Genomic DNA, 57,671 nt, shown 5'->3' with positions numbered 1-57,671 from the left:
CGACTCGTATCGGCCACGTTTGCACAGTCCCCGTGCCATCGGTTGGCCGTATTAACAGCCACCCCGCGGCCATAATAAACAATCCGCTCCAAACCCAATTCATTAATCGCCAGAGTCGCATGTGATCATATCCCCTTTAGATTCACGTGATTTAATACCATTATCTCGTATACTCACTTATTTGGCGAATTATTTTCAACTCAAGCCGGTTTTTGTGCCACAATCATAAATCGATCTTCAAAAGTTGTGACCGCGCCTTGCGAGCTAATTAATCGATCAAGCTGCTGCAGCCTTGGAATGGCCATATCTAAATCAAAATCAGGAAATTCCCATGGAATAACGGTCGCGTAATAAACAATTGCCCCCACATCCAAAAAGCTTAACTTAGCAAACGCTCCCGCTTGATAATCAAGCCGCATGCCGGCATCTTGTAGTTGCGAACAAACATGAATTAAGGTGTTATCTGGATAAGCCGGCGTATAATCAGCATCTAAAAAGCGCGATAAACTAAAATTATTAGTCGCCCCCACTTGTTGGGTGATAAACCAGCCACCAGGACGTAATTTTTTGACGATTGCCGCAATCGGCGTTGCTCCATGACTATTCGTAATCACATCAAAAGTCTCATCAGGAACTGCTGCCAGATTTTCATCAGGATCAGCAATTAACTTGATCTTTGATGTGGCTAATTTAGACTGTAACAACTTTATATTAGGTCCCCAGCCCTCTGTAACCACCGTTTTATCAGCAGGATGATGAAAATGACTCATTAACTCACCACCACCAGTATCCATATCTAGCCACATGGCCGATGACGTCAAATGTGCTTCAACAAACTTCCGATAATCCCAAGGTAATGGGGCACTTTCCCACCGACCATCAAGATGACTAAACGTCCATCCCTGCATTCCCAACTGATTCTCCGCTCGCCATGCTGCTAATTTATCCATTTAATAACCTCATCCTCATAAGTAACTCATTTATTTTTAATAATGTCATATTCCGATTTGGGTGTCAACACGAAAAAAAGCTAGGATTTGCTCCTAGCTTTCAGACAACTGATTGTTTTTAAAGTTTAGTCACCCACTGGATGCCAACCATTTTTATCAGTCAATTTATTCAAGTAGGCCATATCTTCAGCGTTAATTTCAAAGTCTAACTTCGTGTTAGCCTCGACATGGGCCATCGCCCGCGCCTTTGGTAATGGGGCAACGCCATTTTGAATGATAAAGCGTAAGGCCAATTGTGGCAAGGTGACTTGATACTTGTCCGCTAATCGTTCGAGCGTTGGATCAGCCAACAAGCCACCAGTTGCAAGTGGTGAGTATGCTTGAACGACAATACCAGCCGCTTCGGCGGTTGTAACGATGGATGCTTGTGTATGACCAACATAATATTGAATTTGATCAACAGCTGGTTTAACCGTTAAGCCATCCCAATTAAGTAGGTTTTCAAGATCGTGGGAGTTAAAATTAGACACGCCTACTGACTTGGCCCGACCACTCTGATAAATGTCTTGCATTGCGCGCCAAACTTCCCGATTTTCAGCGTCATAGTTGGCGCCCATTTCACGCCATGGCCATGGAGCATGAATAATGTAAGAATCAACATAATCCAGTTGTAAGGCTTTCAAGCTGCTTTCGAAATCCGCCAGAGTACCTTCATAAGATTTCGTTTCAGCTGGTAACTTGGTTTGTACGAAAATAGCTTCACGAGCAAGATTAGCATCATGCAGGGCTTCACCAACACTCGCTTCATTTTGGTAAGCTTTAGCCGTATCAATAAACCGATACCCAGCTGTCAAGGCGTTGCTAACCGCGTCATAGGTTTCTTTACCAGGGCGAGTTTGCCATGTGCCAAAACCAACTTTTGGCATTAATAAGTCGTTATTTAATTTAAAAGTATCCGTAATCGTTGTCATTAAATAGTGCCTCCTAGATAATTGATAAGTTTAGGTTACCCCCTTAGACCTACTGTAAGGCAATCATTTTGTTCGGCATATTATTTATATTGACTATATTAATATCAGTCATTACCAAAAAATATTGATCCAAAAAGACTGTTACTAATGTAAAAACATTAATAACAGTCTTCCTTGATAACAAGTCAAGGTAAGCATTTAGTTATACAACTTTATTACTGGCATTCCTATTTTCTATTTCTTTTCTCTTTAAACTTTACGTTAAACTTATCTAGATCAATCTGATCACGCACAGTTAGCTGACCAATTTTCTTAAAAGTTAACCCCACTTTTGGAAAGCTATAAACATTTCCAACATCAATCCAGGATGGTCGGTTTAACCCAACAATTTTCCAATCTTGAATCTTGTAATACTGCTGTTGAATAAACTTAGACTTATGAGCATACTTGGTTGTTATTTTAAAAGCCATAACTCGATCTTTGCTAACTTTTCTAACCAGCACCGGCCTTTTCTTACCGCCTGGTCCTTCAATGTAACTAACATATAAGCTAACAAGATCATTAATCTTCATCGGGGTTATCCAGCCATTTTTGCACATCATTAACCGTATTTAATTGCGTTACGGGTGTATCTTCAGTTTCTTTTAAAAAGTGTAAACTAGCTTTCTCTCCTTGAGTTAACATAGGTTGAAATGGTAACCCCCCGTTAGCAACAATTCGCTTATAAAACATTGTAATCGCAGTCGTTGGACTTAGCCCGAGCTCATTCAAAACTTGCTCTGTATCTTCGGCCAATTCCTTATTGACTTGAACTTGGATACGTTTCTTTTCTTGGACTGCCATCATCAACACCACCTTTTATACTCATATAGTACTATATATCGAGTAGTTTTTCATTTATTTTGCTTATAATAACAAAATAAAGCCTAAAAATTGTGTGGTTTCTTTTTATAACAAAAATTAGGTAGCCCATTAATAGACCACCTAATTTTGTATTTAAACTGTTAAGCTTTTTGTTTAGGCGTGAAGAACGCCTTCACCAAACACCCAATTCCTAACACTAATCCGATTAGGTCAAACATTTCAAAATGGTTAATTGTTGGTAACAACAAAAGTAGTCCAAGGTAAAAAATCGGATCACGATAAAAATGGAACGGTCGTTTCAAGTGCATCACACCCACCAGCTCTCAATTAACTTTCAGTTTTTAATAAACCACGTTCGATAAACCAAGTATCTGGTTGCCAAACCCATTCATTGCCATCAGCAGCGACCAAATCAAAGGCTTCTTTTGGTCCCATCGTGCCAGCTGCATAAGTTGGGACCGGCGTTTGATCTTGATCCCAAGCTTGGCGAATAACATCCACAATCTTCCATGATTGAGCGACTTCATCCCAATGGGTAAAGTTCGTTGCATCGCCATCAATAGCATCATGCATCAAACGTTCGTAAGCTTCTGGCGTGTTCGCCATCATTTTGCTGTCATGACGATAAGATAAGCGAATTGGTGAGGTTTCATATTGCGCATCCAATGATTTCCCATTCAAGCTGAGTGAAAATCCTTCAGTTGGTTGAATATAAATCGTTAAGACGTTCTTCGTGGCAAGATCCGTGTTATCCGTTAAGTTCTTGAAGACAATATTGATTCGAGTTCCTTTTTCAGTCAATCGTTTCCCAGTCCGCACGTAGAATGGGACCCCACGCCAACGATCGTTATCAATTTCAAACTTCCCAGCAACAAAGGTTTCGGTCCGTGAGTCTTCAGCGACCGCTGGTTCTTCACGATAACCGGCAAAATCTTCATGATTTAAACGACCTGCTGTGTATTGGCCACGAACAAAGTTTTTAGCCACCTCATCAGGCGTATAGATTTTAACCGCACGTAAAGCGGCCACTTTACCTTCACGAATCGCCGTTTCAGACGTTCCAGTTGGTAATTCCATCGCCAATAATGAGAGCACTTGTAAGATGTGATTTTGGACCATATCTTTCAATGCCCCGGTTTGGTCGTAATAGCCGCCCCGTTGCTCAACACCTAACGCTTCGGCAAAAGTAATCTGCACATTTTCAATGTGTTTATTGCTCCACTGTGATTCCAACAAACTATTGGTTGCCCGTAACGTCAAAATATTTTGAATCATTTCTTTACCTAAGTAATGATCGATTCGGAAAATATCTTGTTCAGGGAAAACACTAGTTAATTGTTGGCTTAATTCATTAGCTGATTCAAAATCAGTTCCAAATGGCTTTTCCAACACAACGCGGTTAAAGCCTTCGGTATCAATAATGCCAGCTGATTTCAATTGCGTCACAATCTGGCCAAAGAATCGTGGGGCCATCGCCAAGTAGTACAACCGATTGCCAGCCAATTGATACTTATTGTCAAGTTTGTCAGCCAATTGTGAAAGCACCTGATAGTGACTCGCATCGCCAACATCATGTGATTGATAATAGAAATGACTCACAAAAGCTGCTTGTTCCGGTTCAGTCGGATTTTCATCCGCAATGGCATCTGCAATGACTTCATGAAAATGCTCATCGCTCCAAGGCCGTCGGGCTGTCCCGATGACCGCAAAATGATCACTCAACGCCTGTTGCCGGAAAAGCCGGAAAAAGGCGGGGTAAAGTTTTCGTTTGGCTAAATCGCCGGTTGCACCAAATAAAATCATTAAAACTGGTTTCGAATTATTCATGAATGTCACCCTTCTATGCAATCTTTTTCATTATTTCATTTAAGATTTAAAAACATTAATTTGCTTATATCAAAGATACCATATTACCCTTAAGTTGCGGTAATAATTAGATTGATTAATCTTAGTATACTCAACTTACACACCGCTGTATCGAAAAAAGTTCCGACTGGGCCTAAAAACCAATTTTTGAGTGATTGAACACGGTTTCTTAAACTTGATGTTCAAATACTCGTTGCGCATGGATATGCAAAAAAGCCGATCGGTATACACCCGATCGACCAAATTTGTTAACGTGTTGAAAAGACACTTTTAGCAACGGTAATGGCATTCAAAACTTTCGGAAAACCAACATACGGAATGCAATGAATCATCGTTTCAATAATTTCTGTCTGTGTCAGACCAACATTCAAACAACCATTCAAATGAACCTTGAGTTGGTCGGCCGTATCCCCTTGCGTGAGTAACGCTGTAATCGTAATCAACTCCCGCTGCTTTAAATCTAGGCCCGGCCGCGCGTAAATATCCCCAAATGCAAATTCTAAAATATAGGTACCGACATCTGGAGCAATATCGGCTAAGCTCGCCATCACCTGATCGGCAGCCGAAGCATCTACCTGTTGTAATAACGCCTTACCTTGTGCTAATCGATCATCTGTCATATTAAAAACCACCTTTTCCATTAGAATACGTTGAGTCTATTCCTTGGAGTGCACTCCAGCGCAAGCGGAATTTTAAGTTTGTTTACTTAAACTACTGAATCTCGCACCCTTGACGATCGGTTCAACTGAGACTAAGCTTTGAACCATTAAATACAGGAGGTTAGTGAACATGTTATCGATCAGTCAGTTCGCCAAACAAGTGGCGTTATCCCCCGACACGCTCCGTTATTATGAAAAGTTAGGGCTGTTGCAACCGCAACGTAATGCACAACATCAACGCCAATACTCACAACAAGACCAAGACTGGCTAGCGTTCATTCAACGACTCAAGCAAATCGGTATGTCGATGCACGATATCCAAACATATGCGCAGTTACGGGCACAAGGAGATCGCACGATTACGGCTAGAATGGCATTATTACAAGCGCAATCACAACAATTATTGGCTAAACGAATTGAACTTGATCAACAGCTGGCCTTTTTGAATCAAAAAATGGCGTTTTATCAAGATCAGTTAGCAACATTAGCGTCAATTGATCCACAACGATGATTTTTTTATTTTACAATTCTAAAGGTTGAAAGTTAAATGTATTGGTCGAAACCTTAGCAACATTGACTTAAGTTGGATTAAATTTGTCACCTACGCCAGCCAGCGATTCTGCCGGCTGTAGGGACCGGCTCCAGCCAAAGTGCGGGCTGCCACCTCTAAATTATTTGACCGTGGGATGCGTCTTGGTACCTGGCTCACCGAACGATCAATCAATCGACGCGAATCGCAACATCAACGTCAATCGCAACAAAATTAGCGCTAACAAAGCCGGTCAATGAAAATCCGCAGATTTTCATTGACCGGCTTTTAGTTAACCCCTGTTTTCACACTTTAAGCCGCACGCAATTCAATGCAGCAATATAGCAACGACCATTTTTCCGTTAATAACTGTTGCAGCTGTTGTCGTAATTGATCCGCTTGACTTATCGTGAGCGTTGGCGCTACTTCAACAGCGACATCTAACACCAAATTGTCCCCCACATAGCGACCATTCACGTAAATAACCCGATCAACTCCGACAACTAGGTCCAAACACACCACTATTTGTTGCCGTATCTTTGGGTCAAAGCCATTTGATAATTTTGCCGCACTTTGGCTTAAAATCTGGCACCCATTCCAAATAATATAGCCCCCTAAACCAAAAGCCGTTAACGTATCTAGCAAATACCAATGCGTCAAGATCGTCAATGTGGTAGCAACCATGGTGACCAACGACGTCACCGCATCGCTAAAATGATCTTGAGCCGCCGCTAATAAAACCGAATCATGGGCATGCTGACCCTGTCGCCAATTGATGAAAGCAACCAGTAATAACAAGCCGCCTGAGAGTCCAGCCGTTAAGCTGGCCGCCAGACTCAAAGCTTCTGATTGGGCATGCAAGACGTGCCAGGTTTGTAGTCCCGCGGTCCACAAACAATGTCCCCCAATCAGTACCATCAACAAACCTGATAAAAAGACGGCTAAGGCTTCATATTGCCAATGCCCTTCTAAATGAAAATTATCTCGTGGCTTTTGCGCGTACCACAAACCGACTAACAGTAAAACGGTGGCAAAAATTCCAGTCAAATTATTTTGACCATCTGCTAACAATGCCGCCGCTTGCGTCCAGTACCCAATCGTTAATTCGGCGGTGCTTAAAATCAAATAGAATCCGAGATTTAACCAAAGCAATCGTCGTGCCAGTCGATTTTTACGTTGGCTAGCTGCTTCAGCAGCCAAGTCAATCTGCAGGGCATTTTGGCGCCGATTTGCTTTTAATTTAATCATGGGCCATCGAAGCCGCAGTCGTCAACAATTGCGTTAGCGCCAATGGTGATAATTGGCGACTTTGTAGGAAGATTTGATGGGCAATTTTGGGTGCAGCCACAGTCGGCTGAGCTAGCCAGTAGCTCAAAATAGTCATGATATTGCCGACAACCAACTCCTTAACCAAAGTTGTGGGAATTTCGGTTGTCCCCATCTGAGCAATGGTCTGCGGCGTGCTCGGGATCGCAATCGTTGCTTCAATTAAATCATGCATCTTCGGAATAAGCGCCGAATCGGGACAAGTCATCAACGTAGCCACCGACAATTGTTGCTGATATAAATAAACGAGTAACGCGTAAAAGGCATCATGCTCATGAGTCGCAGACGATGTCAGTGCCATCAGATCAGGTTTATCGTAGTGGTCAAAAATATCGCGAGCCCCAATAATGAATCTGGCTTCCGTCTGCGCTAATAAATCGAATTTATCTAAATAGTAGCGATAGAAAGTCCCGCGAGAAACATGCGCTTTTTGTAAAATTGTGCCCACGGTAATTGCCTTAAAACCGGTTTGGCGAATCAAACTAATTAAGGCCTGTTGAATGCGTTTTTGGGTAACATAGCGGCGTGAATTTACGATCATTTTGCTGCCTCCGTTTTTTCTAAATCAGCACCATCTAAAAAATCAAATTTATTCGTTTTAATACTCAGCCAAAATTTACCTAAAACAAGCAGTTGCATGCCAATGGTAATCCCGATTAAGGTCCACACATCGCCATTGATCGAACCACCGAGCGAGATCGCATGACGTAAACCATCAATCAAATAAGTCATCGGTAAATATGGATTTAACCAACTCGCAAACCGACTTGTCAATTGAACCGGATAAAGCCCCGACGATGCCGATAATTGTAAGACTAAAATAATCGTGACCAACCACGTTCCGAACCCACCTAGAATAATCCGTAGAGCAAAAATAATCGAAAGAAATGTCAAGGCGCCCAGCATATTCAATAAGACCAGTTGCGACATCGATTGAACTTTGAGACCGACACTCATTTTTAACGTCCAGCTCAATAACCCGGCCTGTCCAATCCCAACTAGACCGACAATTGAAAACTTGGCCGCCCACCAAGACAATGTATGCCGTGGCCGTTCAGCTGGTGTAAACGCATCAAACATCGTGCCTAAAGCAATGCCACCAACGAATAGCCCAATTGCAATCGCAAATGGTGACATTCCAGTCCCATTATTAGGTACCTTGGCTTCATCAGTAACCGTCGCCTTAACCGGTTGTGCCAAATAGGTCGCATTAATCGTCTTATTTGGTAGCTTCGATAAGCGTTGTGCACTTTGATCTAACTTACTTGCCAAAGTTTGCGTCCCAGTCTGCAGCTGCGTTGCCCCTGTTTGCACGGTTTGACTGCCAGCAGTTAATTGTGTCGTGGCGTTCTGCAATTGTCCTAAGCCAACTTTAACGGGTGCTAAAGCTGGTAATGTCGGTAACTTAGTTTGTATCGTCGTTAACCCAGTGCCAACGCGAGTTTGACCAGCAGTGATTTTAGTTAAACCGGTCTGCAATTGCGAAGTTCCGGCTGCCAATTTGGAGGCACCGTTACCCGCGGTCTGCATCCCTTGATCAACTTGATGAATGGTCGTTAACAACGTACCCGCATATAATTTTGTCACTTGCTGTGAAACTTTATCCTTGATCGCGGATGCCGCTCCAGTAGTCATCTTTGCGACGATAAAGTTACGACCGGAACTAATCCGATAGTGTAATTGTAGTTGCTCAGGATGCTTCGTTAATAAGGTTGTTGCGGCCTTTGAAAAGTTGTGTGGAATCGTGACAATCATATAATAACGGCCCGAATGAAGTCCTTGCCGAGCCTTTGTCGCACTAACTTCATGATAATCCAATGAATCCGATGCTTTTAAAGACTGTACTAAATGATGGCCAATCGCGATCGTTTTACCATGTGTCCGCTGTGACACATCATGATTGACAATCGCCACCGGAATCTCATCCATTCGACCATACGTGTTCCACATTGAAGACAAGTATAACCAGCAATAAATTGCTGGAATCAACCCAATTGCGATTAAAACGACGATCAATCCAGGCTTATGTCCTAATTGCTGCCATTCACGTTTAATCATCTGAATCCCCCCAAAAAGATTAGTTGAACATCATGTTCAAAAGCTATTTTAGGAGACGATTTCGTAAAAAAACAGGGACAGTTTGGCTTCAAATGTTCAATAACGTTGACATCAGTCCGGTGGTAACCCAGGCTACTGTAAGCATAACGATTATCGTTACCCACTACCAATAGCTAGCACTTAGTTTGTTTTCAGACTTTAAATATTTTTTCAGTAAAGATTATATTGTTTTGGTAAACATAGAACGTTTGTTCTATACAGCATGTTATATTTTAGTCGTGGCACGTCTATTAATTTTAACTACACAGCGGAATTTAATAAAGAATGGCATGCGCTAAAGCTCGATGAAAAAGATCGATTCGATTTTGAAACTGGTATTGTAACCTACTATCGCAATCTACCGGTTAACAATTACGAAAAAAATTTTCCTGGTAATATCATTCAAGGAACCGGCGGCGCTTACAAGTACCGTTACAGGGCTCCAGATAGTCCACAGGGAAAAAGTAGCAGCTATCGAACCATTTACTTTATTGCTAACAATAACCAACTTTGGTTCTTAACTATTTATAAAAAGAATCAAAAAGCAACACTAAGTGATCGCGAAAAGGCTGATTTACGTGCATTTTCACGATTATTGACTTTGAAAGGAATTTAAAAAATGACCGAAAAATTAACTGCTTTACAGAAAAGTATCCGCCAAGCTACCGCCGCATTAAATGGTGACACTTCAATGATCACAACTCACGAGATTGTCATTAAACCCGCACCACAATACAGTGCCGCTGATGTCAAAGAATTACGAAATGAAATTGATGTCACACAACGTGTATTAGCTGGGGTGTTATCGGTCTCACCACGAACCGTTGAATCTTGGGAAAGTGGTAAGTCACGTCCCAGTCGTAGCGCCAGTCGCTTATTGGAACTTATTCAAAAACAGCCTGAGCTATTAAACCTTATCATCGCATAAATTGGGTACAAAAAACCTGTTGCTAGTCATCTTTCGATCACTAACAACAGGTTTTAAGTTTTTAGCCTTCAGTCCGTGCGGGACGAATCCGTTTACCCCAGTATTGGAAGTAATCAGTCCGTAATGCCCCATTATAGAGTTTCCGGCGTTTTGTGGCTTTCATGCCATAATAATCTTCAAATTCCAAGTCACTCGTTAAGATATACTTACTCCAACTTGGCATCTTTGCGTAAACTTGACCCATTTGACGATACAAAATTCGCACCGTATCACGATCACTTAACCGTTCCCCATAAGGTGGGTTGGCAATAATGACCCCGTTAATCTTGTCAGTTGTAAAGTCTTTTACAGCTAACTGTTTGAAATTAATATCATGTAAGACGCCAGCTTCACTAGCATTGAGTTTAGCGATATCAATCATCTTGCCATCAATATCATAACCACTAATATCAAGTTCACTCTCGTAATCAGCTTGTCCATCTGCTTCATCACGCAGTTCTTGACTTAAGCCCTTTGGCACCCAATCCCACTTTTCACAGGCAAATGAGCGGTTAAAACCGGGCGCGATATTTCGGGCGATCAAAGCTGCTTCAATCGGAATCGTTCCAGAACCACACACAGGATCAATAAAGGGATTGTCTGGATACCACTTAGCCAACAGCACTAAGGCCGCCGCCATGTTTTCCTTCAATGGCGCGCCACCCTTTTCAACCCGGTAGCCTCGTTTGAATAAGCTAGAACCAGTCGTGTCGAGCGTTAACAAAACATGATCTTTGTTGATTGCGACTTCTAGTGGGAATAAGGCCCCAGTTTCAGGTAAGAACCCATTCCGATGGTAGGTACTAGCCAATTGGTTAACAATCGCTTTTTTAACGATTGATTGCACATCAGGCACACTGTGTAACTTGGAGTTACGTGATTTTCCTTCAACGGGGAATTCAGCATCCATTGGTAATAATTGATCCCAAGGCAACGCCAAGGTTTTTTCGAACAATTTATCAAAACTGTAAGCATCAAATTCACCGACGATGATCTTAATTCGATCAGCCGTCCGAAGCCACAAATTAGTCCGTAAGACATCTTTGATCGTTCCAGTAAAACGGACCCGACTATTCTCAACTTGCGTCTGGTAGCCTAAATCACGCAATTCACGACCAACTAAAGCTTCAATCCCACTAGCCGCAGTCGCAATTAACTTAAATTCTTGCATAAAATCCTCCTGTATCTTTTCATGAATCTTTTTATTTAATCATTTCGGTTCAACTTCACCCTATACAGTTTAGCATATTTCCGTTATTAATCATGGGTTCATTGACTTTGTTCACCACTAATTTATTGCATCAAACGCAGTCGCAGCCGTTTCGGTCGCATAAAAGATTACAAAGCCGTTGGCCGCTTTACTTTTTTGGCGGTTCATTGTTGCCATCCATATCAACTTTAATCCCGCAAAACTAGCGTCGTAACAGTGGATATCCGTTACTTTTGCCCAAACGGTTCGTCGTAAATCTGCACCAGTAATTTGATACATATCGCTATCTACTCGCGTTAACGTATGATTCTGGCTCGTGGCAGTCTCATTCGCCAATTGATCGGCAACTTCTGACGCCAGTTGGTTTGCATAATGCTGATAAGATCGATTACCAATATGTGGTGCTAATTTCCAGCCAGTATAGAAGATTAACCCGCCACAAAAAATTGTTAACGCGATTAACCCCCAACGCAAATAGGTCAATGATCCCGCGGCTGATACTTGGCGAAGTAACCAATGCTCACCCCAAGCAATGACGAGTAACACCACTAATAAACCATCAAGTCGGCAATAACGTCGAACTTGCCGACTCATGATCGGTTGCATCTGGGACTTCTGCGCCAGTAAATCTTGGTAGATTGCCGCTTGTAAATCTGTCAGTGAAGGTACTGACGATTGTCTCATAAGGAGACTCCTTTCATCTATCTTCATTCGATTAGCTGTTTCATCCAGCCATTTAAGTGCATAAAAAAACTAGGACAAAAGCGAACTTTTGTCCTAGCCCTCTGTCAACATGTAAATCCCTGTAGGCCACGTTTTGTACCATATTGAAGCACAGACGTCAGTCAATATGGCGGTAATCATCTATCTCAAGATTATAAAATCTCCCCTCACACTTTGTTCAATTCCAGTGTGTGAGGCTCCCCTACCATAAGTTTGGGTTTCCCGCTCGTGGGGTTTACCGCGTTCCAAACTAGTCGTTTCCAACTAGCTATCGTCACTGTGGCACTTTTCAGACATACTCGGGCATAGCTTACGCCTTAGCCGTTTTTGTCGCCGTAATCGGTGCAAGCACCGATCCCCCGGTTTATAGCCGAGCACGAACACTACAAGCATCGCAGCTTGTGCGGGCATGGACCTTCCTCAATCGACATAAGCCGACCGCGATTACCCAGGATTTACACTGAATCACTTAGCTTAAAGCCGATGTGATTCGTTTTGATTATTATCTAATTGGGCGCCAAAAACATGACGTTCCAAGTTAGATAAACGTTTCAGAATATCCATATTCGTCACCGTACTTGTCGGTTGTGAAGTTGGATTGGTTGCACCGACAGCGACTTGCTTAGTAAGTTCGTCAACTTTGGCACGTAACCGTTCATTTTCATCTGAAAGTTGTTGGTTATCTTTATTAAATGACTCATAGTCCTTAATGACATTATCTAAGAACCCATCCACGTCAGCTGGATCATAGCCCCGCATCTTTGGTTTAAATTCTTTTTGCAGGATGTCTTTGGGAGTAAAATTACGTTTAGCCATACTTAAAAACACCTCATTGTTATTCGCGCGACACCATAACAGTATCCGCATTACTTAAAACATTGTAGCAGACTTTATTCAAAATTAAAACCATTATTCTGTTTTTCTGCATACTCATTCGCACTTTCTTGTAACCAATCAAAGTCAATCAGCGTCAATGGATAAGGATGATCAGTACTAAATTGGCGAATTAAATCATAATCGTAGGCAGGTTTCCCGGGATTATCAGGATCATACACCAATGCGGCCGCATCTGTATGGGTTAACATGAATTCTTGATAATTTTTTAATTGTTGTGGGTTTTCGTAAGCTTGCTTACTAACTGCCGCATGAAAATCAACTTTAGCCAATAACGTTTGTAATTTGGCTTGATTATTTTCGTTCCAACGACCACCAAATTCACCATATGGCAACATGACCGCGACTTGTAATTCTGGATAAGTTTGCTTTAACTCAAGCCCCACTTCAGCTACCCACTGTTCAACGCCCAGTTGACCGCCCGTAATCAGCCAGTCAACACCATCTTCAATTTGTGTGGTTAGATATTCAGTCAATGCATATTTAATCACTTTTAACTTTTCATCTTGGTCACTAAACACATTTAGCTCGTAACTCCGGTAGCCACTCATCCATAAACGACTCATGAAATTCGCCCCTTTCTTTAATTTAAAGTCCGTAAAACATCACAGATATTTCACATCCGCTCAGTTAATGGTAAAATATGACATTATTAGGAGGTAGATAATGTGACGATTCGTTATCCAAACGGCAAAGCTTATCGCCAACCTTCCGCAGCTAAAGCCACCCGCTCTAAATTCGCCAATGTTAATTTTGGCGATCGGGGGATGAGCTTGGAAGAAGAGCTCAACGCGAGCAATACTTACTATCTAGAAAATGGTATCGCAGTTATTCATAAAAAGCCAACGCCGATTCAGATTGTTAAAGTTGACTATCCTAGTCGGAGTGCCGCCGTCATTCGAGAAGCGTATTTTCAACATGCTTCAACGACCGATTACAACGGTGTCTATCGTGGTAAATATCTTGATTTTGAGGCCAAGGAAACCAAAAGTAAGACGGCTTTCCCGCTCAAAAATTTTCATGAACATCAAATCGAACATATGCGGCAATGCCTGCAACAAGGTGGGATTTGTTTTGTCATCATTCGGTTTGCAGTCTTAGAACGGTTATTTCTATTAAGGGCCACGGATCTTAACAGCTATTGGGATCGTCAAGCAACTGGCGGCCGTAAATCAATTCCGCTGGCGGATGTTGAACAATTAGCTACTGAGATTCATTACCATATCAATCCACTTATTCCTTATTTGGATGCGGTTGATTTGATTATGGATGCGCCATCATCAAGTCACTAAAGGAGAACATCATGGCAAGTAACAATAAGCAAGAGTCACGCGTATCGCGGAATCGTAATCAACCACCCAAGCCACCCAAAAAGCACTGGTTCCGACGCATTATTTTAACGTTGGTCGCCCTCTTTGTCGTTGGCGTTTTAGCCGGTGTGGGATTATTTTTCTATTATGCGCAAAGCTCCCCAACGGTTACCGAAAGCAGTTTGAAGAGTGAAAACTCAACCAAGGTTTACGATTCAAATGGGACATTAATCGCTAATCTCGGGACTGCGACTCGTGAATACGTCAAATCGGATAATATCCCTACTACGTTGAAAAATGCGGTTGTTTCTATTGAAGACAAACGTTTTTACCAACATAAAGGGGTCGATTATTATCGGATCATCGGGGCCGCCTTAGGTAACTTAAAAGGCAGTTCCCTAGGGATGCAAGGTGGGAGTACGTTAACAATGCAGCTCGTTAAATTAGCGGCCTTCTCAACCAGCACTTCGGATCGGAATCTTAAAGTCAAAGCCCAAGAAGCATGGCTAGCACTAAACGTTGAAAAACATTTTAGCAAGTCACAAATTCTCGAATTCTACATTAACAAAGTCTACATGGGAAATGGGATTTACGGGATGGGTACCGCGGCAGAATATTATTACGGTAAGTCACTCAGCAAGTTGAATTTAAGTCAATTGGCCTTACTAGCTGGGATGCCTCAATCACCAACTTACTATAATCCTTACACTTACCCATCATATGCAACCAGCCGGCGTAACACGGTGTTACAGGCAATGTATGATAATAAAGTGATTACGAAACAACAAGAAAAAGACGCCGAAGCTGTTAGTGTTAAAACCGGCTTGGCCAAGAGTCATAGTAATGTTGTAACTAAAGCAAATAAAAATAAAGTAATTGATTCCTATTTGACCGAAGTTCTCGCAGATATTAAGTCTAAGGGTTACGATCCTTACAAAGACGGCTTAAAAGTTTATACCAACTTAAACATGAACGCTCAGAAGCGGTTATACGCGATTGCTAATACCTCGAAGTATGTCACTTATCCAGATAACAACTTCCAATTGGGTGTTTCAGTCGTTGACTCGTATACAGGTAAAATTTCGGCCATGATTGGTGGTCGAAAGCATACTAATGTCACTTATGGCTTAAACCGGGCAGTTCAAACTGATAGATCCAACGCCTCAACTATGAAGCCAATTTTGGACTACGGACCAGCCATTGAATATCTCAACTGGCCAACTTATAAGACCGTTTCGGATACCAAGTACAATTATCCTGGCACTAGTACCGCAGTCAATGACTTTGACAATAATACATTGGGTAATATGACGATGCGTTCAGCCTTAATTCAATCACGGAACATTCCAGCAGTTAAGACTTTAGAAGCTGTTGGTCGAACTAGAGCCAAGACTTTTGCTAATAATCTCGGTATGAACCTTAAAAAGGTTTATTATGCCAATGCGATTGGGGCCAATGTCTCCTCCTTACAAGTTGCTGGTGCCTACGCAGCCTTTGCTAACGGTGGGACTTACCATAAGCCTTATTATATTAACAAAATTGTCACTCAAGATAACCAAACCACCACTTACAGTAGCGCTGGTAAACGTGTGATGAAAAAATCTACTGCTTACATGATCACCGATATGCTTAAAGACGTTATCAGTAGTGCTTCCGGGACAGGGACAACCGCAAGAATCAGTGGCGTTTATCAAGCTGGTAAAACTGGTACCGATGGTTTCCCTGCTAGTGACAATAAGCCATCAAATGCTGATCGTGATTCCTGGATGGCTGGCTACACGAAAAATTATTCAGTTTCCGTCTGGACTGGTTATGATACTAAAGCGCAGTACATTACCCCTACAACATCCAAGATTGCACAAGATATCTACCGTGAAATGATGAGTTACTTGCAACAATACTCACCAAACTCTGATTGGGTAAGACCAAGCACAGTTGGAACGGTTAAGAAGAATAATATCACCGAACTCTATGTCGTTGGTCACCTCTTCTCAAGTTCAGAAGCGTCTTCTGGAACTAGCAGTTCTTCTAGCACCACGACGAACAATGGGACAACGACAACTAGTAGCAGTTCTAGCTCACAAACGGCTAGTTCTTCCAGCTCAGCTAGCTCTAGTTCCGCAGCTGCCAGTTCTTCTAGTTCAGCTAGTTCTAGTTCTGAAGCTGCCAGTTCAAGCTCTGAAGCCAGCTCTAGCTCCGCAGCTAGTTCTTCAAGTTCACAAGCTGCCAGTTCTTCCAGTGCAGCTGAAAGTAATAACAATCAACAAGGACAATAGTCTGATTTAATCAAATCGACCAGTTAAGTTCATAAACTTAACTGGTCGATTTTTTTATTAAAGTTGAACTATTTACACATTCAATACAACATCTTGATAGTCACCACCAGCTCAAACAGCCTAAACTAGGCACAACAATTAATTTAAAGGTGATGATTATCTTGAAACAACCTAGGTGGTGGCTCTTTGTGTTGATTACTATCGGACAATTCAGTTTAGTACTAGCCCTGCATCGTTTTCTTCGCCCAGCTTTGCCAATCCATTATAATCTTTTAGGTCAAATTGTCGCTTTTCAGTCGACTGATCGACTGTTTATCGCCCTATTAACTAGCATTACTGGTCCATTATTGTGGTTAATCTTAACGACACTTCCAACCACACAGCTACTTGAACAACAATTTCATCTGTATCTACCAACCATTCGTCAAATTCTAACTTGGTTAATCATCGGTTGGAATTTCGGTACTGTCATTAATCTATTTATCGTGTCACCTTGGTTGCAACAACTTTTGATTGGCTTCACCTGTGCAATCTGGCTACTGCTCAGTCTCGACTTAGGGCTATTCGCCTTATTGGATCCTCCGACAGTCTAAAAGCCGTTAAACACGAAATAACCCCCAAATCAGAAGACATCTGGTTTGGGGGTTATTCGTAGTCATTTATTGTTGATCTTCACCCAATTTAAACAACGGAATCTTTGGTCCCGCATTATCACCTGTTTGGCGAGTTTTAGGTGCCTGATTTAATCGTTTTTCCAATCCACTTTGCCGATCAGCTTCAATCTGTGCCGCCGTGGTCAAATTACGCTTATGCCAGTTTAACAAGATCCGATCCATATATTTCAAATTATAAACTTGGCTCAAGACAGATTCACGCAAGGCCAAATCAATAATTTCCGCTGGATAATGATCCTCATCAAACCATTTACTAATAAATTCCATTTCAAATGAGGATAGTCCCCGACCAAACTCTTGCTCAATATTGCGAAAAACTTGTTGCCGAGCATTACCCGTACCAGTGGTATTAGCAGTCGCTGGGGCTGGTTTCGCCAGCGCTACAGCTAATTTATCGTAAATACCAGTAAAATTATAACGGTCATGAATTTTTTGATCAGCCGCAGTTACTGACTCAATCGTCAATAATTTTTTGGCCAACATTTCATGTAGCCGTTGAAAGACTGTATTGGTGTCTTCACCTAAACTTTGCGCCACTAAATTCGCATCTGGAAACTGACTGCCTTGATCCAATAACCGTTTAAATTGTAAATAAACCATTAATTCATCGTTAGTCATCCCAATTTCGCGATAATGCAACAACAGCACATTTGGAATGGCCGTTTGCCCCTCATTAATTAAAGCCTGTGCTAACTGATCCATAAAAAAACAACCTCCTGTAACTAAAACGGGCTGTCGATTACATGACGTAACCTAACAGCCCGTTTATTTAACGTTGACGTTATGGGTAAATGCGGTTTAACAAACGTGGGAACGGAATAGTCTCCCGAACGTGATCTTCTGACGTAATCCACGTTAAGAAGCGTTCGAGGCCAAGACCGAAACCAGAATGAGGCACACTACCATATTTACGCAAATCTAAGTACCAAGCATAGTCTTTAGGATCTAAGCCGGCCTTCTTGATTTGGTCTAATAAGTAGTCATAGTCAACTGACCGTTCAGAACCACCAATGATTTCACCATAACCTTCTGGTGCCAATAAGTCGGCACAGATGACCACATCATCACGTGTTGGATGTGGCTTCATGTAGAATGGTTTGATGGCCTTTGGATAGTTTAAGACAAAGACAGGTTGGTCGAAGTGATCAGCCAAGAAGGTTTCTTCTGGTGAACCAAAGTCGACACCCCATTCCACGTCAAAGTCATTGGCCTTTAATAACTCAATGGCTTCATCGTAACTAATCCGTGGATAAGGTAACTTCGTGTACTTCTTCAACGTTTCAACGTCACGATCTAAAATATCTAAGGCATATTTACAATGATCGATCACATTTTGAACTAAGAATGCGATATAACGTTCTTGAACTTCCAAACTTTGTTCTTGATGCATGAACGCCATTTCAGGTTCAATCATCCAGAATTCAATCAAATGACGACGTGTCTTTGATTTTTCAGCTCGGAAAGTTGGCCCAAAGGTAAAGACCTTACCGTAAGCTAAGGCACCCGCTTCAGCATATAATTGCCCACTTTGTGATAAATAAGCATCACGATCGAAGTATTCGGTATGGAATAATTCAGTGGTACCTTCTGGGGCACTCCCAGTTAAGATAGGTGAATCCATCTTGATGAAGCCTTCTTGATTAAAGAATTCATAAGTCGCCCGGATCACTTCATTACGGATATTCATCACTGCCCATGGCCGCGTTGAACGTAACCATAAGTGACGATGATCCATTAAGAAGTCAACCCCATGTTCCTTAGGTGTAATTGGGTAGTCTTCACTTTCACCGACAACTTCTAAGTCTTCAACTTCGATTTCATAACCGAATTTCGACCGACTGTCTTCATGAATAACCCCAGTAATCCACATACTTGATTCTTGCTTAACTTCTTTAGCTAAGTCAAAAACTTCAGGAGTTACTTGGCTCTTAACCACGACCCCTTGGAAAAAGGCCGTCCCATCACGTAATTGTAAGAACGCGATTTTACCACTAGAGCGCTTATTTGTGAGCCAAACACCAATTTTAACTTTTTCGTCAACATGGTCTTTAGCTTGCATAATGTTGATTTGTTGCACCATTAACTCAATTCCTCCAATTACTTTGCCTGTTCAGCAATTTTTTTATTCATAAATTCATGAATGCGTTGATAAGCTTGACGTAATGACGCCAAATCGGTTGCGTAGCTCAACCGTAAATGTCCCGGCAATCCGAATGCTTCCCCTGGCACTAAGCCGACGTGTGCTTCACTAAGCACTGCTGTACAAAAGGCCGGTGCATCGGTATACCCCGTTAAACGAAGCGCTTCGGTGATATCTGGGAACAAATAAAAGGCCCCGGCTGGTTTCCCAGCTGGTAGTTTAAACCCAGGTAAACTTTCAATCAACGGATAAAGTTCATTGAGCCGCTGTTCAAAACCTTGCCGCATCGTTTCCACTGACGATTGATCCCCACTAAAGGCTTCAATGGCTGCATATTGCGACACCGCTGCTGGATTGCTTGACGCATGTCCAAGCACGACGCCCATTTTAGCCATAATGGCTTTCGGGCCAGCCGCATAACCAATCCGCCACCCAGTCATCGAATAAGCTTTAGAAACCCCGTTGATTAATACCACGTGGTCCATGTAAGCCGCTCCTAATTCTAACACAGAGGTAAACTGATTGCCGTTATATAATAATTTTTCATAAATTTCATCCGCAATCACCAAAATATCATGCTGCGTGGCCCAATCTAAAATCGCCGTTAATTCAGCGCGACTAAAGACTAATCCAGATGGATTTTGTGGCGAATTCAAAACTAAAGCTTTAGTTTTTGCAGTCCGTTGCGCTTCCAGATCCGCAACGGTAAACCGTAACTGTCGATCCGTCCCAACTTCAACTGGTATCCCACTAGCAAGCTTGACTTGTTCAGAATAACTGACCCAATATGGCACTGGCAATAAGACTTCATCGCCAGGATTAATCACCACTTGGAACAAGGTGAATAATGCCAACTTGGCGCCATTCGTGACCACAATCTGACTTGGATCAAAGTGATAGTGATGATCTGCTTCAATCCGATCACTAATCGCTTGTTTTAAAGCCGGTAACCCGGTTGCGGGCGTATAAAAACTGGCCTGACCATTATTAATGCTTTCAATCGCGGCTTGTTTAATGTTAGCTGGCGTTTGAAAATCTGGTTCACCGATGCCTAAATTAATGACATCGACCCCATCAGCAAGCATTTGTTTGGCTTGCGCACTAATTTTTAAAGTTGCTGACGGTTGAATCTGCATCACTTTATGTGATAATTCCATCTTTGGATCAGGCTCCTTTACGATTATATATTAATAATAGATTTTAATTGACTACCATTAGAATATTGTAGCACTTCGTAGCACAACGCCTTTTTCTTGTTCAGATACGTAATCTCCCAAACCACTTTGCCATTATACTTACCCAACGTGGCTTTGATCACCTTGCTAGGATTACGTTTTGACCAAACCTTTTGTAAAGCCTTAGTCCGTGTGATCCCGGCCGATTTTTTAACGACCGTCGTTTGGTGATGTTTGTTGGTATTAATAATCGCGTACACAGGGGTACTCTTTTTATTCGTCCCTGTGACCACGTAATAACTTTGCGTCCCGTTATATTGACTGAACGCCGTCGTAGTTTTCAGTTTACCTTTACTAACGGCCAAACTGTACGCCGTCTTTTGTGCTTGGTGCATTGGTCGCTGCGCAACCCATAACGTCCCGTAAACGGCGATAATAATTGCCAAAACAACAAGTAACAAAATCATCACTAATCGTTCGGGGCGACGTCTCCGTTGAACTCTCATATACTCTCCTGATCCTTTCAAAAAACAGATAGCTTAATTATAGCAAATTCCGCTGCTCACGGAACGCTTTCTCAGTCAGTTTTGAAAAAACTTTGAAGTTCATCGGTAATTTGATCAACAGTCCCACTCATCGGTGGCATCGTTTTTGGCAACGCCTTTAAAATCGTTTGCCCATACCGCTTAGTCATCAACCGATCATCTAAAATCACTGCGGCTCCACGATCTTGATCCGTTCGAATCAAGCGGCCAATCCCTTGTCGTAATTTCAACGCGGCTTTAGGTAAGGCTTCATTGTAAAACGGATTCAAGTCCGCTTGTCGCAATTGTTGATAACGGGCCTTGGTCGTTGTTTGGTCTGGTGATTCAAATGGCAACTGCGTGATAATCAGCAGTTCTAGCTGTTCTTGCGGTAAATCGATACCTTCCCAAAAACTAGCCGCCCCTAACAGAATCGCATTATCACCTTGCATAAAGCGCCGGAGTAATTTTTCCCGACTCCCGTTAACACCTTGTGCTAACAATTCTCGGTTTGCCGATAATGCCGTTTGATGCAAGCTATAAAAGACCGCTTCAATCATGTTTAATGAATTAAACAAGACCAGCGTTTGTTTAGGCGCTGCTTGCACGATATCACTAATGGCTTTCGTCAAATAAGCAACTCGCTGCTTACCACTTGGCTGTTCAGCACTTTTAGCATCGGTGGCAACCATTAATCGCGCCTGCTTTTCTAGATCGAATGGCGAAGACAACTGATGCCGCTCCGTCTTTTTTTGATCTAAATCTAATTCCGCATACACATACTGTGACTTACCGGTGGCAAATAGCGTTGCGCCTGTAAATAATGGGGCCGTGAAATATGGATAAAGTTGCGCTTTAAAGTACCCGCGTGTGTCAATAAGACTCCCTGAAAAGGTTAAACTCCCACGATCGTGCCATTGATTAAGATTAATCCAAAAGACCCGTTGTTGCCGAGTAGCGGGCATTAGCCATGCTCGTAATAAATCGTAGCCTTGCCGCAACTCTTGTAAACGATGATAAAAACCATCCAAAACATGTTGTTCCGTTGGTAAAACTTCTGGTTGATCGTGTTGATATTGTTCATTTAATTGTTGGAATTGTAAGAAGCAGTTTTCAATGGCGGTCTGTAATTGCCGGATCAAGGTATTATTTTCCGCAAAAAATTCAGTTGCTGCTTCCGTCGTAATCGCATATTCAGCTGGCTGATTGTTACCCTTTTGCTGTGGCACGAAGGTCCGAGCCAAGGCGGCTTGCAATTGTTGTAAATGCAAATCCGTATCATTTAACGAATTCGTCAATAATTGTAGCCGATAGTCTGATTGTGGTTGTTCAGCAAATAACGCCCGTAAATTCAAACTATGTTCTTGGTCAATCCGACTCACCAAGCTATGGCAAGCGGCCATGTAAAAGTTGAAGTCAAAGGTTTGCCGGGACTCGCGCAAGACGCCTTCTGGTAAATGTTGGGCTTCATCCAATACCAATAACGGTTGTTGTTGCCGACTTCCTAATTGCGCCACATGTTGCATCAAGTAAGCGTGATTGGTAATCAAAAAAGTTGCCTGTGCAATCAATTGATCTCGAAAACGTAAAAAGTCTTCTTTAAAGAATGGATCATCCGCTTTTAACGAAGCGACGCCATGATGCGCAATTTCACTAAAATACGGCGCCTGATAAGTCGTCAAATGTAACTCATCTAAATCACCTGTCGTGGTCATCGTCAACCAGACCAAGACGCGTAATTTTAACAACTGCGTTTGTTTTGAATGCTCATGCAACGCTAAACCACGGGCAAACCGTTGTAAATCAACATAATGTTGATTACCTTTAATCACGACAGCCGTAACCGGATGTGGCAACAGCGTATTGAGCAACTGCACGCCCTGTTCTAATAATTGCGTTTGTAAAACCGTCGTGGCCGTGCTAATCACCACTTGTCGATCAGGTTGAGCCAAATAGGCCAATGGTAGTAAATAACCTAAAGTTTTCCCAGTCCCAGTCGGCGCTTCAATCATCAATGGTGACGTTTGCCCCTCGGCCTTAGTATAGTGGCGATAAATTTGATTCATCATCCGCGCTTGTTGCGGGCGATACGTTAAATCGTCACCGAACAAATGGGTCTTCTGGGCCTTAGTTAACGGATAGCGCATTGGGGCACGCCCTTCTGCTTGCTGTGGCAACCGTTTTTTACGCAAAGCCAAGCCATTGCAGACGACTAAATCCTTCGGTAATGATGTTGGATGTTGTTTGCCTTGCTGTAAGGCATAGTCGAACAACTCCGCCGTGTCCCGTGGTAATTCTGGTGTCAAGCGAACCATTTGTTGCAACGTGATTAGCGGTAGTTGGGCCAATCGTTGTTGTAAAAAGATAAACAAATGAGCCGTGGCAACCGCATCACTATCAGCCGCATGTGGATGATTATGGTCAATATTTAAAAGTTGACTTAAATCACGTAATCGAAAACCGGGCGCAGTCGGCAATAGAATTTGACTTAACGCGACTGTGTCAACGGCTTGAATTGGTAATTCTGGATAACCCACGCGTTGTAGCTCCGCATTAATAAATGGCAAATCAAAGTTGACATTATGCGCCACAAAAACAGTGCCTTGCAGTAAGCTGTAAATCGTCCCCGCTAAATCATCAAACGGTGGGGCTTTGCGAACACGCGCATTACTAATCCCCGTCAGATTTTCAATCATCGGTGGTACGGTCGTTAACGGATTAACATCCGTGGCAAATGTATTAATTATTTTATTGTTTTTGACGAACGCACAGCCAATCTGGATGATGCGATCGCCATCCTTAACACTAGTACCAGTCGTTTCAATATCAACGACGGCATAGGTCGTGTTTGGTTTCATGGTCATTTCCCCAAATCAAAAAGGTTAGATTAATTTTTATCATAGCATATTATGCCGAACAAACAGTGATGATCACCTTGCTCAAGACAATCTTTAGCTTAAATTATAGCATAGCTATTGCGGAAACATTCTGCTGACGATTAATTAAGAAATAACTAAAAACGATCATTATTAATGACTGATTTTGGGTGAACACCCGCGAAACATGGAAATGTCGCCCGCGATACGGTATCATGGTTCTATTAATTAATTCATTTAGAAAGGCAGCGACACGATTGAAAAATCTAGCTACCGGCACTAGTCATGCCAAAATTATTTTGATTGGAGAACATGGTGTCGTCTACGGACAACCTGCCATTGCCCTCCCAATTTCGACGATTCAAATGCAAGCCGTCATTCACCAACGTGATACGGCTCAAACCGTTAAAAGTCGTTACTTTAATGGTGATTTCCACACAATGAGTGCCAACCTCGGGGGCATTCAAAGCTTAATTAAAACCTTGTTAGCTCGCTTTGAAGCACCTGATCAAGGCTTTGATATTCATATTACAAGCGATATTCCGTCCGAACGAGGTATGGGCTCATCAGCCGCCGCGGCAGTAGCGGTCACACGGGCCTTTTATGATTTCTTCGAACAGCCTTTATCGCATCAAACATTACTCAAAACTGCAAACGTCGCTGAAAGTTACACGCATGGACAGCCTAGTGGTTTAGACGTTGCGACCGCTAGTGCTAAGTCACCCGTTTGGTTTATTAAGGGCCGCGAGAACTACCCGATTCCAGTTAACTTACACGGCTATTTGGTCATTGCCGACACAGGGATTAAGAGTCAAACCAAAGTGGCCGTGACCACGGTACGTAACTTATTAATGGTTGAGGGTGCCACGATTCAACAACGGATCGATCATTTAGGTGTCTTAACCCGCCAAACGCGTGACGCCTTAGCCAATGATGACCTAACTGGATTAGTCAGCGCATTAAACGGGGCTCAAGATGATCTCCGGTCATTAGGCGTCAGTCACCCAGCGCTAGAACAGCTATTGGCAGTTGCTCGCCAAAACGGCGCGTTAGCTGCGAAGTTAACTGGTAGCGGCCAAGGTGGTTGTATGATCGCCATCGCTCCAGAAGCCGAAATTGCAAACACCTTATCACAAAAATTATCCGCCGCTGGAGCTACGGCCACTTGGGTCGAACCTTTCGCGGTCGAAGCTTAGTTGGAGGATTATGACATGGTAAAAACTGTTATTGCTAAAGCGCACACTAACATTGCGCTCGTTAAATACTGGGGTAAAAAAGATGCCCGGCTAATGTTGCCGCAAAACGGCAGTATTTCATTAACACTGGATCACTTTTATACCCAAACCAGCGTGGCCTTTGATCCAAAATTAAAAAACGATCAAATTTATTTTGACGATCATTTGATTCCGGCTGGCAAAGCCACCCGAATGACTAAATTTTTAGATTTAATTCGCCGACAAAGTGGCCAAACCGCCCCAGCAATCGTCAAAACGGCTAATCACGTCCCCACTTCAGCGGGCTTAGCTTCATCAGCTTCTGGCTTTGCGGCCTTGGCCGCGGCTGGGAGTCGTGCGGCTGGTTTAAACTTGAGTCCAACTGAGCTCAGTCGTTTAGCTCGGCGCGGCTCTGGTTCCGCCACCCGCTCGGTTTTCGGTGGCTTTGTCGAATGGCATGCCGGTCATGACGACGCCAGTTCATATGCCGAACCCTTACAAGATCCAATCGACTGGGATATCCAGATGATTGCGGTTGTTTTACAGGCTACTAAAAAACCAATCAGTTCAACGGCCGGAATGGCGCGTGTGGTGGCAACGTCACCTTATTATTCAGCTTGGGTAAAAACCGCCCACCGTGATTTAGCTCGCATGCGTAAGGCGATTCTTAAAAAAGATTTAAATGCGGTAGGTCGAATTGCTGAAACCAACGCGATGCGCATGCACGCGTTAAATCTTAGTGCGGACCCCGCTTTTAACTACTTTACCCCCGACACCTTAACCGCCATCAAAGTGGTACAAGACTTGCGTGCTAATGGGATAAACTGTTATTATACTTTGGATGCAGGACCTAACGTGAAGATTATTTGTGCCAGCACAGATACGGCCGCCATTATGGCCGCGTTTAAACCGTATTTTGCAGCTGACCAACTAATCGTTGCTAAGCCAGGCCCGGGAATTACTATAACAGAAGCTTAATTTTAAAGTGAATTGACCGTAACGATTGCGTTAGGTCAATTCCGAAAGGACCTGATGGCATGATTACGGTGAAAGCACCTGGAAAGCTTTACATTGCTGGCGAATACGCCGTGGTTGAAAGTGGATTTCCAGCGATTATCGTTGCGCTCGATCAATTCGTGACGGCGACCATTTCACCTAGCGATACGTTTGGCAGTATCGTTTCTAAACAATATCAAGAAAACTCAATTTTTTGGCGACGCCAAGGTGATGCGATGGTCTTTGACAATCGCGACAATCCATTTCACTATATCTTAGCGGCCATTAGCTTGACGGAAACCTATGCCCGTGAAGCTGGTCGTGAGCTAGGCGTTTACCATTTGAGTATCAATAGTGAGCTCGATAGTGCCGATGGCAAAAAGTACGGTTTGGGCTCCTCAGCCGCTGTGACGGTCGCAACGGTTAAAGCACTCTGTCAGTTCTACCACTTACCAATGACTAAAAGTCAGCTATTCAAGTTAGCCGCGATCGCACACTTGTCCGTTCAAGGTAACGGCTCATTAGGTGATATTGCGGCTAGTGTTTACGGTGGTTGGTTGGCCTATCATTCTTTTGACCGACAATGGCTAGCTGAACAACGACAAACGCAGACGCTAACCGCACTATTAGCCATGCCTTGGCCGGATCTAAAAGTCGACCTGTTAACACCACCGGCTGAACTACGGTTGATGATTGGTTGGACGGGGTCGCCGGCTTCGACGTCACACTTAGTTGATAAAGTTTCCTTAGTTAAAGCCAAGCAACGTGGCGAATACCAGACCTTCTTACAAGACAGTAAAGCTTGTCTGAAACGGATGGTTCATGGCTTCCATACTGGTGACCTAGCGGCAATTCAAACCGAGCTTCGCCAAAATCGACACTTATTACAAGTTTTAGGTGATTTCAGTCATGTCACGATTGAGACCCCCATCTTGAAGAAAATGATTGCCATTGCGGAAACTGCCGGGGCTGCAGCTAAAACCTCGGGTGCCGGTGGTGGTGATTGTGGAATCGTCTTAATCGATCAAGCTATCGATACCACCCAGATGCTCCATCAATGGGCGCAAGAAGGCATTGAACGCTTAAACTTAAACGTTCATACCGTCCTGGATGAACCCGTCTCACATGTTTAATGACGCAATATAAACCCGGCTGACCCTTGTGGCCGGCCGGGTTTTCATCAGACTTATTGGAGGTGGCCTTATGCCACAAAATCAACATTCTCATCGTAAAGACGAGCATGTTTCACTCGCCGAAAAATACTACCATGCCGCACAGCCAAACGCTTTTGATCAAGTGCGAATTCGTCACGACGCGCTACCTGAAACCAACGTTGCCGACATCACCACGACGACTCAAATTGGGAAATGGCAATGGACTTCCCCACTCTATATTGAAGCGATGACTGGCGGCTCCGATCAAACGGGTAAGATTAATGCGCGACTGGCTAAAATTGCAGCAGCCGTTCACCTACCCATGGCAACTGGCTCGCAAAGCGTGGCCTTAAAATATCCAGAGCTTGCCAATACTTTCAGTGTCGTGCGCGACAACAATCCAGACGGCCTAGTCTTTGGTAACCTAGGGGCTGGCCATCCGCTTAGCGCTGCTAAAACTGCCATTAAAATGCTACACGCCGATGCCTTAGAATTGCACTTAAATGTGGTTCAAGAAATCGTCATGCCCGAAGGTGATCGTGACTTCCGGTGGTTAGCAAACATCAAACAACTAGTGACCGAACTCCCCGTGCCAATTATCGTCAAAGAAGTCGGTTTTGGCATCTCCCAACCGACGATGACTCAACTCTATCAAGCGGGTGTCCGCTACTTAGATCTAGGCGGTCACGGTGGCACTAATTTCGTTGATATTGAAAACCGTCGTCGTCCGCAACGTGAGATGAGTTATCTGCATGATTTCGGGTTATCGACTGTGGAATCTCTTTTAGCAGTGCAATCACATCCAGACGATTTAACCATTTTCGCCACTGGTGGCATTCGCACGCCATTAGATGCCATCAAGGCGTTAATGCTCGGTGCCGATGCGGTTGGCATGGCCGGGGTGGTCTTGCATGCCGTTCTTCATCAACCTGATGAAGATGTCATTACGATGCTAAAATCCTGGCTAGACCAATTCAAACTATTAATGGCCTTAGTTGGGGCCACTCAAGTTAGTGAACTCAAACAATTATCAGATAAATTAATCTTGTCGCCCGAGCTTGTGGCTTACAAGCAAAGTATAAATTAAAATTTGTACAATACAAAAATCCGGTCTTGACGATTAAACGTCAAGACCGGATTTTTGATGTTACTGATTCATATGCCGCGGTAATCACCGTTGGATCATTAAAACAGCAACCAATGATCCAGCGCGTTAACACACCCATTGGTTGTCAGATAGCTAGCCCAATTTTCATGACCTAGATTAAAGAACCGTTTTGTCATCGGTGGCTAAGAAACGTAAACCCTTCGGGAAGAAGTTCTTCACTGTGCGGCCAACCGCTTTACCAAAACCAACTGGTAAGTTGTCGCATGTTAAGACCATAAACCCATTAGTTGCCACTGCGGCATCTAGGTCAAAGGTTTCACCATGCACATAAGTTGCCCACTGGTCATGGGTTATCGCTAACTTCGGTAAATCAAGATCATCACTAGCTAACGCTAAGGCATAACTTGGTTCAAACCGTTTTTTCTTAAAAGTCCCAAGATGAATACCAGATCGGAAAACCTTCAGCTTGCGCGTCATCGGCATTAATTCGGGTACCCCATACAACTGATCACCATGTACTTGTAACGCTAAATCATTGAAGTTTGGTAACCGCAATTGTTTTTGCGCTTGTGCCCATAGCTTACGTTGATCTGGTTTTAACTCATCTCGTACCGTCCGTAAATTCTTCGGCTTCGTCGTCCCATGATAGACAAGCTTGGCAATAAAGTGCCCTTCGCCGCGCATCAAATGTGGGAATAGCCGCGCAGCCTTTTTAAGTTCCGGATTGCCATCAGCCCATTCTGGCTTGGCATCAACCATACCGGCGACTTTTTCGATTGGTTCGAGTTCAAACTCTGGATAAGTTGCTAACAACCATGCCATCATTTGTTCGTCTTCTTCGGGCGCAAACGTACATGTCGAGTAGATTAAATGGCCGCCGGGACGTAACATTTTAACAGTTTCCGTTAAAATTTCACGTTGCCGAGTGGCACATTCGGCGGGATAATCGGTACTCCAGTATTGCATGGCATCGGGATCTTTACGAAACATGCCTTCACCAGAACAGGGCGCGTCCACTAAGATGCGATCAAAGAATCCTGGAAAGGCTTTGGCTAAGTGCGCAGGCGATTCGTTCGTAATCACGGCGTTACGAGCGCCATAACGTTCGACATTATCGCCCAAAGCAGTCACCCGTTTAGGGTTGATTTCATTGGTGACTAGTAACCCAGTTTGTTGTAAATAGCTGAGTAAATGGGTCGTTTTACCGCCAGGAGCGGCACATAAATCCAAGACCCGTTCATTCAAGGCTGGTCGTGCCACTTCACCAACGGTCATCGCACTTGGTTCTTGGCTATAAACAGCGCCCGCTAAATGTTCTAAGGCGTTACCGTTAACCTTGCCGTAATAACCGATCTTGCTATAGGCAATTGGGTCCGTCATCTTCGCTTGCATCGCTGGGGTCACGGCTTTATTGGGGTTCACTCGAAACCCTTTTTCAACCGGTTCATCAAAGGCGGCAAAAAACGCATCGGCTTCATCGCCTAGTAATTGTTGATATTTTGTGATAAATGCTGCTGGTAACTTCAAGTTAAAGGTCCTCCTCGTCAATTCTTCCTTACATAGATTACCATACTTCGCCCTGCTTTCGGCAGGCAATGATTCGCCTTTTACGCAAAAATATGCTAAATTGGAATGATTAACTATCTTGTCAACGAGGTGACTTTTGTCATGGAACGAAAATTAATTGCTTTGGACTTAGACGGCACGACCCTTAATGAAACATCCCGACTAAATCCAGCCACGATTCAAACGATGCAGCGCCTGCAAGCGGCCGGCCACATCGTGAGCATCATTACCGGCCGATCCTATCAAGGGTCACAAGCCATTTATGATGAACTCAAACTGAACAGTCCGATGATTAACTTCAACGGTTCATTGGGACACTTACCCCACCAAGATTGGGCCGCTGAATATCAGTTCACGCTCAACAAAGCCGTAGTACTCGCGCTAGTTAATCAACGTGAACAACTCGGTATTAATCAAATTATTGCTGAGAATAAAAATAGTAATCTGACGGCTGGCGAAGATCTCGTTGCCGGTCAGTTCTTCCCTGAAGTAGCAAACAGCCCTAAACTATCGGCTAAAACATTAACGCGTAATCCGAATTCCCTTGTTTTGATCGTGAAACCAGAACGACGGACCGCAATCATCGATTGGATTAAGGCCCGCTTCGATGATTTAGTCGATATCGGCGTTTGGGGTGGTCCCAATGCCATTCTTGAAATCACTTCTAAAGGCGTTCACAAAGCGCGTGGAATGGCTTATTTGGCCGAACATTTTCACATTAGTCGACAGAATATCATTGCCTTTGGTGATGAACATAATGATTTAGAAATGTTGCAATACGCTGGTTTAGGCGTTGCAATGACGAACGGGACGGCCGCCGTTAAAACGTTGGCCGATGATGTCACGAGCTATGACAACGCACACGATGGCGTGGCTCGGTACTTGACTGACTACTTTGAATTAGCTGAATAGTGACGAATCTAAAACACGACCGCCGATTAGCAGTCGTGTTTTTTTCATAGCTCTTCACCAAATTTCTCAACGGAGCAACTAAGACGTAATTTCAACCTCAAATAACAGTAACATCATCGGAATGAAGGCAATATATGGGAGAAAAAAGGATAACCACATTTGTTTAATTAGCACATCGATCAATTGCCGTTGTGCTGGTGAAAATTCTTTTTTTTCTTTAAACAAAACGTATTTTTTTTTAGCTTTGATAAATAGCCACATATACCACAGAATATTGAGAATAAAGAAAATTAAGAACATAATCTTCAAAATCACCCAGACCACCTCAAAAAAACTCGGTCTGAAAAAATACGCCCCATAAAATATAAAGAGCAACATAATCATGGTGATTGTTTTAACTTTTTGGTAGGTTTTTTCTATTGCATTCAGTTCTAGCTTTTTTGAGACAAATTCCTGACCAAAGATTTTGTACTCAACAAATTTTTCCATTGTCTTTTTTAAACTTTTTTCAGTAGTTATTCTCAAAACTACTACGATTAGTAGATATGCACATGCCGTAATTAATCTGTTAAGTGTATCATCATTAAATATCGTTATAACTAACTGTTCTGGGTACAGGTTCAAGTTGATCCCACTTTCATTTTATTAATTTCAAATAAACTGATTGTTTCTATGTAATTACAAGTATTAGTATATGAGATCATAATAGCTGTAAGCAATCTTCCGAAAATATTAGTTTTACAAAAAAATTCACTGAAAATTAGACTAGCAAACCACCTGAAAATAATTAATAGCAAGCAAATAAAGCTACAATGCGTATAAATATTGTTATTCTAACGTTTTCTCTTAATGCAAAAGCCATGAAAATATATTAATTATTTCTAATTTGCAATTAACAAAAGTCGTTATCAACATTTATTAGTAACTTGTCTTTGGGCACTTTGTTTAACCACTTTTTCGTCCATAAGCGTACCTTCATTATTTAAAACTAACAAAACATCTGCTATCGGCCTCTAGCTTTCACTAGCTTACGAATAGCAGATGCTTTTCCATCACTCATAATGTTTCGCACGATACCAACAAATCAGCCCTAACCCGCCACTAGCGGTAATAATGGCCGCACCCATAAGATTGACCTTCATCGTTCGCACCGCTTGAGACTCATGCAGAGATTTAAAGCGGCTATCCATAAGTGGAGTTCCTGCTCGCGCCGGTAGTGATAGACAGATTAACAGTCCGACTAAACTCAAGAAACCCAGTCCCCAGTATTTTTTACGCCTCATCCCAATCACACTCCTTGATATTGGTGCGCCCTACTATACACGGACTAGCATTAGCTGACTAGTAAGCACGACTTATTCGTTAAGCTAACCAACACAAAAACCGATCATCCCGCTAACTTGCGACATGATCGGTATATTAAGCTTATTTAACTCGTTTTTTAAGACTTAAATTTTAGATCCAACTAACCTACACTATTTCTTTGATTTTGGCTTATTTTCTAATCGTTTAACCTCAGTTTGCAACCGGTCAACTTTCTTCGTCAGCGTATCTAACTTCGTTAATAACGCGGCCATATCAGTCGTCGATACGGTCACTGAATCGTCATCATCGGCTGAAGATGTTGCTGGATTGGTGAAGAAGTCGGTAATTGTACTGGTTAACAACCCGATAAACCCAATCCCACCGAACATCAGGCCAACGGCAATCACCTTACCTACCGCGGTATGCGGCGTATCATCACCATAACCAACCGTGGTCGCCGTCGTAATCGCCCACCATAATGAATCTGACAAGCTTTGATGCTCAAAAACAGAAAACAATAACGCACTGAGGACAATAATCGCAATACTAATCGAAAATAGATAAATAAAGCCGGTACTATAAATAAAACGATGAAAATCATGTGACCATTTGCCATCCAGCCCGAGCCGGTAGAACAAATGATGATACCGAATTAACCGTGCTAAACGGCCAAGCCGAAACAACGCAAACACCGGATGCATCGGAATAATCCCCATCAAGTCAAAAGCCGAATGAATTAAAAACATTTTACGATCATTAGTGGTCCCCAGACGCACAAAATAATCGACCGCAAAAAATAACAATAACCCATCCGCGATAGCTTTTTCAGTGTGCCATGCTCCCCAATGAAAGGACATCAAGACAACATTGACCACCGACCACAAGGTAAGGATCGTAATCAGGACATGATAAACCATGATAAAACGCTTTTGCACTTGTTTACCCATCTTACTCGGTACTCCACTTCTATAAACTAATTATATAATATAGTCTTTTTAGACGTATTTTCCTAGTAAAATGATGCTTTTTTACCATTTCGCAACTAACGCCTATGCTTGAATCCCATGTTCAAACAAATCCCGATATAAGGCCAATTCAGTCGCAGTATTCCGGCTACTCATAAACTGAATTTGACGATCATTATTGACCGACCGTAACAAGTCTTGTTCTTGTAATTGGGCCGTTAAATTACGGGCGATCCCTTCATACCCCGTATACACGGTCACTGGTTGCTCGAACTTAGCCGTAATCAGGTTCTGAATGAATGGGTAATGCGTGCAGCCTAAAACGACCGCATCAATCGGATGTTCTAACATCGGTGCCATGAGATCCGCCAATAATGCTTTAATTTTTGGCAACCCCGCCGACCCTAATTCAATACGATCAGCTAGGCCTGGACATGGTAACGAATAGATGTTGGTTTTAGGCCCAAATTTTGCTAACTGTGCTCGATACTTTGGCAAACTCAGGGTCAATGGCGTCCCCATCACTAAAATATGTTGCTTACCAGCATCGACAGCCTCTTTTAAGGCTGGTTCGATCCCTAAAATGGGCATATCCGGATAGGCCGCAGTCAGTTGTGGCTTAGCCGCACTAGTCGCGGTATTGCAGGCGATCACAACAGCTTTCACGTCCTGCGTGGCTAACTCATCAATCACATCGGTTGCCAGCTGACAAACCGTTGTGGCATCTTTTTCTCCATATGGTGCATTGGCTGAATCGCCGTAAAAAATAAAATCTTCATTTGGTAATACTTTAGCTAAGGTTTGTAGCGTACTAATCCCGCCAACACCTGAATCAAAAACCCCAATTGGGGCACGTTTATCTGCCATCAAGTGGCCTCCTCAATATTATGATAATTGTTGTCGTAACTTCTGATTGTTTTTTGTTAATAACGCGGTCATCGGCGCCTTATCCGCACCTAAATAAGCATCGGTCTGTTCACCGAATGCGGTTAAACATTGATTGGCAAGCTTCAAAAAATCGGTGCTAGCCGGACCCAGACTAACCGTTGTTGCGCGCCCAGCCGTTGCTAATTGGACTAAATCACGTTGAGCCAAGGCCTTCACTAAACGTGAAACCGTCGAACGTTCATATCCCAGCTGCTCAGAAATGGCCATAATCGTCATCGTTGGCGTATCTTCTAACGCCATCATGATGTAGCTATAGGCTGGCTTCAAGCCCGTAGGCGCAAACGTTGCGTCCGCCACCCGCTCGATACTGCGCATATATCGTGCCGCCGTAAAATAAGCGCACGTTTGGTAAAAATGATGCTGTGTCATCTCATCACTTCCTTTGATGTGTATATACACATCATAATGATTTTAGGTAAAAAACACAAGTTTTAGTCACAAAAATAGACTAACGTCATTAAACGTCAGCCTATTTCCAATTAATATCAAGCAACTGGTCGAATATGGTGTAATAATAACTGACCGTCATTGCATTGTGACAATGTCCATACTTCAGTAAATCGTTCAATATTCGCCGCTTCGTAAACGCGCTGATTAAAGGCTTCGGAGCGATTATCATAATGAAAGTAATCACGCGCCTGAGCCGTGACAACTACTTCAATCTGACGATCACTATCGGTCAACACTTGTTCTAGATTAACAATTACTAAACCATCTAATTGATCCGTTTTATGTTTACGGGCATATTTTCTTAAAATGCGTTGTTGTTTGGCAAAATAATGCGACGTCATCATCGTCCGTAAGGTTGTGAGATCATTTTTGGTCCAAGCTTCTTCCATCTTATAGAAGAATGGTTCAAAGGTTGCCTCAAAATCACTAGGTAATTCAATCGTGTTGGTCGGAGCCGTTTGGCGTCTTTCACGCCACCGTCTAAAGCCAGGCCGAATGATTAAAAAGCCAAAGAAACCGAAAAACACAATACTGAGTCCGGTACCCGTACCGTAGCCATAACCACCATAGCCGTAACCTCGATGTCCGTAGTAGTAGTCATCACGATCATTCGTATAGGTTCCCGTGCTGGTCGTGCTATGACCACTCCCCGTTGAACCACCGCTGCCCCCCATACTGCCGCCAACTCGGGCTGAGGCACTGAGCGGAATAAAGATTAGTAACAATAACGCCATCCCACTCGTTAATAACCACTTTTTCACAACATGTCGCTCCATTCAATAAGATTTGTCTATTGTAGCATAGAACTGATGTCATAAGTTTAAAGCTTTCTGAAAATCAACTGGTTCTTTACAGCAAAAACAAAAAAAGAAGCCCAATTCAAAAGTGAATTGAGTTTCTTTCAAAGTTAATCGAGACTATTTTTCAGTCCGACGACGTTTACTTGTAAACCATGCACCAACGCCACTCAAGCTCAAGAGTAAGGCACCCATCAAACCAACTAAGCCAGCATTACTTTCGTTAGTTTGTGGTAAGGTCCCTGCTTGGTTCTTAGTTGCGGCTGCTTGTGCTGCCTTTAAGGAAACTGCCGTAGCTTGCGCCTTTGTTGTGTGGTTAGCAACCGTTGGTGTAATGGTTGCGCCTTGGCTCATCGTTGTGCCACCATTGCTGGTATTCTTAACTGTTGTGCCAGCTGTTTGACCCGCAGTCTTCTTACCAGTAACAGTTGTTTTCTTGCCAGTGGTACTCCCTTTGCTACCATTATCTTTGTCAGTGGTATTACTACCAGTATCGATAGTATCATCTTCGCCCGTGCTGGTATCGCTATTGTCATTGGTATTACCAGTATCGGTGCCAGTACCACCATTGCTGTTGTTATCGTCAGTGTTCGTACCGCCATTATTATTGTCACTACCATTATCGCCGTTACCGTTATCACTGCCACTACCGTTGCCTTCATCGACGTCGGTAGCCGCTTCAACCGTGATCGTGACGGTCTTAGTGATGGTGGTACCAGTTGCATCTGTATAACTGTAAGTGACAACGTAACTGCCAGCTTTAGTCGTATCAACCGCATCCGCACCTGTAACTGTCACATCAGCAAAGGTTAAGGCGTTGCCATCAGCATCGGTCCCACTAATAAAGTTATCACTGGCTTGCCAAGTATCTCCGGCCGTAATGGTACTGTCCTTGACATCTAAACTTGCAGAACTAGCCACAACTTTAATGGTGATGGTCTTAGAAACCGTGTTACCAGCGGCATCGGTGTAACTATACGTTACTGGGTAACTGCCCGCTGTGGTTAAATCAACCGCATCCGCACCAGATACCGTCACATCACTGAAGTTAATAGCATTACCGTTAGCATCAGTGGCACCCGTAAAGCTATCTTCAGCTGTCCAAGTACTATTTTTACCAATCATGACCGTGGTGTCACTCGCATCAATTGACGCTTTAGTGGCTGCAACTGTCACCGTGATCGTCTTAGAAACTGTATTACCAGCATCATCGGTGTAGCTATAAGTGACATCGTAACTGCCAGCCGTGGTTAAATCAACTTTGTCGGCACCAGATACCGTGACTTTACTGTAATCAATCGCGTTACCGTCAGCATCAGTAGCACCCTTGAAGTTATCTTCGGCACTCCAAGTGGCATTACTACCCATCGTCACAGTACTGTCGTCAGCGTCAACGCTAGCTTTAGTATCCGCAACCGTTACCGTGATCGTCTTTTGCGTCTTGTTACCATAGACATCGGTGTAGCTGTACGTCACTTTATAACTACCGGCTTTAGTCGTATCAACTGCATCGGCACCTTCAACGGTCACATCGGCAAAGTCAACACTATTGCCATCAGCATCAGTGGCGCCAGCAAAGCTATCTTCGGCACTCCAAGTGGTGTCTGGTCCAGCAACTAAGTTCGCATCGTTAGCGTCAACAGAAACTTTACTATCCGCAACCGTTACTGTAATGGTCTTAGAAACCGTGTTGCCAGCTGAGTCTTTGTAACTATATGTGACGTCATAACTGCCAGCTTTAGTCGTATCGACATCATCGGCACCTTCAACCGTTACATCTGAAAAATCAAGCGCATTACCGTCAGCGTCCGCCGCATCAACGAAACTGTCTTCGGCACTCCAAGTGTCACCAACCGTCACTGTCTTATCATCAGCATCAACTGACGCTTTTGATTTAACAACCGTTACTGTGATGGTCTTGGTGTATTCTGTCCCAGTGCCATCGGTGTAGGTATACGTCACGTCATAATCGCCAGGCGTGGTGGTATCGACTTTATCAGCGCCAGAAATAGTAACCTTGCTTGAATCAACGGCATTACCGTATTCATCAGTAACTGTGAGACCAGCATCCCAAGTCGTATCAGGGCCAGCAATAACGGTCGAATCACTAGCATCTAAACTCCCAAGGTTCTTATTAACCACAACCGTGGCCAATCTCGTAATCGTTGAACCAGTTGAATCCTTGTAAGAGTAAACAATACTGTAAGTTCCAGCGACCTTCGTATTAACTGTGCCGATAACGGTCATATCACTAACAGTCAAAGCATTGCCGTTTGCATCAGTACCAGAAACGAAATTATCACTTGGTGACCAAGTCGTATCGGTTCCGGCAATTAAATCATCGGTATCTTTGGCTTCCAAAGTGGTTGAACCATCAACGGTTTGCCAAACGTAGGTATCGGCTACACCCGATTTAGTCAAGTATGAGTAGGCCGTCATTAATTGAGCTGAAGTGTAGACATTACCAGTTGTCAGGCCAACCCATTTACCAGTGTAAGCTGAATCAGTCGTGCTAATGGTTGGCACGTAGGCGTTACCAGTACTTGTGATTAAGTACGTGTTAGTCCCTAATTTCAAGGTCTTAATACTACCATCATATCTGAGCATGAATTTCGCATCAGTTACCTTTGACATGTCAAAACTGCTAAGGTCTAATGCCACTAAATTAGAAGTCCCGCTATCAATCATGTAGAACATCGACCGCATCGTGGTCACGTTGCGCGTATCCCAGCCACCGACATCTAAAACTTTAACCGCGGTGTCGTCGTAGAACATGTAGGCCATATCAGTCACGTTACTAGTGTCCCAGCCACCAACTGAAATCTCTGATAACAATTCATTTTGATAGAACATTCCATGCATGTCCGTCACTTTGCTGGTATCCCACTTGGAAACATCCAAGGTGGTTAAGTGACTCGTACCCGCTGTTGGCATATAGAACATCTGATTCATGTTCGTCACGTTACTGGTATTCCAGTTTGAGACGTCTAAGGTGGTTAACCCGGTATCACCCGAAAACATCGTGGTCATATCTGTATTAGCACCCATGTCCCAGTTACCAACTGCCAACTCACTAACCCCGGAAACCCCATAAAAAGTCGCTCTAGTGCTTGTCACTTTGCTGGTATTCCAGTTTGACACATCTAAGGCTGTCAAGGCACTATCACCCCAGAACATGAACGCCATCGTGGTTGCTGAACTCGTATCCCAGTTTGACACATCTAAAGTCTTTAAACTTGTAGTACCTTCAAAAACACTATTCATTTTTTCAACATTGCCGGTGTTCCAATTCGAGACATCTAAAGAAGTCAAACCTGTCGCATGGTAAAACATAGCTTCCATGGTTGTGACATTGCTGGTATCCCAATTTGAGACATCTAAAGAAGTTAGGCCACTATCACCCCAAAACATATATGACATGTTCGTCACTTTACTCGTGTCAAAGTTCGAAACATCTAAGGCTGTTAAACTCGAGTTATTATAAAACATTTCTTGCATGTCGGTAACATTACCGGTATTCCAGTTCGAGACATCCAACGCAGTTAAAGCGCTGTCACCCCAGAACATATATGACATGTCAGTAACCTTGCTGGTATCAAAGCTTGACACATCTAAGGTTGTTAGGCTTGAGTCACCTTCGAACATACTATTCATCAGCGTTACATTGCTGGTATCAAAGTTTGACAGATCTAAACTCGTTAAGCCAGTGTCATGGTAGAACATTAAACTCATATTGGTTACATTACTCGTATCAAAATTTGACACATCCAAGCTGGTTAAACCTGAATCACTCCAGAACATGCCTTGCATATTCGTGACGTTGCTAGTATCAAAGTTCGAAACGTCTAAGCTAGTCAGACCCGTTAATCCCGATAACATGTAACTCATATCCGTTGCCGAGCTAGTATCAAAGTTTGACAGATCCAAGCTGGTTAAGCCGTTATCACCATCAAACATAGCTGAGAAATCGGTCACATGACTCGTATCAAAGCTTGAAACATCGAGACTAGTTAAACCACGAGTATCCCAAAACATGTGTGACATATTAGTAGCTGAACTAGTATCCCATTTTGAGACATCCAAGCTTGTCAATGCGCTATCAGAATCAAACATGCCCAAGAAAGTGGTTACCTTGCTCGTATCAAAGTTTGACACATCTACACTAGTCAAAGCGGTGGCAGCACCAAACATCTGTGTCATGTCAGTAACATTGCTCGTGTCCCAACTTGATAAATCAAGCGTGGTTAAGCTGGAATCATATTCAAACATCTGTGACATGTTAGTGACATTGCTGGTATCCAATTGATCCGTATTCGATACGGCAGTTAAATTTATCATATTATAGAACAAATTCGAACTGTCACTCCCAGCAACAACTGTCCCGTCAAATGAAATTGACGTAATTTGATTGGCATAAGCCGCCCATGGACTCGTTCCCTTAGTATCCGCAAAAGTCCCAGCATCAATATGTAAAACTCCGGTGCTGTCGATCCGCCAAGTGCTGGTCCCAAATGTCCCACTCGCAATATCCGAAACATCAGCGGCAGTGGCTGCGGCCCGTAATAAGGTACTCCGTTTATCGGTAACTTGTTGGTCAGCCGTGGTTGTTGTAGTTGTCACAACTGTATTATCTGTAGCCGTGGCATCCGCATTGTTTAAAGTCGTATCGGTTGCGTCGCTAACGGTCGTATCCGTGGTAACGTCACTAACATTGGTCGTGGCATCATTAACTGCGGTTTCATCAGATGTCGCTTGATTGTCGTTAGTTGTCGTGTCAGTAGTCGTATCTGTTGTAGTTGTTGGATCAGTCACCGTACTAGTGGTGTCATCAGTGGCGACGGTTGTGGTATCCGTAGTATCGGCTGTCTTAGTGGTATCTGAAGAATCAGTCGTGGTTTGATCATCGGTCGTGGTATCTTTAGCCGTGGTCGTATCCGTCGACGTCTTAGTTGAATCTGATTGATCAGTTGCACTATTATCAGTTGATGCACTCGATGAATCAGTAGCATTAGTCGTTTTACTGCTGCTGTCAGTTTCATCTTTCACAGCGCTACTACTATTATCCGTCGTTGAAGTTGTGTCAGCGTTCGTGGTTGCAGTTGACGAACTATCAGTCGTCGCAGTTGATTGACTACTGTCGTCAGTTTTAGTTGACGATGCGGCACTTGAATCATCAGTTGAAGTCGTAGTTGCAGCCGTCGATTCTGTTGTAGCGGTCGTGGCACTGGTTTTTTGTGTGGTTGAAGTCGTATCAGCTCCAGTTGTCGCAGTGTCAGCGCTACTACTATTGGTTGTAGCACTCGATTCACTATTGGTCACCACTTGGCTACTTTCGCTTGTCGCACTAGCATCTGTCGTCGTATCCGCATAACTTGCTAAACTATTGGCTTGCCAAGTAAAGGCAATCACACCGGCAAATAACCAGAAACGACCTTTTTTATACATCTTGTAGTGTACTTTGGAAGTAGTTTGGGGGTTGCGTTTGTTCTTTGTGCTCATCATGGTATAGGACTCCTTTTTCTTGTTAAGACCCTTAAATAATTGTCATTATTACAATTAAAAAAAGATTTAATTCGGCGCCTGATCAAATCTTTATGTTCATCAATAATATATCCCTTGAACTTAATTGGTGCAACCCCTTACAGCCGCCAAAACAGTTATGTTCAAGCATATCGACGATGGCAAAGCTGGCATCTGTGGGGTAACGTTTATTTGCGTTTTTCCACAATTAATTAGGGATTAGTATTAATCATATTTATTTTCATAGTCAACTTACAAACTTCACTAAAGCCCAGAAATAGGCATTAACAGGTGATTTTTATTATAAATCCGTAATAAACAGTACCCATCAGTTTAGAGTGACGCACTTTTTATCACCTTTAAAAGCCATAAATAATAATTATAAAGGCTACTCAAAATGGCTTGAATTATGACTAAATAAAGCTAATGGTTTACCTATTTAACTATAATTTCTTAAAAAAATTTGCCTTTTTCTGTTGAAATAATAACTTTTTGTTTATAAAAATGATTAGATTATCTCTTTTGACTGTGTTAATCCCTAATTTAATGCAATTTAAAAGCCCTGACTTTAAAAAAGCCAAGACTTTTGTGAGTAAACACGGCTATTCAACTTTTTCGCTTATTTACAGCAAGGTAATTTGTCGACCATCGACTTTTATGAGATCGGCCGTTATTAACAACTTGAATTGCCGGCTTAGTGTTTCAGGTGTAATGCCTAAAAAACTAGCAAGTTCTCGTTTCTTTACTGGCAACTTAAATATGGTCTGGTTCTGTTGCTGACCGATTTGTTGTAAATAGGTTAACAAGCGATCCTTTGCTTCCAAATTACTCGTCTGTGCGCTCATGGTTTCCAATGCTGTTAACCGTTCGCCTAAAACATTGATCAAATTAAACGCTAAAGTTGGTACTTGGTGCAGTAACGTCTGAAAATCCTGATTACTAATGGAACAAATTCGAGTGTCTTCAACCGTCTCCGCATAATTAAAATGCTGCCGCTGACTAAATAACGCCGCTTCGCTATCAATATTACCGGGACGCAACATATATAGGATCTTTTCCTTACCATTTTCGTTCAACTGATACACTTTGACCCGCCCCTGATCAATAATCATCATACGATCTAACGGGGTTGTCGGATCATACAACACCGTCCCCTGTCGAAATAACTGCTGATGAATCGAAATCTTTGCTAGTGTTGCCAAATCATCTTCAGACAGGCCACGAAAAATTGGAGCCCCTTGTACACATTTAAATGCCGAATGCGTCATTTTTTGTTCCTTTCTTGACATATATCAATTTTTCAAAAGTGGCCTCAGTATACAATAAGGTCAACATTAAATCTAGGAGAAACTTCATTATGAAACTTTATCAAGCTAAAATCATGCCATTAAATGCAGACGCTATCGGTACCGCCGCTCATGGGCAAGCAAGCTTTGTTCAAACTAAGGATCAATTAATCGTGACCATCGAGATGTTTGACACTCCCGCTAATATCCAACACTGGGAACATTTTCACGGCTTCCCAGATGGTCAAGAGGCCTCGATTGCCACGATGGCTCAAGATGTGAATCACGACGGTTTCGTCGACTTGCCTGAAACTGAACCCGTTTCTGGGACAACAATGGTGCCATTCAACGATACGCCAGAAACCATGGATGTGGCGAACGATGCCTATCCAGTTGCCGATGTCAACGGATATTTTGCCTATACCAAGATCGTGCCATTAAAGGAACTCGACACCCAATTCAAGCAAGTCTTTCATGACAGTGAACTCACGTTAGATAAACGCGTCATCTATATTCATGGCGTTGCTAACAGCTTACAGTTGCCAAGTTCAGTTGCTGGTGAGGTTGCCACATATGATGCACACGTCACCCTCCCGATTGCCGTTGGTAAAATTGAATTGGTCTCACTTGATTAAGCCCGTATAATAGGGGTACCGATGTTCGATCAGTAATTTAAAGATAAGGTGTGATTTGATAATGGATGCTAAATTTTTAGACGTGATGGCCCACGAAGGCGCCACGACGATTATTACGATTAATGCCCAGCCTGCTAGTGTTGTGAACACTTGGAACTCTTACATTACCATTAACGCTGATGACAATTACTTATTGATTCCAGCTGCGGGAATGCGGAGTATTGAACACGACTTTGAGACCGACAATACCGTAACGCTTACGATGGGTAGTAAAGAAGTCGAAGGCACCGTTGGCCCGGGCGCCGGCTTCCATGTTCATGGTCACGGTGAATTCTTAGCCAGTGGCACCGAATTTGACGCCAAAAAAGCACAATTCCCATGGGTCCGCGAAGTTTTGAAAGTCACAATTGATGATATTCAACAAAAAATTTAATTAGTCATTTATCGTAAAAAGACAGGCATGTCCCCTGATAGTAATGGGATGGTGCCTGTCTTTTAGCTTTTTAACTAAAGGTTGAAAGCTGAATTTTAGACTTAACCATTGATAGGATAGGCATTTAACGGTCAAAAATAGTGAAACTTGCCGCCTACCGTTCGCCCAATCCGGGCCGGAACGCTGTGGATGGACAATCCAAGCCAAAGTTCGGTCTTGGATTTCGTTTTGAACCGCAAAGGTCGGCGTTTCAAAAGCGCCAGTTTCTAAGCAAAAAACGCTAAGAAACACCCACGGCTGGGCCCAGATTAGACTCACTCCCGGCTAGATTTGTGACCAAATCATTGTTTTAAACAATGATCGTCGCTTAACCGCAGGCCGTCAGTGATGGCGCCAGCCGTGAAAACGTCGTTGTCCGGGTGTTTCTACCGGACTTACGACGTGGACGTCTTGAAAGACTAGTGTTTTTTGCTAGGCTTTCAAGCGAGATTGAAGCCCGCCTTTTGGCTGAAATCGGTCCCCACAGCTGGCAGAATCACTGACAGCCGGAGGTAACTAATTAAGGGTATTCAAGTCAACTCTAGCAAGGTCCCTACTGACGATGAGTAAGTTTCAACCTTTAGCTTTTTAAGCCTGTTAAATCAACTCCAATGCTAATTGACAATAAGTCATATTGGCCCACGAGAACCAATCTCGGGTATATTGACTCGTATCATCCATATGCACACTCTCATGACACTGCTTAGTGCCATTGTCAGTCGCCGCAATTAACGCCAATTGTTGTTGTTTGACCTGCTTGTCAGTGGTGGTTAACCCGACCATCGCCAAACTAATCGGCCAGACATAGTCATTGGGCGTATGATTGCTCCCAACTCCCTGCAATACCGATCCTTGGTAATAATACGGATTGTCCGCACTCAACACAAATTGGCGCGTTGCTTGATACAGTGGATTATCAACATCAGTGTAGCCAATAAATGGCAAAGACAGCAAACTTGGGACATTAGCATCATCCATCAACTTAGCATGACCTAGACCGTCAACTTCATACGCATAACCCTTTTTGCCGGTTGGTAAAATCACCACTGCATAATCCGTAATACCTTGTTCGATCTGCTTCATCAGTTGTTGCATTCGAGTCCTTAACGATGTATGTTCAGTCGGTACGAGCGGCAACAGGCCACGTAACATTGCCACCACAAACATATTAGACGGGACGTGATAACCTAATTCCGAAGCATTGTCACTTGGTCGAAAGCCGTTCCAGATCATTCCGGTTTCAGCGACCGGAGCCCCCCGACCATCATGCGTTAATGTATCGTTAGCGGGGCAATTCTCCCGTTTGAAATAGTAAGTTGATCGCGTGGCATGTTGTTGTTCAGTTTCAAGCACCGTCAAAATGATCCCTAATGTTTGCCAAAATTCGGCATCAAGATAAGTCGTGATCCCAGTCTGTTCATATAAACGTAGGGCTAACAATAGCGGCGCACACAAGGAATCAACCTCAAATTTGCGTTCCCAGACGAGGTCCGAAATCGGCAAGTCCGATTCATCATCACTCCAATGAGCGCCCGATGCCGTTTCATTAAACGCATTAGCATACGGATCGTGTTGAAGATAACGCAATTCACGCCGCAATACTCCGATCAAAATTGGCTGTAAGTCTGGAATGTCATCAATTAATTGCACATATGGCAACACTTGAAATGTCGCATCGCGTAACCACATCGCTGGAATATCACCCGTTTTAACAAAGTAAGTGCCATCCGCTTCCGCCGTTGTCGCTTTAGTCAGCGCATCGCCCAATAAGTGCTGAAATAGCGCTGTCGTGGCTGGTGTTGCTAATTGTTGTTTCGCTGCAAAGCGATCAATTGCTATCGCCACTGCTTTTAAATCGATTGCCATCGCTCACTGCTCCTTTAACACTATTTTGGGTATTGATAAATACCATAAGTTCGAATCTCACCTGGGCGAAAAGCCGCCAAGTCATATTTAGTGACACCGGTTGTCAAATTTTCTTTAACAACATGATTCAAGTCTAATGCCTTCAACGTTACGGGTTGTTCAAAATCAAGTCGCCCAGGCCGCTCAATTGCTTGCTTAGTTGGACTATAAACCCGTAACACTAAGCCGGTCTCGTCCGGTGTCATGGTCAACGCACTAACCACTAGTTGTGGCGCTGCTAATTGCAATAATGGCGCAGTTTGCGTTAACGGCCGCGGATTTTGATTAATTTGGAAATATTGAATCGGACTCGTAAATCGATCCAAGGTCTGATTTTGATAAGCTAACGTCCCACGCGATAAGGCATGATGCCGTGCTTGTAAGCTAGCTGGTTCATAGGTCGGATCTAAACAGATACCGCCAGCAAAGGTCATTGGCCCCTGTAACTGGCTAGCTGGTGTTGGCACATATTTTGTTTGCAACCCAGAAGCGTCACTCGGACGTCGAATTAAGTCTGGTCGACCTAAGTAGCCCACACCGCGATACAAGGTTATGGCTAACTGATTGAAATGTTCCCCAATTACTTGAAAATCTTTCGGTCCTAATCCTAAAAAGCTCCAACTTAACTGGTCATCATGAATATTGGCGAAATGTAGCATTGGCCGTAATGCCGTTGGTTCTTCATGGTAGCCGATCTGCTGCCAAGTCGTTAAATGTGGATCGATAACCGGCCGTTTTAAATAGCCAAATGGCGTATCAGCATAACTATCTTCAGCTTCAATCGGAGTTGTCATCACTAACCGTAACCGATGATCTTTAACTTGGTTGTCCACCGATAGACTAAAACCAATGGTCGGGTCAGCTTGTTTTAAAGTTAACGTCAACGTATATGGCAACACTTGATTCGCCTGGTGTGCTGCTCGAGCCGTCAGATCGGCTGGTAGTTGCCATTCACCACATAGTGTTAATCGTGATTCAAATTGACCAACGATCCCGCTGATCTGGGCATCAGCGAATCCTAGATTTAAGATCCAATCCTGATAGGCTGGCGAATAATCATACGTATCCCCTTCGTCACCGCCATCTTCTACACTCAAGAAATCAGCATAGGCCGTGCCAGTCCGTTTGTCGACTAAGGTCAAGCCAGTCGCATCAGCCGATAATTCATAAAAGCGATTGTCAATGGTCGTTCCAGTTTTGACAGGTACAACCGGTTTGTCAGTTTCAACAATTTGTAACCCGGTCCAACCGGTTGCCGGTATCGTTAACGGCATCGCAATGGTGGTATCGTAATACAAATCAGCCACCATCTTAGTTGGGTCATGTCGTAAAGTCGCCATATCTACTGTTTCCTGTTCAAGCACTTGAAAGGCAACTGGTTGCCCTTGCGTATCTAATAAGTCAAAACTAGCTTGCCGTGTTGCTAATTTAACGGTCTGCACTTGAGTCATTGAACCTGGCGTTGGATTCCAGAAAAATAAATCCAACTGACTGTCGACATGACTGCTTAACTTGCGTAATAAATAAGCTTTCAGTGACAGACCCAATTGTAACGCCACTTCGCCACGATGTTTGATGTCCGCATTGGTCGCATCACTGTTACAACCACCCGAAGAATCATGGGCTTGACCGCGAGCAACCACTTTCCAAATTTCAGCCACTAAGCCAGCTTTCGTCTTAACCCCATGGGCTTGGGCAATCGCCATCAAAGGTTCAACTTCATAAGTCATCAATCGTTCAAGCTGATCATATAACTGTTTTAAATCTGCGCGTGACGAAAAGATGCCCCGATGAATCTTAGACGTACTAGGATCAACAAACTCACCCGTATATGTTGGTAAATTTGGTTCCTGAGCTAGCTTTTCAAAATATTCCGGATAATTACTCTCATACAGCTGATAGTCAGCTTGACTCGCGTTAGCCGCTTTAATGCGATCTTTTAACTTAAAGTCAACTGGTCGTTGATCACCACCGACCGGTAAAACCAAATTCGTCGCATCAGTATCTGAACTAATCTTTTGCAATAATGACGGATAATCTTCAGATTCCATCAGCTCGGTGCCCACCGGATAACCATTACGTAGATTAGCGACTAATAACTTTGAATCATCATCGCTAGTCCAATAAAAATACCGAGCAGATTGCTCAGCTGGCATTCCACGCCAGAAAATGGCTTTATCAATGCCAAAACCATTGTAGATCTTGGGCATATCTTGGCCTTGGCCAAATGAATCTGGCAAGTACCCAATTGGCATGGCGCCACCTAATTCATTAGCTAATTTCAAGCCCTGCTGTAAGTTTCGGACAATCGATTCACCAGTTGTCACTAGTTCATCAATTTGGGTATACCACGGGCCAACAAACAACCGCCCCGCTTTGACCCATTTTTTCATAATCGGCAATTGTTCTGGATCAGCTTGTAAATAATCATCAACAATCGCCATTTGACCATCTAATAAGTAATAATCTAGGGCATTCGTTTCCAACGCTTCAAGAACTTCATCCATATGATAGGCAAATTGCACGCGTGCCTCTTGACGGGTGAAGTACCATTCAAAATCCCAATGCGTATGTGCCACGACTGCGACATTCTTCATAAGACAACTCTACCTTCCTCTTATCCCTAAGACTCACTAGCAGCGGCAGCCAACTTTGCTTCTTTAGCAAATTGGGCCCGTTCACTACGTTGATTCAAAATAACAAATGGTGCATAAACCAGCACATCTAAAATGACCAAGACTAAAGTCAAGACAACTGGACTTGTATGGAATGCCCCTAAAATCCAAGTACTCAAGAAAATGGGTTCGTTACCGGAATTCAAGACCACTAGCGGAACAACCCAACCAATCTTGGTCACGACGTAGGCAATAATAGCGTTCATTAACGGTGCGACGATCCAAGGAATAAACATAATTGGATTCAATACGATTGGTAACCCGAAAATAATTGGTTCGTTAATCCCAAAACATCCTGGAATGAACCCTAATTTCGCAATTTCACGTTCTTTTTCACCTTTGCGGGTAAAGATTAACATCGCAATCAGTAGACCAAATGTCGCCCCAGAACCACCGATCATGGCATAAACGTTCGTCATCGTATTCGGCGCAATTGAAATACCAGCAAAACTTTGAGTTGCGGCATATTTGGCAACGTCTTGTAAAAATAATGGTAACCAGAACGCCGACATGACACCCCAAACAATATTGACCCCATGAAGACCTAAGAACCAAAGGATTTGTTCGACCAGAATGACGACAATAATCGCTGGTAATCCAGTCCCGACCGTTAATAATGGCTTGATTAAAACTTCTGAAATTAATTCGATCAGTGAAACAAAACCGAGACTTTGAATGATAATTCGAACAATACCAAAGATGAATAAGGCCCCTGTAATCGGAATCAATGAGGCAAATGAATCAAAAATATTTTGTGGGACACTATCTGGCATCTTAATTTTGATCTTACTTTTACTTAAGCGGGCATAAATATAAACCGAAATCATCCCAACAATTAGTCCGGTAAACATGCCAGAGTAATCAAAGAAACTTGTCGCAAACCCTTCGATGATTTTTGCTTTAGGATCGGCAAAGTTGATGTTCTTGGGAACCATCACGAAGTAGGCCGCCAGTGCTAAGATCACAGCTAAGAAGACGTTAACCGTTTGATATTTCTTCTGCAATTCACGGGCATAAGAATAAGACGAACAAAGCACAACGATAATCCCAATAATACCTAACGTTGCCGTATTGATATAACCAAATAAGTCGCTCGTATTCGTTAGCCAGACATTGTTGATGTGTGCACTCTTAATCCATGCATCTAATTGCATTTTGATTAAGTTCGAAAAAGACCCAATGATTGAGAATGGGATCGTCATGATAAAGGCGTTCTTAATCGCTTGCAAAATACTATTCTGTTGGACCCAACCGGATGCTTTGAGTAACGGTTCTTGAAGTTTCTCAACATTAACCTTCATTTTGATGCTCCTTAAAAAGATTTATTTTTAGAAAACGCTTTCTAACAAGGCCAATTATAGCAAGTTGTCGACATTTGTAAAGAGAATTTTATGTATTTGGCTATACAAATTATTGGAATTAGCGCCCTAATTTGTATACATATTAAAAATATATGTTAAAATATTATTATAAGAACACGGTATAGAGGTGAAAAAATTTGTATAGATACAAAGAAATTTATTCAGATATTAAACGAGATATTTTACGGAATCATTATCGTGCAGGAACACCGATGCCCACGCAAGAAGCATTAGCAGACAAGTATAAAGTAAGCCGACTAACACTGCGAAAATCGCTCAAAATGCTCAGTGACGAAGGCCTGATTCACAGCCAACAAGGTTCTGGTACGATTGTCCGTTCACAGATGGCTGATCATCTCGGCGAATTACTACCATTGGACTTGCCGATCGGGACAACTTACACACATCGCGATCAAGCCATCACCAGTAAGGTCCTATTTTTCGGTGCGCGTCTCCCTAACGAGACCGAACAAAAAAACTTACGCATCGAGGCTAATGAACCCGTCTATGAAATCAAGCGCGCCCGCTACCGCAATGGCAAGAATTATAGTTATGAACATACGATTATGCCAACGCGTATTCTGCCATTAGACGAAGAAATCCTAGCTGGCTCCATTTATGATCATCTCGGTGAAAAAAACGTCTTTATGACAGATGCCCGTCGAGTGGTCTACGCAGAAGGCGCCGATAGCGAGAGTGGCTCAGCATTAGCCGTTAAACCTGGCACCCCACTATTGGTCATCGAACAAATCGCTTATGATCAAAAGGGTAGCGCATTTGAATACTCAACATCACGCTTTGTGGAAGATCACTCAAAATTTGTCTTAGATGTTCATCGTAATGACATCTGGTAAACGAAAACACTTGTAATACTTAGGACAATAACAGCCCGATGCTGTTAACGTCGCTAAATTATTGCAAGTGTTTTTTTAGTAAGCCCTTTTCAACTGACATCGCTTAAAAATGGTTAGTTTTTATTGACAAAAGCTAACTATTTAGTTATATTGATTTAGTTAGCTTTTTTATTAGAAAACTAACTAAATTACAAAAAACGAGGCTTCATTATGACACAATCAACTCAATCACTAACCGTCGTTGTTCGCTTACAAACAACTACCGACCATTTAACGGCCGCTACCAAAGTTCTAGCTGACTTAATTAAACCAACCCGCGCCAATCCTGACTGTGACGAATTTCGTGTCCTACAAGATACGAACAACCAGTTACAATTCACGCTCATTGAACAGTGGCACTCGATCGACGCAGTTAAAAAACATGGTGCTAGTGATTATATGCAGACCTTCATGGCTCAAAAGACGCTTTTATTCCCAGTCTCAAACTCAGAAATCGTGACAGAATATCAACCACAATAAAAGAAGGACGCTCCATTGGCTATTAACCAGTGGAGCGTCCTTTATTTTAACGTTTAAAAGTTGACTATTACTTTTTCGCCGATATGGCAAGTCTTCACCGATCAAAACTAGTCATACTTGTCACTTGTCGTTCGCCCACCCTGAGCCGGAACACTGTGGGCAGACCGTTCCAGCCAAAAAGCGGTCTGAACCGTCGTTTTGAGCCGCCCAACTCGCGTTTCAAAAGCGCCAGGCTCTAAGCGATAAATCGCTAAAAGCCTTCCACGGCTGAACTCACTCTTGATTATATTAGTGATTACCAAATTGACATAGCGAACTAACCGGAGTCAGCCAGTGATGGCGCCGGCCGTGAAAATATCGTTAGTCTGGGTGTTTTCCCCGGACTTTACGATATGGACGACTTTTGAGACTAGCGGTTTAGGCTAGGCTTAAAAGCGAGGTGGAAGCCCGCTTTTTGGCTGGAACCGGTCCCCACAGCCGGCAGAATCGCTGGTTGGCGTAGGTGACCAATTTAGCACAGCTCAAGCCAGTAATGATATGTTTTTTATCACCATAATGATCTTTCAATCTTGACCTTAACGTTTATTTAATTGGTTCAGTCGCCGTTAATGGCACATCTAACCGCGTTAAATCGGCAAAGGTTTCACGTTGGACAACTAATTGATCGTGACCATTTTCGCAAAAAACGACTGCTGGCCGCGGATTACGGTTATAATTATTCGCCATCGAATACCCATAGGCTCCCGTATCCAACACCGCCAACACATCACCTGGTTGGGTTGCTGGCAAGGCTTGATCCCAAATCAGCATATCTCCGGATTCACAGTATTTTCCGGCAATGGAGACCACTTCATCACTTGGTTGCGAGGGATCTTTAGCGAGTACCGCTTCATACTTAGCTTCATATAGTGCCGGACGAATGTTATCACCCATCCCACCGTCAACCGCTAAATATTTCCGAATACCCGGAATATCTTTGGAGGCCCCTAAGGTATAGAGCGTCATCCCAGCAGTCGCCACTAATGAGCGCCCCGGTTCAATCCAAATCTCAAGCATTGGCACGTGATGAGCTTGCGTCTGCGCAATGGTTTCTTTAACAATCGCATCGACAAATTCAGTCGGTAATAACGGTTGATCTTCAGACGTATACTTCACGCCAAAGCCGCCACCAACATTGATGATTTTTGGATAAAAATCAAGTTCCGTCTGCCAACGGGCAAATAACGTCACTAGCTTATCCACGATCATTTTAAATCCATCGAGTTCAAAAATCTGTGAGCCAATATGGCAATGAATGCCGACTAAATCTAAATAAGGTGCCGCTTGTGCTAATTTGACAGCTTCATCGGCTTGACCACTATTCAAATCAAAACCAAACTTGGAGTCTTCTTGTCCGGTTGAGATGTAATCATGGGTATGCGCTGAAATTCCGGGGGCAATTCGTAACATGACCGTCACGTGTTGTTCCCGTTGGGCCGTCAAGTTGGCTAATTGCTGTAGTTCATAAAAATTATCCACCATGATACAGCCCACGCCATAATCAAGCGCCTCGGTTAATTCAGCTAATGATTTGTTGTTCCCATGAAAGGACAACTTTTCCATTGGAAAGCCAGCCTGTTTTGCGGTATACATTTCCCCGCCAGACACGACATCGCAATGAATGCCTTCTTGGGCGGCCAATTGATACATCGCGACTGCCGCAAAAGCTTTGCTGGCATAACTAATTTGATAATTAACGTCATTGGCCTCGAAAACCGCCTTAAACGCGTGAATTTCTTGCCGAATCGCACCAGTATCATAGACATATAATGGTGTTTGATATTTTTGGGCTAACGCCAACGTATCGACCCCACCCACGGTGAGATGATGTTGGGCATTTAAATCAGCCGCTGTAAGTTGTTCGTTCACAATCTAACCTCACTTTTTTTGACAACGTGCCATCTTGCAAAAAAACCGGCCACAATAACGGCCGGTTCACAACGATTACTAATTACTTAGCTTCTTCGTCGCTCTTTAACACACCGCCAACACTGTAACGGTTTTTTTGCATTTCACTTAAAATCACGTGAATATGTTCTGCTGGCGCACCGGTATTTTTGCTAACGGCGTCAGTCACGTCTTTAACTAAGTCCTTTAATTGGGCTTGTGAACGGCCTTCGATTAATTCAATGTGTACGATTGGCATCGTTGTCACTCCTGTCTAGTTTATCTTCGTAGAATCTAATGATACCTTAATTTATCTAATTCGACAACTACTTGTGCTTACGATTGTGAATGAAATCGGTTTATTGGTGATGCGTCTTGAAGCGATAGTAGTGGGTAATATCTGACGTATAGTAGCCATAATAATTATTCAAAATGGCATGTCGTTTACCACCAAACGTTCTAGTCGTCACTTTAAAGTTATTACCGGCCCCAGCGGTCTGATCAATCCCATACAAACTCCAGTAGCCGCTTTTACTTGGCCCAAATAACTTAAACTTGCGATGCTCGTGATAATGTTCGCCACCAGCATACTCATCGGAACTATAGGCATGTTTACTAAATGTCATTTTGTCATACTTACCATGTCCAACATAGTGATACCAAGTATGCCGGAAAGACTTTGGCGATGTATAACTTGTACGTGCTTGAACGGCCTGCTGTCCCCAAGCGATGCCCCCTACTAAAACTAAACTTGCTGCTAATAATTGCTGTCCCACTTTTTTCATTATCTGTTCCCCTTTTAAGTTATTATCCCCGTAACTTTTGTCGCTGTTGATCCTGTTCCTGCTCATTCATAAATAAGCCTGATGTATCAACTGTATTTAAAATATTAATAAACGCGTGTTCATCCGTTTGATTTACCGTGGTTTGTAACGTATACAACTCGTAACGACTCAAAACGACCATCAACGTGGAGTTAGCTTGCCCAGAATAGGCACCGTGTGACGGAATAACCGTCACACCTCGCAAAATTGCTTGTTGAATCGCTTTAGCCACGAATTCGGCTTGGGATGTCACAATAATTGCCGTGAGTTTTTGATGACGTGTATGAATGACATCAATCATCCGTGTCGACGCGTAGATGGAAATAATCGTAAACAAGGCGTTTTCCCAGCTAAATAACAACCCAGACATCGCAATAATAATAAAGTTGATTAAAAACATCCAACTGCCCACCGTACGACCAGTCATCCGTTCTAGTACCAAGACAATAATATCAAAGCCACCCGTTGAAAAGCCGTACCGCATAGTAATCCCGATACCAACCCCGGTTAAAATTCCGCCAAATAACGCCCCTAATAATGGGTTATGCGCCACATTGACGACCGGAATGACAACCATCGCAAATGACGTTAAAAACGCTGTGATAAAACTCATGATGGTAAACCAATGACCGAGTTTAAACCAGCCGAGTAACGCAATCGGAATATTGAATAGCAAAATATAATAACCGGTATTAATCGATAAGCCCAACGGTTTCCCCGCGGTATAAAGCAGCTGAGCAATCCCATTAACTCCACCACTAAACGTATTCGCCGGAATCAAGAATTCATTTAAAGCAACTGCCGAAATGACCGCGGATAATAACATAATTAATAATTGCCACAAAAAAATAAGGCGCGGATTTGAAAGATGCATTTTGCGACCTCCATATAGTCAGAATGCTATTATTATAAGCGAAAATCACCTTTTTTAGGTGACAAAATGCTAAAATTAAAGCAAGAAAGTGATTTTTATAGAAAGAAGGCACCCTATGCTCACGCATCAATTTAATCCTTACTCTGCTTGTACCAGTATTTTAGTCGGTAAAAACGCCACGGCCGATGGTTCGACCCTGATTGGTCGTAATGAAGATTCGCGAGCGGCGTGGGCCAAGAAATTTGTGGTCCATCCGCATCAAGAATTCGACGAACCACAACTATTTACTTCATCAGACGCTGATCACCCATTTACCATGACTTTACCTAAGATTCGCGCCAAATATACCGCCACCCCTGAATGGACTGCCAAATATGGGCTGTTTGAAGAAGATGGCATTAACGAATATGGCGTTGCCATGAGTGCGACTGAAAGTGCTTATTGCAACGCCCGGGTCCTCGCCGCTGATCCTTATGTACAAGATGGGATCGGTGAAGAAGCAATGGTTACTGTCGTGCTCCCCTACATTCGTTCAGCCCGTGAAGGCGTTGAACGGTTAGGCCAGATCGTTGAGACTAAAGGGACTTACGAAACGAATGGGATTCTTTTTAGCGACGATGATGAAGTTTGGTACATGGAAACTGGTGCCGGCCATTACTGGGTCGCACAACGGATTCCTGATGATGCTTACGCCGTTGTTGCCAATCAACTCGCGATTCAAGAAATTGACATCGCCGATCACGAAAATTACTTGTTTGCCAGTGGCATTCGGGACTTTGTCGTGGACCATGATTTAGCTGATACCTCAAACGGCTTTAATTTCCGAGATGTCTTTGGCACACGTGATCTATCCGATCAACATTACAACACACCCCGTGTTTGGGACGGCCAACGTTACTTTACGCCAGAAGTCGACCAAGATCCTGAATCATTCGACTTGCCGTTTATCCAACGTGCAAACCGTTTGATTCATGTGGATGAAGTTCAACATTACTTGGCATCCCATTATGAAGGCACACCATTTGATCCCGTTGGCAGTGGCAGTGATGCTGACAAGCATCGTTACCGACCGATCAGTTTGGCAAAGACGCAAGAATCACATGTCTTGCAACTTCGTCCAGACATGCCCGTCGGACGACAAGGGATTCACTGGTTAGCGATGGGCGTTTCCGCCGAAAGTGTTTACGTGCCTTTCTTTGCCAACGTAGATGATACCCCGGCCGCCTATCAAGTTGCCACTGAGAAGTACGATCCAACATCGGCCTACTGGATCTTTAAATTGGTCGGCGTTTTGGTCGATGCCCACTATCATCAACTACATGGTCGCTTAGCCGATGTGCAAAAAGAGTTGGCCATTCAATTGGGACACCATTTGATTGAAACCGATGCAGCCGTGGCTAAGATGACTGGTGACCAGTTGACCACCACGTTAACTGAAGCTAACGCTAAGGCCGCTGAGATTGCGTTGACGGCGATGCAACAATTGACCGCTGAATTGATTACGACTAGTACGGATTTGTCACCCTTGAACTATAATACGGATTTGAATCTTTAACTCATCAAGCGAGCTTGGAAGTGAAACCTTCTGGGCTCGCTTTTTTGTTTGTGATTGCTAATGTCAATATTACTAATATTATAGACGCTTGAATTTATCATCGATATAATGAATATTGACACTATAAATGGAGGCCGTTTTAATATAAAAGGAATACGTTACGGGGATTGTTATATAACAAACTATTTTAGGGGAATCTATTAAATGAAAAAGATGATTAACTTCGCAACGATTATTATCACAACACTGTCATTATTTATTGCATTTCAAAAACCACAACCAGCTCATGCACTCGCATCCTACTGGAAAACAAGCCATTGGGTAACATTGAAAAAGGATGTCACTGTTTATAAACTTAGTAATAAGCCATGGGACAAAAAAGTTGCCACCTATAAAGTAAAAGCAGGCTCTCACTATAAATTAAGCCATTGGGACGTTAACTACAGCTGGGTACTGCAATCAGGAAAGTATAATACCAATGGTGGCCATTATACCTACATGGTCAACAAAAAATATAACGATGCCAGTTGGTTCAAAATGGGTATCTATAAGGTCCAGACACCACTTTACAAGAGTTTTCACGGCTATCGCGTTGAAAATAAAAACTTAGGCAATGGCAATACTTTCTACGATACGGAGACACACTGTACCTTGTCAGACTATTCACCTAATCAAACATCAAAAATTATCTTTGATTACGGCTCACACGTCTACCCTACTCACCACGAATGGGACAAAATGACTGAAACTAAAATGTATACCTATAAGTACAAATATGGCGAATGGGTTTTAGTTTCAACATGCAAATTTTAATTTATCATTAATACAGCAATAGGGAGTCGCCATCATGAGCGACTCCCTATTTGTATGCCTAAATTGTCATTAAATCAAATACAATCAAAAATATTGGTTTATTCATCATAAATTCGACGACGATGCCCACTATTAATGGCAGTAATAACCAACTGTTCATCGTTAATTTCACAAATGACACGATATTGGCCAATCCGATAACGCCATTGGCCACTGCGATTGGCAGTCAACCCTTTACCACTTTGATAAGGATCATCTGTACCGTCAATATTAGCATATAACCACTCAACGATTAACCGTGCCTGATATTTATCTAATTTTCTTAATTGTTTTTGTGCTAGTCGCGTAAAAACTAAACGATAATGCTTAACCATCAGTCGTCTCCACTGCTAAATTCACGCATGATTTCGCCCATTGAGACAGTCCGCTGATTGTCATCAAGCCACTTCTTATGCGCAACTTGTGCCGTTTGCCGATCGTACTCATCTTCTAAGTCTTTAATCGAATATTTTACCAATAAAGCTGAGAGTGAAATGCCATAAAACTCGGCCATATATTGTAGCCAAGCTTTTTCGTCATCATTAACACGTACCGTAATCGTTGCCATCAGTACCGCCTCCTTGTGTTACATTGTAACACAGTGGGACTAATAACTATCAAAAAAAGAACCACATGCCTCAAAGCATCGGTTCTCTATCGTTTTATCTTAATATGCTTACTTCACATTAGATGTATTAATCATCGGCTGCGTCCCACGTTCTGAAATAATGGTGACCATGAGATTATTCATCAATTGGACCTTCTGATCATCCGAAATCTGCATATTGGTATCTTTCTCTAACCGTTTCAACGTCTCTTCGGTAATAGAAACCGCCCCTTCAACGATCACTTTCCGTGCCGATAAAATGGCCGATGATTGTTGCCGCTGTAACATCGCACTAGCAATTTCAGTCGCGTAAGCCAAGTGGGTCAAGCGCGTTTCCACAATTTCAACGCCGGCCACATT

56 protein-coding genes and 1 other RNA gene (2 of these 57 running past the window's edge) are annotated in these 57,671 nt (G+C 43.0%); 17 read left to right on the top strand and 40 right to left on the bottom strand.

What is annotated here, in order from left to right; all coding sequences use genetic code 11:
- From FFM84_RS01680 to FFM84_RS01650, 8 genes are all read right to left on the bottom strand, one after another.
- On the bottom strand, window positions 1-121 hold the 5' portion of the coding sequence (locus FFM84_RS01680) for a DUF3923 family protein (RefSeq protein WP_130843725.1). The gene continues 86 nt to the left of window position 1, outside the view; the window shows 121 of its 207 coding nt (coding positions 1-121); its start codon is at window positions 119-121; the stop codon falls past the left edge of the window.
- 79 nt (window positions 122-200) lie between these two features.
- A complete protein-coding gene (locus tag FFM84_RS01675) occupies window positions 201-950 on the bottom strand; it encodes a class I SAM-dependent methyltransferase (protein ID WP_130843726.1) in 750 nt (249 codons plus the stop codon).
- 125 nt (window positions 951-1,075) lie between these two features.
- Window positions 1,076-1,921, bottom strand: coding sequence for an aldo/keto reductase family protein (locus tag FFM84_RS01670; RefSeq protein WP_130843727.1), 846 nt, complete (start codon window positions 1,919-1,921; stop codon window positions 1,076-1,078).
- Between the two features lie 227 nt (window positions 1,922-2,148).
- Window positions 2,149-2,493: a hypothetical protein gene (locus FFM84_RS01665; RefSeq protein WP_130843728.1), complete on the bottom strand. Its 345-nt coding sequence runs from the start codon at window positions 2,491-2,493 to the stop codon at window positions 2,149-2,151.
- Window positions 2,483-2,764 (bottom strand): type II toxin-antitoxin system RelB/DinJ family antitoxin, encoded by a 282-nt coding sequence (locus FFM84_RS01660; RefSeq protein ID WP_130843729.1) that lies wholly within the window; start codon window positions 2,762-2,764, stop codon window positions 2,483-2,485. The genes FFM84_RS01665 and FFM84_RS01660 overlap by 11 nt, the downstream gene beginning before the upstream one ends.
- Before the next feature lie 161 nt (window positions 2,765-2,925).
- Window positions 2,926-3,093, bottom strand: coding sequence for a hypothetical protein (locus FFM84_RS16025; protein WP_165444385.1), 168 nt, complete (start codon window positions 3,091-3,093; stop codon window positions 2,926-2,928).
- A gap of 19 nt (window positions 3,094-3,112) precedes the next feature.
- Window positions 3,113-4,612: a glucose-6-phosphate dehydrogenase gene (gene zwf, locus FFM84_RS01655; protein WP_130843730.1), complete on the bottom strand. Its 1,500-nt coding sequence runs from the start codon at window positions 4,610-4,612 to the stop codon at window positions 3,113-3,115.
- 287 nt (window positions 4,613-4,899) lie between these two features.
- Window positions 4,900-5,271, bottom strand: a complete 372-nt coding sequence (locus tag FFM84_RS01650) for a carboxymuconolactone decarboxylase family protein (RefSeq protein WP_130843731.1) — start codon at window positions 5,269-5,271, stop codon at window positions 4,900-4,902.
- A 169-nt stretch (window positions 5,272-5,440) separates the two neighbouring features.
- Between FFM84_RS01650 and FFM84_RS01645 the strand changes: the two genes are divergently transcribed.
- On the top strand, window positions 5,441-5,821 hold the full coding sequence (locus FFM84_RS01645; protein ID WP_130843732.1) for a MerR family transcriptional regulator: 381 nt from the start codon (window positions 5,441-5,443) through the stop codon (window positions 5,819-5,821).
- Between the two features lie 330 nt (window positions 5,822-6,151).
- Here the strand turns inward: FFM84_RS01645 and FFM84_RS01640 are convergent, their stop codons facing one another.
- The 3 genes from FFM84_RS01640 to FFM84_RS01630 are packed head-to-tail and all read right to left on the bottom strand — an operon-like array spanning window position 6,152 to window position 9,223.
- Window positions 6,152-7,087: a cation diffusion facilitator family transporter gene (locus FFM84_RS01640; RefSeq protein WP_130843733.1), complete on the bottom strand. Its 936-nt coding sequence runs from the start codon at window positions 7,085-7,087 to the stop codon at window positions 6,152-6,154.
- A complete protein-coding gene (locus FFM84_RS01635; RefSeq protein WP_130843734.1) occupies window positions 7,080-7,706 on the bottom strand; it encodes a TetR/AcrR family transcriptional regulator in 627 nt (208 codons plus the stop codon). The genes FFM84_RS01640 and FFM84_RS01635 overlap by 8 nt, the downstream gene beginning before the upstream one ends.
- On the bottom strand, window positions 7,703-9,223 hold the full coding sequence (locus tag FFM84_RS01630) for a YhgE/Pip family protein (RefSeq protein WP_130843735.1): 1,521 nt from the start codon (window positions 9,221-9,223) through the stop codon (window positions 7,703-7,705). Before FFM84_RS01630 ends, FFM84_RS01635 begins: the two co-directional genes overlap by 4 nt.
- Window positions 9,224-9,485: 262 nt before the next feature.
- Between FFM84_RS01630 and FFM84_RS01625 the strand changes: the two genes are divergently transcribed.
- Window positions 9,486-9,878: a type II toxin-antitoxin system RelE/ParE family toxin gene (locus FFM84_RS01625; RefSeq protein ID WP_130843736.1), complete on the top strand. Its 393-nt coding sequence runs from the start codon at window positions 9,486-9,488 to the stop codon at window positions 9,876-9,878.
- A 3-nt stretch (window positions 9,879-9,881) separates the two neighbouring features.
- Window positions 9,882-10,190, top strand: coding sequence for a helix-turn-helix domain-containing protein (locus FFM84_RS01620; protein WP_130843737.1), 309 nt, complete (start codon window positions 9,882-9,884; stop codon window positions 10,188-10,190).
- A 61-nt stretch (window positions 10,191-10,251) separates the two neighbouring features.
- Here the strand turns inward: FFM84_RS01620 and FFM84_RS01615 are convergent, their stop codons facing one another.
- From FFM84_RS01615 to FFM84_RS01595, 5 genes are all read right to left on the bottom strand, one after another.
- Complete coding sequence (locus FFM84_RS01615) at window positions 10,252-11,400, bottom strand: THUMP domain-containing class I SAM-dependent RNA methyltransferase (protein WP_130843738.1); 1,149 nt, start codon at window positions 11,398-11,400, stop codon at window positions 10,252-10,254.
- A gap of 117 nt (window positions 11,401-11,517) precedes the next feature.
- On the bottom strand, window positions 11,518-12,123 hold the full coding sequence (locus FFM84_RS01610; protein ID WP_130843739.1) for a hypothetical protein: 606 nt from the start codon (window positions 12,121-12,123) through the stop codon (window positions 11,518-11,520).
- 117 nt (window positions 12,124-12,240) lie between these two features.
- Window positions 12,241-12,618: RNase P RNA component class B (gene rnpB / locus FFM84_RS01605), an RNA gene on the bottom strand.
- A gap of 18 nt (window positions 12,619-12,636) precedes the next feature.
- Window positions 12,637-12,978: a cell division regulator GpsB gene (gene gpsB, locus FFM84_RS01600; RefSeq protein ID WP_130843740.1), complete on the bottom strand. Its 342-nt coding sequence runs from the start codon at window positions 12,976-12,978 to the stop codon at window positions 12,637-12,639.
- 74 nt (window positions 12,979-13,052) lie between these two features.
- A complete protein-coding gene (locus tag FFM84_RS01595) occupies window positions 13,053-13,622 on the bottom strand; it encodes an SLOG family protein (RefSeq protein ID WP_130843741.1) in 570 nt (189 codons plus the stop codon).
- 102 nt (window positions 13,623-13,724) lie between these two features.
- On the opposite strand from FFM84_RS01595, the gene recU reads away from it, so the two are divergent.
- From recU to FFM84_RS01580, 3 genes are all read left to right on the top strand, one after another.
- The gene (gene recU, locus FFM84_RS01590) at window positions 13,725-14,348 is read left to right on the top strand and encodes a Holliday junction resolvase RecU (protein WP_130843742.1); all 624 of its coding nucleotides are present in this window, start codon (window positions 13,725-13,727) and stop codon (window positions 14,346-14,348) included.
- A gap of 11 nt (window positions 14,349-14,359) precedes the next feature.
- Complete coding sequence (locus FFM84_RS01585; protein WP_130843743.1) at window positions 14,360-16,642, top strand: transglycosylase domain-containing protein; 2,283 nt, start codon at window positions 14,360-14,362, stop codon at window positions 16,640-16,642.
- A gap of 188 nt (window positions 16,643-16,830) precedes the next feature.
- Window positions 16,831-17,235: a hypothetical protein gene (locus FFM84_RS01580; RefSeq protein WP_130843744.1), complete on the top strand. Its 405-nt coding sequence runs from the start codon at window positions 16,831-16,833 to the stop codon at window positions 17,233-17,235.
- 66 nt (window positions 17,236-17,301) lie between these two features.
- Here FFM84_RS01580 and FFM84_RS01575 read toward each other — a convergent pair whose 3' ends face one another.
- From FFM84_RS01575 to FFM84_RS01555, 5 genes are all read right to left on the bottom strand, one after another.
- Window positions 17,302-18,018, bottom strand: a complete 717-nt coding sequence (locus FFM84_RS01575) for a DnaD domain-containing protein (protein WP_130843745.1) — start codon at window positions 18,016-18,018, stop codon at window positions 17,302-17,304.
- A gap of 79 nt (window positions 18,019-18,097) precedes the next feature.
- Entirely contained in the window at window positions 18,098-19,396 is a 1,299-nt protein-coding gene (gene asnS, locus FFM84_RS01570; protein ID WP_130843746.1) for an asparagine--tRNA ligase, read from the bottom strand.
- Between the two features lie 17 nt (window positions 19,397-19,413).
- On the bottom strand, window positions 19,414-20,613 hold the full coding sequence (locus FFM84_RS01565; protein ID WP_130843747.1) for a pyridoxal phosphate-dependent aminotransferase: 1,200 nt from the start codon (window positions 20,611-20,613) through the stop codon (window positions 19,414-19,416).
- Between the two features lie 23 nt (window positions 20,614-20,636).
- A complete protein-coding gene (locus tag FFM84_RS01560; RefSeq protein ID WP_130843748.1) occupies window positions 20,637-21,137 on the bottom strand; it encodes a cell wall elongation regulator TseB-like domain-containing protein in 501 nt (166 codons plus the stop codon).
- A gap of 71 nt (window positions 21,138-21,208) precedes the next feature.
- Window positions 21,209-24,013, bottom strand: coding sequence for a helicase C-terminal domain-containing protein (locus tag FFM84_RS01555; protein ID WP_130843749.1), 2,805 nt, complete (start codon window positions 24,011-24,013; stop codon window positions 21,209-21,211).
- 275 nt (window positions 24,014-24,288) lie between these two features.
- Between FFM84_RS01555 and mvk the strand changes: the two genes are divergently transcribed.
- From mvk to fni, 4 genes are all read left to right on the top strand, one after another.
- A complete protein-coding gene (gene mvk, locus FFM84_RS01550; protein ID WP_130843750.1) occupies window positions 24,289-25,227 on the top strand; it encodes a mevalonate kinase in 939 nt (312 codons plus the stop codon).
- 15 nt (window positions 25,228-25,242) lie between these two features.
- Entirely contained in the window at window positions 25,243-26,223 is a 981-nt protein-coding gene (mvaD, locus tag FFM84_RS01545) for a diphosphomevalonate decarboxylase (protein ID WP_130843751.1), read from the top strand.
- A 59-nt stretch (window positions 26,224-26,282) separates the two neighbouring features.
- Complete coding sequence (locus FFM84_RS01540) at window positions 26,283-27,374, top strand: phosphomevalonate kinase (RefSeq protein WP_130843752.1); 1,092 nt, start codon at window positions 26,283-26,285, stop codon at window positions 27,372-27,374.
- A 70-nt stretch (window positions 27,375-27,444) separates the two neighbouring features.
- Window positions 27,445-28,482, top strand: a complete 1,038-nt coding sequence (fni, locus tag FFM84_RS01535; RefSeq protein ID WP_130843753.1) for a type 2 isopentenyl-diphosphate Delta-isomerase — start codon at window positions 27,445-27,447, stop codon at window positions 28,480-28,482.
- A 177-nt stretch (window positions 28,483-28,659) separates the two neighbouring features.
- On the opposite strand, the gene FFM84_RS01530 is transcribed toward fni, so the two are convergent.
- Window positions 28,660-30,030: an RsmB/NOP family class I SAM-dependent RNA methyltransferase gene (locus FFM84_RS01530; protein ID WP_130843754.1), complete on the bottom strand. Its 1,371-nt coding sequence runs from the start codon at window positions 30,028-30,030 to the stop codon at window positions 28,660-28,662.
- Window positions 30,031-30,171: 141 nt separating this feature from the next.
- Here FFM84_RS01530 and FFM84_RS01525 point away from each other — a divergent pair, with 141 nt between their 5' ends.
- Entirely contained in the window at window positions 30,172-30,981 is an 810-nt protein-coding gene (locus FFM84_RS01525; protein ID WP_130843755.1) for a Cof-type HAD-IIB family hydrolase, read from the top strand.
- Window positions 30,982-31,059: 78 nt separating this feature from the next.
- On the opposite strand, the gene FFM84_RS01520 is transcribed toward FFM84_RS01525, so the two are convergent.
- The 8 genes from FFM84_RS01520 to FFM84_RS01485 all read right to left on the bottom strand — a co-directional run bounded on the left by FFM84_RS01520 (window position 31,060) and on the right by FFM84_RS01485 (window position 42,234).
- A complete protein-coding gene (locus FFM84_RS01520; protein ID WP_130847364.1) occupies window positions 31,060-31,296 on the bottom strand; it encodes a hypothetical protein in 237 nt (78 codons plus the stop codon).
- A 737-nt stretch (window positions 31,297-32,033) separates the two neighbouring features.
- Window positions 32,034-32,264, bottom strand: coding sequence for a hypothetical protein (locus FFM84_RS01515; RefSeq protein WP_130843757.1), 231 nt, complete (start codon window positions 32,262-32,264; stop codon window positions 32,034-32,036).
- Window positions 32,265-32,456: 192 nt separating this feature from the next.
- A complete protein-coding gene (locus FFM84_RS01510) occupies window positions 32,457-33,233 on the bottom strand; it encodes a potassium channel family protein (RefSeq protein ID WP_130843758.1) in 777 nt (258 codons plus the stop codon).
- Window positions 33,234-33,335: 102 nt separating this feature from the next.
- Window positions 33,336-34,118, bottom strand: coding sequence for a glutamate racemase (gene murI, locus FFM84_RS01505; RefSeq protein WP_130843759.1), 783 nt, complete (start codon window positions 34,116-34,118; stop codon window positions 33,336-33,338).
- A gap of 18 nt (window positions 34,119-34,136) precedes the next feature.
- Window positions 34,137-34,568: a MarR family winged helix-turn-helix transcriptional regulator gene (locus FFM84_RS01500; protein ID WP_130843760.1), complete on the bottom strand. Its 432-nt coding sequence runs from the start codon at window positions 34,566-34,568 to the stop codon at window positions 34,137-34,139.
- 116 nt (window positions 34,569-34,684) lie between these two features.
- Window positions 34,685-35,410 carry a Tim44 domain-containing protein gene (locus FFM84_RS01495; protein ID WP_130843761.1) on the bottom strand — a complete coding sequence of 242 codons (726 nt, stop codon included), beginning with the start codon at window positions 35,408-35,410 and terminating at the stop codon, window positions 34,685-34,687.
- 156 nt (window positions 35,411-35,566) lie between these two features.
- Window positions 35,567-40,948 (bottom strand): BspA family leucine-rich repeat surface protein, encoded by a 5,382-nt coding sequence (locus FFM84_RS01490; RefSeq protein ID WP_130843762.1) that lies wholly within the window; start codon window positions 40,946-40,948, stop codon window positions 35,567-35,569.
- Window positions 40,949-41,589: 641 nt separating this feature from the next.
- A complete protein-coding gene (locus FFM84_RS01485; RefSeq protein ID WP_165450017.1) occupies window positions 41,590-42,234 on the bottom strand; it encodes a Crp/Fnr family transcriptional regulator in 645 nt (214 codons plus the stop codon).
- Window positions 42,235-42,323: 89 nt separating this feature from the next.
- On the opposite strand from FFM84_RS01485, the gene FFM84_RS01480 reads away from it, so the two are divergent.
- Both FFM84_RS01480 and FFM84_RS01475 read left to right on the top strand, forming a co-directional pair.
- Window positions 42,324-42,887, top strand: a complete 564-nt coding sequence (locus FFM84_RS01480; protein ID WP_371852210.1) for a hypothetical protein — start codon at window positions 42,324-42,326, stop codon at window positions 42,885-42,887.
- A 61-nt stretch (window positions 42,888-42,948) separates the two neighbouring features.
- A complete protein-coding gene (locus FFM84_RS01475; RefSeq protein ID WP_130843764.1) occupies window positions 42,949-43,320 on the top strand; it encodes a pyridoxamine 5'-phosphate oxidase family protein in 372 nt (123 codons plus the stop codon).
- A 636-nt stretch (window positions 43,321-43,956) separates the two neighbouring features.
- On the opposite strand, the gene FFM84_RS01470 is transcribed toward FFM84_RS01475, so the two are convergent.
- Genes FFM84_RS01470 through FFM84_RS01460 form a run of 3 tightly spaced genes read right to left on the bottom strand, consistent with a single transcriptional unit; the run spans window position 43,957 to window position 49,240 of the window.
- Window positions 43,957-45,225 (bottom strand): glycoside hydrolase family 125 protein, encoded by a 1,269-nt coding sequence (locus FFM84_RS01470; protein WP_130843765.1) that lies wholly within the window; start codon window positions 45,223-45,225, stop codon window positions 43,957-43,959.
- 20 nt (window positions 45,226-45,245) lie between these two features.
- A complete protein-coding gene (locus FFM84_RS01465; protein ID WP_130843766.1) occupies window positions 45,246-47,861 on the bottom strand; it encodes a glycoside hydrolase family 38 N-terminal domain-containing protein in 2,616 nt (871 codons plus the stop codon).
- A 26-nt stretch (window positions 47,862-47,887) separates the two neighbouring features.
- Window positions 47,888-49,240 carry a PTS sugar transporter subunit IIC gene (locus FFM84_RS01460; RefSeq protein ID WP_130843767.1) on the bottom strand — a complete coding sequence of 451 codons (1,353 nt, stop codon included), beginning with the start codon at window positions 49,238-49,240 and terminating at the stop codon, window positions 47,888-47,890.
- 197 nt (window positions 49,241-49,437) lie between these two features.
- Between FFM84_RS01460 and FFM84_RS01455 the strand changes: the two genes are divergently transcribed.
- Both FFM84_RS01455 and FFM84_RS01450 read left to right on the top strand, forming a co-directional pair.
- On the top strand, window positions 49,438-50,154 hold the full coding sequence (locus FFM84_RS01455) for a GntR family transcriptional regulator (RefSeq protein WP_130843768.1): 717 nt from the start codon (window positions 49,438-49,440) through the stop codon (window positions 50,152-50,154).
- Between the two features lie 210 nt (window positions 50,155-50,364).
- Window positions 50,365-50,673 carry a putative quinol monooxygenase gene (locus FFM84_RS01450; protein WP_130843769.1) on the top strand — a complete coding sequence of 103 codons (309 nt, stop codon included), beginning with the start codon at window positions 50,365-50,367 and terminating at the stop codon, window positions 50,671-50,673.
- A gap of 582 nt (window positions 50,674-51,255) precedes the next feature.
- On the opposite strand, the gene lysA is transcribed toward FFM84_RS01450, so the two are convergent.
- The 4 genes from lysA to FFM84_RS01430 all read right to left on the bottom strand — a co-directional run bounded on the left by lysA (window position 51,256) and on the right by FFM84_RS01430 (window position 54,297).
- The gene (gene lysA, locus FFM84_RS01445) at window positions 51,256-52,581 is read right to left on the bottom strand and encodes a diaminopimelate decarboxylase (RefSeq protein ID WP_130843770.1); all 1,326 of its coding nucleotides are present in this window, start codon (window positions 52,579-52,581) and stop codon (window positions 51,256-51,258) included.
- A gap of 82 nt (window positions 52,582-52,663) precedes the next feature.
- Entirely contained in the window at window positions 52,664-52,858 is a 195-nt protein-coding gene (thmT, locus tag FFM84_RS01440) for a 2-hydroxymuconate tautomerase (protein WP_130843771.1), read from the bottom strand.
- 100 nt (window positions 52,859-52,958) lie between these two features.
- Entirely contained in the window at window positions 52,959-53,384 is a 426-nt protein-coding gene (locus FFM84_RS01435) for a hypothetical protein (RefSeq protein WP_130843772.1), read from the bottom strand.
- Window positions 53,385-53,406: 22 nt separating this feature from the next.
- On the bottom strand, window positions 53,407-54,297 hold the full coding sequence (locus FFM84_RS01430; RefSeq protein ID WP_130843773.1) for a YitT family protein: 891 nt from the start codon (window positions 54,295-54,297) through the stop codon (window positions 53,407-53,409).
- A gap of 115 nt (window positions 54,298-54,412) precedes the next feature.
- Here FFM84_RS01430 and FFM84_RS01425 point away from each other — a divergent pair, with 115 nt between their 5' ends.
- Both FFM84_RS01425 and FFM84_RS01420 read left to right on the top strand, forming a co-directional pair.
- Window positions 54,413-55,852, top strand: coding sequence for a C69 family dipeptidase (locus tag FFM84_RS01425; RefSeq protein WP_130843774.1), 1,440 nt, complete (start codon window positions 54,413-54,415; stop codon window positions 55,850-55,852).
- A 204-nt stretch (window positions 55,853-56,056) separates the two neighbouring features.
- Window positions 56,057-56,665 carry a hypothetical protein gene (locus tag FFM84_RS01420; RefSeq protein ID WP_130843775.1) on the top strand — a complete coding sequence of 203 codons (609 nt, stop codon included), beginning with the start codon at window positions 56,057-56,059 and terminating at the stop codon, window positions 56,663-56,665.
- Window positions 56,666-56,763: 98 nt separating this feature from the next.
- On the opposite strand, the gene FFM84_RS01415 is transcribed toward FFM84_RS01420, so the two are convergent.
- The 3 genes from FFM84_RS01415 to FFM84_RS01405 form a co-directional block, all read right to left on the bottom strand.
- Complete coding sequence (locus FFM84_RS01415) at window positions 56,764-57,039, bottom strand: type II toxin-antitoxin system RelE family toxin (RefSeq protein WP_130843776.1); 276 nt, start codon at window positions 57,037-57,039, stop codon at window positions 56,764-56,766.
- The gene (relB, locus tag FFM84_RS01410; protein WP_130843777.1) at window positions 57,039-57,272 is read right to left on the bottom strand and encodes a type II toxin-antitoxin system RelB family antitoxin; all 234 of its coding nucleotides are present in this window, start codon (window positions 57,270-57,272) and stop codon (window positions 57,039-57,041) included. Before relB ends, FFM84_RS01415 begins: the two co-directional genes overlap by 1 nt.
- Window positions 57,273-57,380: 108 nt before the next feature.
- Window positions 57,381-57,671 carry the 3' end of an SPFH domain-containing protein gene (locus FFM84_RS01405; protein ID WP_130843778.1) on the bottom strand. The gene runs 576 nt beyond the window's last position, so only the last 291 of its 867 coding nucleotides appear in the window; the start codon falls outside the window, past its right edge; it ends in the stop codon at window positions 57,381-57,383.

It is taken from the genome of Lactiplantibacillus mudanjiangensis, assembly GCF_005405385.1.
GTDB lineage: Bacteria > Bacillota > Bacilli > Lactobacillales > Lactobacillaceae > Lactiplantibacillus > Lactiplantibacillus mudanjiangensis.
The sequence above is the reverse complement of the archived record's forward strand: the minus strand, read 5'-3'. Positions and strand labels throughout refer to the sequence as shown.

Bases quoted from the DNA above. Each gene is read 5' to 3' on its own strand.
- FFM84_RS01500 (WP_130843760.1), bottom strand. From the start codon at position 34,568: ATGACACAGCATCATTTTTACCAAACGTGCGCTTATTTTACGGCGGCA.
- FFM84_RS01660 (WP_130843729.1), bottom strand. From the start codon at position 2,764: ATGGCAGTCCAAGAAAAGAAACGTATCCAAGTTCAAGTCAATAAGGAA.
- FFM84_RS01425 (WP_130843774.1), top strand. From the start codon at position 54,413: ATGCTCACGCATCAATTTAATCCTTACTCTGCTTGTACCAGTATTTTA.
- FFM84_RS01475 (WP_130843764.1), top strand. From the start codon at position 42,949: ATGGATGCTAAATTTTTAGACGTGATGGCCCACGAAGGCGCCACGACG.
- fni (WP_130843753.1), top strand. From the start codon at position 27,445: ATGCCACAAAATCAACATTCTCATCGTAAAGACGAGCATGTTTCACTC.
- FFM84_RS01485 (WP_165450017.1), bottom strand. From the start codon at position 42,234: ATGACGCATTCGGCATTTAAATGTGTACAAGGGGCTCCAATTTTTCGT.
- FFM84_RS01460 (WP_130843767.1), bottom strand. From the start codon at position 49,240: ATGAAGGTTAATGTTGAGAAACTTCAAGAACCGTTACTCAAAGCATCC.
- gpsB (WP_130843740.1), bottom strand. From the start codon at position 12,978: ATGGCTAAACGTAATTTTACTCCCAAAGACATCCTGCAAAAAGAATTT.
- FFM84_RS01620 (WP_130843737.1), top strand. From the start codon at position 9,882: ATGACCGAAAAATTAACTGCTTTACAGAAAAGTATCCGCCAAGCTACC.
- zwf (WP_130843730.1), bottom strand. From the start codon at position 4,612: ATGAATAATTCGAAACCAGTTTTAATGATTTTATTTGGTGCAACCGGC.
- mvaD (WP_130843751.1), top strand. From the start codon at position 25,243: ATGGTAAAAACTGTTATTGCTAAAGCGCACACTAACATTGCGCTCGTT.
- FFM84_RS01480 (WP_371852210.1), top strand. From the start codon at position 42,324: ATGAAACTTTATCAAGCTAAAATCATGCCATTAAATGCAGACGCTATC.
- FFM84_RS01645 (WP_130843732.1), top strand. From the start codon at position 5,441: ATGTTATCGATCAGTCAGTTCGCCAAACAAGTGGCGTTATCCCCCGAC.
- FFM84_RS01415 (WP_130843776.1), bottom strand. From the start codon at position 57,039: ATGGTTAAGCATTATCGTTTAGTTTTTACGCGACTAGCACAAAAACAA.
- FFM84_RS01540 (WP_130843752.1), top strand. From the start codon at position 26,283: ATGATTACGGTGAAAGCACCTGGAAAGCTTTACATTGCTGGCGAATAC.
- FFM84_RS01420 (WP_130843775.1), top strand. From the start codon at position 56,057: ATGAAAAAGATGATTAACTTCGCAACGATTATTATCACAACACTGTCA.
- FFM84_RS01650 (WP_130843731.1), bottom strand. From the start codon at position 5,271: ATGACAGATGATCGATTAGCACAAGGTAAGGCGTTATTACAACAGGTA.
- FFM84_RS16025 (WP_165444385.1), bottom strand. From the start codon at position 3,093: ATGCACTTGAAACGACCGTTCCATTTTTATCGTGATCCGATTTTTTAC.
- FFM84_RS01555 (WP_130843749.1), bottom strand. From the start codon at position 24,013: ATGAAACCAAACACGACCTATGCCGTCGTTGATATTGAAACGACTGGT.
- murI (WP_130843759.1), bottom strand. From the start codon at position 34,118: ATGGCAGATAAACGTGCCCCAATTGGGGTTTTTGATTCAGGTGTTGGC.
- FFM84_RS01635 (WP_130843734.1), bottom strand. From the start codon at position 7,706: ATGATCGTAAATTCACGCCGCTATGTTACCCAAAAACGCATTCAACAG.
- FFM84_RS01515 (WP_130843757.1), bottom strand. From the start codon at position 32,264: ATGAGGCGTAAAAAATACTGGGGACTGGGTTTCTTGAGTTTAGTCGGA.
- FFM84_RS01675 (WP_130843726.1), bottom strand. From the start codon at position 950: ATGGATAAATTAGCAGCATGGCGAGCGGAGAATCAGTTGGGAATGCAG.
- FFM84_RS01585 (WP_130843743.1), top strand. From the start codon at position 14,360: ATGGCAAGTAACAATAAGCAAGAGTCACGCGTATCGCGGAATCGTAAT.
- FFM84_RS01465 (WP_130843766.1), bottom strand. From the start codon at position 47,861: ATGAAGAATGTCGCAGTCGTGGCACATACGCATTGGGATTTTGAATGG.
- FFM84_RS01490 (WP_130843762.1), bottom strand. From the start codon at position 40,948: ATGATGAGCACAAAGAACAAACGCAACCCCCAAACTACTTCCAAAGTA.
- FFM84_RS01430 (WP_130843773.1), bottom strand. From the start codon at position 54,297: ATGCATCTTTCAAATCCGCGCCTTATTTTTTTGTGGCAATTATTAATT.
- FFM84_RS01470 (WP_130843765.1), bottom strand. From the start codon at position 45,225: ATGGCAATCGATTTAAAAGCAGTGGCGATAGCAATTGATCGCTTTGCA.
- FFM84_RS01670 (WP_130843727.1), bottom strand. From the start codon at position 1,921: ATGACAACGATTACGGATACTTTTAAATTAAATAACGACTTATTAATG.
- FFM84_RS01610 (WP_130843739.1), bottom strand. From the start codon at position 12,123: ATGAGACAATCGTCAGTACCTTCACTGACAGATTTACAAGCGGCAATC.
- FFM84_RS01450 (WP_130843769.1), top strand. From the start codon at position 50,365: ATGACACAATCAACTCAATCACTAACCGTCGTTGTTCGCTTACAAACA.
- FFM84_RS01615 (WP_130843738.1), bottom strand. From the start codon at position 11,400: ATGCAAGAATTTAAGTTAATTGCGACTGCGGCTAGTGGGATTGAAGCT.
- thmT (WP_130843771.1), bottom strand. From the start codon at position 52,858: ATGCCAATCGTACACATTGAATTAATCGAAGGCCGTTCACAAGCCCAA.
- FFM84_RS01625 (WP_130843736.1), top strand. From the start codon at position 9,486: ATGTTATATTTTAGTCGTGGCACGTCTATTAATTTTAACTACACAGCG.
- FFM84_RS01565 (WP_130843747.1), bottom strand. From the start codon at position 20,613: ATGGAATTATCACATAAAGTGATGCAGATTCAACCGTCAGCAACTTTA.
- FFM84_RS01510 (WP_130843758.1), bottom strand. From the start codon at position 33,233: ATGGGTAAACAAGTGCAAAAGCGTTTTATCATGGTTTATCATGTCCTG.
- asnS (WP_130843746.1), bottom strand. From the start codon at position 19,396: ATGGTGCAACAAATCAACATTATGCAAGCTAAAGACCATGTTGACGAA.
- FFM84_RS01595 (WP_130843741.1), bottom strand. From the start codon at position 13,622: ATGAGTCGTTTATGGATGAGTGGCTACCGGAGTTACGAGCTAAATGTG.
- FFM84_RS01560 (WP_130843748.1), bottom strand. From the start codon at position 21,137: ATGAGAGTTCAACGGAGACGTCGCCCCGAACGATTAGTGATGATTTTG.
- FFM84_RS01630 (WP_130843735.1), bottom strand. From the start codon at position 9,223: ATGATTAAACGTGAATGGCAGCAATTAGGACATAAGCCTGGATTGATC.
- relB (WP_130843777.1), bottom strand. From the start codon at position 57,272: ATGGCAACGATTACGGTACGTGTTAATGATGACGAAAAAGCTTGGCTA.
- FFM84_RS01525 (WP_130843755.1), top strand. From the start codon at position 30,172: ATGGAACGAAAATTAATTGCTTTGGACTTAGACGGCACGACCCTTAAT.
- FFM84_RS01575 (WP_130843745.1), bottom strand. From the start codon at position 18,018: ATGGATCAGTTAGCACAGGCTTTAATTAATGAGGGGCAAACGGCCATT.
- FFM84_RS01435 (WP_130843772.1), bottom strand. From the start codon at position 53,384: ATGAAAAAAGTGGGACAGCAATTATTAGCAGCAAGTTTAGTTTTAGTA.
- FFM84_RS01640 (WP_130843733.1), bottom strand. From the start codon at position 7,087: ATGATTAAATTAAAAGCAAATCGGCGCCAAAATGCCCTGCAGATTGAC.
- FFM84_RS01665 (WP_130843728.1), bottom strand. From the start codon at position 2,493: ATGAAGATTAATGATCTTGTTAGCTTATATGTTAGTTACATTGAAGGA.